This window comes from Corynebacterium sp. AOP40-9SA-29 (genome assembly GCF_052377405.1).
Taxonomy (GTDB): Bacteria; Actinomycetota; Actinomycetes; order Mycobacteriales; family Mycobacteriaceae; genus Corynebacterium.
Genome location: NZ_JBQSWR010000004.1, coordinates 171,834 through 227,992 on the forward strand (window position 1 = coordinate 171,834; position 56,159 = coordinate 227,992).

Consider the following 56,159-nt stretch of genomic DNA (forward strand, 5'->3'; position numbering starts at 1 on the left):
GAGTTCTCCCAGGAGGCGGCCAACCTCGCCGCCTACGAGGCGATGCCGTCGGAGGCTTCTTCAGCCACGACAGGTAAGGAGGCCGAGAGTGCCGAGAGCGCCGAGGACGCCGTTCTCGCTGAGGGCGAGCCGGAGCCGGGGAGCCTGCAGGCCTTCCTGGAGCGGGTCAGCCTGGTCGCCGACGCCGACCAGATCCCCGCCGAGGATCAGGACATGGTCACGCTGATGACCCTGCACACTGCCAAGGGCCTGGAGTTCCCGGTGGTCTTCCTCGTCGGCTGGGAGGATGGCCAGTTCCCGCACATGCGCGCCCTCGGCGATCCGACGGAACTGTCGGAGGAGCGACGCTTGGCTTATGTCGGCATCACCCGTGCCCGGCAACGCCTGTACCTGACGCGCGCAATGACCCGATCGAGCTGGGGCACCCCGCAGAACAATCCGCCGTCGCGGTTCCTCGCCGAGATCCCAGGCGAACTCGTCGACTGGATTCGTGAGGAGCCTGCACCCGCCTGGTCGGACGGGTGGGGTTCTTCCGGCGGTTACGCCGACGGCACGAGCTTCGGCGGTGGCGGGTGGTCCGGCTCCCGGGGTGGTTCCCAGAAGTCGTTCCAGAAGCCGGCCTCGCGTTCTTCGGGGTCGTCGGGGTCCTCGTCCTCGTCACGGGGCGGCGGGCTGCTGCGTCCTGCGGGCAAGCCGTTGGAACTGGAGGTCGGTGACCGGGTCAACCACGACAAGTACGGTCTTGGCACGGTGAAGAGTGTCGACGGCAAGGGCGTGAAGGCCACGGTGACGATCGACTTCGGCACCGACGGCACGGTGCGCCTCATGCTCATCGGCGGTGTGCCGATGGAGAAGCTGTAAGGGAGTAGGCGCTACGCCGCTGTCATCTGAGTCATGCCCCAGGGCAGGAAATGCCCGTTTTCGGCCCTGGGGCATGACTCAGGTGACATAAGGGGGACAGCGCACGGACAAGCGCACGGGAAAACCCGCTGCCGGACCGGAGAGGGTGGTCCTGCAGCGGGTTTTTAGTGTCCCTGGGGAGCGTGCGGGGTACTAGACCTCGACGCCGCGCTCACGCAGCCACGGCACGGGGTCCACGGCGTTGCCCTCGGTGGGGTAGACCTCGAAGTGCACGTGCGGGCCGGTGGAGAAGCCCTCGCTGCCGATGCCGGCGATCTTCTGGCCGGCCTGGACCTGCTGGCCGACGGTGACGTCGATGGTGGACATGTGGCCGTAGACGGTGATGGTGCCGTCCTCGTGCTTCACACGGACCCAGTTGCCGAAGCCGGAGGCCGGGCCGGCGTCGATCACGGTGCCGGCCATGGCGGCGACGATCGGGGTGCCGATGCCGTTGGCGATGTCGATGCCCTTGTGCATGGTGCCCCAGCGCATAGCGAAGGGGGAGGTGTAGCTGCCCTCGGCGGGCTTGACGACCTCGGGTGCGCGGGAGAGGAGATCCTCGGCGGCGCGCTCGGCGTCGAACTCCAGGGCGCTGGAGAGCTGGGCGGAGAGGTTCTCGATCTGAGTGTTCTGCGGCAGTGCCAGGATCTGGGCTGCGGCGGTCTCGACGTCGGCTCCGGCGGAGCTTGAGCCGGCACCCTGGGCGAGGAGTTCAGTGTTGGCGGCCAGCGAGATGTCGCTGTTGCTCTGACCATCCTGATCAGCGGACTGGTGCACGGTGGCGGCGCCTGCTCCGGTGGCTCCTGCTGCGGCGACGCCGGTGGCGGCGATTGCAACGAACGCCATGCGGCGCTTAGCAGCGGTGTCCAGCTTGCGGTGGGCTCCGCCTCGCCGTGCGTCAGTCATCAGTCTGTGTACCTCTCCGTAGTCTTGCAGTCGTGCAGCCTCAGGGCTTTACGGCTTCATAGCCTTGCCGTCATCTGATCGGTCCCAAATCGTGACCGGATCGTTATCAACGAGTCGCAACTCTATCGGCATGCACGGTATCGGGCAAGCCACTTCGCCAAAAAGGTCACGAATCTATATCGGTGGGTTGGTGGCAAGAGGGGGGTTGATCGGGGTGTGATTTGATAACAGGCAGGTCACGGCCACCGTGTGACGGGTGTGACGGGGGTAGGGGTGATGTAACGCTCGCAGGTGGGCGTGCCTTCCCAGGGGAGGGCGGCCACCTTGTGCACAATGGGACGGGTGAGTAGTGAATCCCAGCGACCGACGTCGAGACGACAAGGGCCCCGTCGTGGCACACGACGTGGTCCGGACGCTCGACGCCGCGGTACGGCCCGTGGCGCGAGCAGCACGGGGACGGGGGCGGAGCGCTTCGTCGCGGGCGAGAACGGACGCGTCGCGTCGCGCTCGACCGGCGCCTCGCAGCGTCCTGCCACCGAACCCCCGGGGGAGGACGCCGCACGCCCGGCGCCGTCCGGCGCGGAGGGCACCTCCGGCGGCCGCTTGGCGCGGTGGTGGGCCCTGTGGGGCCCGCACATCCGCCGCTTCGCCCCGACGGTGCTGGTGAGCCATGCGGTGACCCTTGCCGTCGCCATCGCCCTCGCCGTGGTGATCGGGGTGGGGGAGACCTTCACCGCCGTGCCGGCGATGGTGGGCTCCTTCTGGATGGTCGCCAACCTGGCCCCAGTGGGCTTCACCGGCGCGCAGCTTGGCATCGTGCCATTGCTGCCCGCGGCGCTGATTGTGTACGTGCACTCCCGACGGATCCGGGCGACCTGCGGGACGCAGATCACGGTGCGCAATATTCGGGTCTTCGCCACCATGGCGGTGGTCGTCCCGATGCTGCTGACCTGCCTGGCGTGGTTGGTGTTGTGGGACGCCTCCCACGTCTTCGACATCTCGCCGCCGAATATCTTCATCGCCTTGCTGTCGACGGGCCTGCTCAACGGCTTCATCTTCGTCCTGGGGCTGGGGCCGAAGATCTGGCGGGCGCTGCTGCTGCGTCGTGGTCTGCCGACGTGGCCGGTGGAGTCGGTGCGTCTGGCGGGGAGTTTCGTGCGGTGGCTCCTGATCGCCGGGCTCATCGCCACGCTGGTCCAGCTCGTGTTCAACCTGTCGATGGTCTCGGACGCGTACTCGATCGCGCCGGACGCCTGGGGCAAGATCGGCCTGACGGTGCTCTCCATCCTCTACCTCCCCAACCTGGTGGTCGGCGGGGCAGCGGTGCTCACCGGCAGCGAGATGCACGTAGGGGACGCCTCGGCGTCGTTGTTCGCGGTGACGAACGCGAACCTGCCGCCGTTGCCCGTCCTGGCCGCCGTCCCACACTCCGACCTGCCCCTCGGGGAGGCGTTGCTGGTCGTTCCCGCGGTGATCGCGCTGGTGATCGTCTACCGCTTCTTCACGGTCCGCACCTTCGTGGAGTCCCCGGTGTTCACGGCGGTGGGTGCTGGTGTCTGTGCCGGCATCCTGGGTCTGCTGGTGAGTTTGGCGGCCGGTGGCACGTTGGGTGTCTACGGTTCGGCCGGGCCATTGCTCTGGTTGACGCCGCTGGTCTTCGCCTGCTGGCTCCTGGTCCCGGCACTCCTGGTGTTGGGCTGGGTGTCACGAAAGGGCGCGCGGGTCACGGAGACGGCCGACGAGGCTGACGTTGAGGACGCGGAGGACGCCTACGAGGCGGACGAGGACGCCGAAGATGCAGAGGACGCGGAGGACGCTGACGAGGCTGACGAAGACGCGGAGGACGCCGAAGACGCTGAGGCTGAAGAAGATGCTGAGGCCGAGTTCGAGCCTGAGCAGGACGAAGACTCCGAGGACGTCGCTGCCGCCGAGTCGGAGCCCAAAGAAGAGCCCGAAGAAGACGCTGAAGAGTCCCCGGATGAGACCTCTACTGAGACCTCTACAGAGGACTCCGGGGACACCGAGGTCGAGGAAGACGGCAGGACACAGTAAGCTGGCCGATCGTGAGTGAGTCAGCTTCCCCAGCAGTGGTCCCCCGCACGGTGCAACGCGCGGGGGACGTCCTGCGCGTCGTGGTCCTGGCTTCCGGGACTGGGACGTTGTTGCAGTCGATGCTCGATGATCTCGGCGCAGGCGTCGAGGTCGTGGCTGTGGGGGTCGACCGGCCGTGTGCCGCCGAGGAACGGGCCGCGCAGGCCGGGGTCAGTTCTTTCCGCGTGGACTACAACCCGGAGCGGGTCAGCGGTTATGACCGTGCGGGGTGGAATGAACGCCTGGCGGCGGAGATCGCCGCCTATGCGCCGGACGTCGTTGTCAGCGCAGGGTTCATGCGGATCCTCGGTGCGCCGGTGGTCGACCGGTTCCGGGGGCGGATCATCAACACGCATCCGGCGCTGCTGCCGTCCTTCCCCGGTGCTCATGCCGTGGAGGACGCCCTGGCTTACGGTGTCACACTCACCGGATCGACCGTCCACGTCGTCGACGACGGGGTGGACACCGGTCCGATCATCGCCCAGCGGGCGGTGCCGGTACTCCGGGATGATTCAGTGGAGTTGCTCCACGAGCGGATCAAGACCGTCGAACGGGCGCTGATCGTCGACGTGCTCCACCAGACCGCGCGAAGCGGTTACACCATCGAAGGACGAAAGGTCTGGATCAATGACTGAAACCACGACTGAAACCACGGCTGAAACCACACGACCCATCCGCCGCGCGCTGATCAGCGTCTACGACAAGACGGGGCTGGAGGACCTTGCCACGGGTCTGCACCGGGCGGGAGTGGAGATCGTGTCCACCGGCTCCACCGCGTCGAAGATCGCGGACGCCGGTGTGCCGGTCGTCCGGGTCGAGGAGCTCACCGGGTTCCCGGAGTGTCTCGAGGGCAGGGTCAAGACGCTGCACCCGCGCGTGCACGCCGGCATCCTCGCCGACACCCGCAAGGACGATCACTTGGCGCAGCTCAAGGATCTGGGTGTGGAGCCCTTCGACCTGGTGGTGGTGAACCTGTACCCGTTCACCGACACGGTGGCCTCGGGCGCGGACTTCGATGCGTGCGTGGAGCAGATCGATATCGGTGGGCCGTCGATGGTGCGTGCCGCGGCGAAGAACCACCCGTCCGTGGCCGTGGTCGTTGATCCGGCCGCCTACGGTGACGTGCTGACGGCCGTGGAGGCCGGCGGGTTCACCCGCCCGGCCCGGACCCGCCTGGCGACCGAGGCCTTCCGCCACACCGCGTCCTACGACGTCGCCGTGGCGTCCTGGATGACGGCACAAGCAGAACAGGACGAGCATGACGCCCGCTTCCCGGAGTGGATCGGCCAGGTCAACGAGCGTGTGCACTCGCTGCGTTACGGCGAGAACCCGCACCAGGCCGCCGCGGTGTACACCGCCCCGGGCCAGGAGGGCGGGCTCGCCAACGCCGAGCAGTTCCACGGCAAGGCCATGAGCTACAACAACTACACCGACGCCGACGCCGCCTGGCGTTCCGCCTGGGATCACGAGCGTCCCTGTGTGGCGATCATCAAGCACGCCAACCCCTGTGGCATCGCCGTGGCCGACGACGTGGCCACCGCGCACCGCTCCGCGCACGCCTGCGACCCGGTTTCGGCCTACGGCGGAGTCATCGCAGTGAACCGTCCGGTCTCCGTCGAGATGGCGGAGCAGGTCGCCGGCATCTTCACCGAGGTCATCGTGGCCCCCGGCTACGAGGACGGTGCCGTGGAGGTGCTGAGCCGCAAGAAGAACATCCGCATCCTGCAGACCACCCCGCCGGAGCGCGAGGGTGCCGTGGAGCACCGGGAGATCTCCGGTGGTGTGCTGGTGCAGGAGCGCGACCTCGTCGACGCCCCCGGCGACGACACGGCGAACTGGACGCTGGCCGCCGGCGATGCCGCCGACGCCGCTACCCTCGCCGAGCTGGAGTTCGCCTGGCGCGCGGTGCGTGCGGTGAAGTCCAATGCGATCCTGCTGGCCAAGGACGGTGCGACCGTGGGTGTGGGCATGGGCCAGGTCAACCGCGTGGACTCGGCGAAGATTGCCGTGGACCGGGCGAATACGCTGGCGGACGACGAGCGTCGTTCCGAGGGTTCCGTCGCCGCGTCCGACGCGTTCTTCCCCTTCGCCGACGGTTTCGAGACCCTGGCCGAGGCCGGGGTGCGCGCCGTGGTCCAGCCCGGTGGTTCGGTGCGTGACCAGGAGGTCATCGACGCCGCGGTCGCCGCCGGTGTGACGATGTACCTCACCGGGGAGCGCCACTTCGCTCACTGAGTGAGAGCCGGGCGGTACTGGCGCTGCGCGGCTACGATGAGGGGTCCATCCTCGAGAGGACCCCGCCATGAGTCGCAGGACCACCGCCCACCTCTTCCATTCCCTCGACGGTGTCGTCGAGGACCCCCACCTCTGGCAGTTCGACGCCTTCGGCCCGGAGGAGGGGGCGGCCATGGACGGCCTGCTCGCCCCGGTCACCGACGCGGTGATCGGGGCGGCGCTATGGCGGCAGTGGTCGGAGTATTGGCCCGCCGAGGCTTCAGGGGAGGATTCAGACGGCTTCGGTGCCTGGGTGAACCCGGTGCGCAAGCACGTCGTGTCCGCCACACTAGGTGCCGAGTATCCGCAGGGGTTGCCGTGGAATAGCACGCTGATCACCGGGAACCCCGTCGACTACGTCCGCAACCTGCAGAAGTCCGACGGGGGCGGCATCGTCGTGCTCGGCGGGATCACCACGGTGCGCACGTTGTTCCTCGCCGGCGTTATCGACGAACTCACGCTTACCACCCACCCGGTCATCGCAGGGTCGGGTCGCCGACTCTTCGAGGACGAGGTGCCCACAACGCGCCTGCGACTCGTGAACGCCTCGGCAACATCCGTGGGCAACGCCGTGCTGACGTACGGACTCCGGACCTAGGAAAACCGCCGAGACCGCTGTAGTTTCGGGGCTATGACCCTGGAGAAATCTTCGGCGGATGGTGCTCAGGGGGCTTTTGTCATCGCTGCTGTCGTGGGCACCGTTCACGGACTCTTCAGCATCTACTGGGGCTTCGGGGGGACGTGGCTGGTCAACACGCTCGGCCATGACCTTGTGGAGTTATGGCAACGCTATGCGGTGCTGCTCGTCCCAGTGGGGGTGGTGAAGGTCCTCGCCGCCCTTCTTCCTCTGGTTCTGGTGAAGGGGAGTGCGGATCCGGTGCCCCGGTGGCACCGGGGCCTGAGGTACATCAGTTGGGCTGGTGCTGTGCTGCTGATCTTCTGGGGCGGTGTGAACACCGTGACCGGGAACCTCGTGCTGGGTGGTGTCGTGGTTCCCGATGGAGGATACGACCGTGTCGGCATGATTGGGCACGCCTGGTTGTGGGATCCACTTTTCCTGCTCTGGGGTGTCGCGTTGGGCGTCGGCCTTTGGTTGAGCAGGAGGGGCACCGTCACAGGACGGAGAGCGCCCGCCGCGCGGCATTGACGCCACACATGAAGTGCACCCCGCCGCCGGGAGCGGTGGATGAGGAGCACAGATAGACCCCCTCCACCCCGGTGGAGTAGGGGTCCGGACTCAGCCGGGGACGGGCGATCAACTGCACGAGGTCATTGGCCCCGCCGGAGATGTCCCCGCCGAGGTTATTGGCGTTGTGCTCCTGTACCGCCGTCGGGGGAGAGGCGACCCAGTCCACGATCGTGTCGCGAAAACCCGGGGCGGCCCGCTCGATCTGGGCGGTGACCAGATCGAAGGTCTCCTGCGCGCTGCCGTCCCACCCGGCGGGCACGTGGGCGTAGGCCCATAGCGGGTTCAGCCGGCGCCCACCGGCGACACTGCTGCGCGAGGGGTCGGCGAGGTACTGCTGGCCGACGAGGGTGAACGGTTTTGCGGGGAGTCGTCCGGCCCAGCAGTCCTTCTCGGCGGTAGCGATCTCTTCAGCCGTGCCGCCAAGGTGGACGGTGCCGGCGCGGTGGGCGTCCGGCGACAGCCACGGCACGTCGCCGTCGAGGATATAGTCGATCTTGGCGACGGCAGGGCCGCGGCGAAACCGCGACCATGCCCGCGCGGTACGGGCGGGCAGTCGCTCGCCGAGGATGCCCGCGGCGGTCTCGACCGAGGTGTCGAGCAGGACGATGTCGGCGTCCTGCGCCTGCGCCAGGTCGGTCACACGGGTGTCGGTGACCACAGTTCCGCCGAGTTCCTCGAGTTCGGCGACCAGGGCGTTGGCGATGGCCTGCGAGCCACCCACGGCGACGGGCCAGCCGTGCCGGTGCCCGGCGACGGTGAGCAGCGTGCCGGCCGCGGAGGACGCCAGGTAATGCAGCGGGGTGAACGCGTGAGCGGCAACGCCGGCGAACAGGGCGCGCGCCTCGTCCGAACGCCATCGCCGCCAGGACCAGGACGCCGGCAGCGCCGCGCCGGCCCCGAAGGCGGCCAGCAGCAGCGGGTGGCGGGGTAGGTGCAGCAGCGGTCCGAGGAACTCCTCGGCGACGATGTCCGCCCGCGACGCGAGCGGACCGAAGGACGCCTGCCAGAGCCGTCCGTCCTGCCCCGGCAGCCCGTCGCCGGTGGCCTGCGGTGAGGTGTGCAGCGTGGCGGAGCGTCCGGCGGACAGGACGTGGACCATGTCCACCGGGGCGGAGGCGAAGCGCAACCCGTGGTGTTCCAGGGCAGGCCCGACCGAGGGGTCACGCAGGAACGGGCTGGCCTGGGCCAGGGGGTGGGCCGCCGAGCATAAGTCGTGGACCACTCCGGTGTGCATCAGTTCGGCGCTGCGCACCCCGCCGCCCACGGTGGGTTCGGCCTCGAGCACGGTGACGTCCAACCCGGCCCGGGCCAGGACGACCGCGCCGGCCAGACCATTGGGGCCGGAACCGACGACGGTGGCGGTGGATGCAGACATGCCACCGACCCTAACTCGCACGCGCCCAATATGGCCCGAACCACACCCCGCCCACCCGTGGGGGACCATAATGGGATGCACGCAACGCTTTTCGTGAAAGGAACATGACACCATGACCAACCCCACCGCGTCCCCCGAGGACGTCGTTATCGTCGGAGCCGCCCGCACCGCCCAGGGCAAGATGCTCGGTGCACTGGCCTCCAAGTCCGCCGTCGAGCTCGGCGCGGCAGCCATCACCGGTGCCCTGGAGAGGGCGGGTGTGGCGGCGGAAACCGTCGACTACGTCTACATGGGCCAGGTCGTCCAGGCCGCCGCCGGCCAGAACCCGGCGAAGCAGTCCGCCGTCACTGCGGGCCTGCCGATGTCCACTCCGGCGGTCACCGTGAACAAGGTGTGCCTGTCGGGCCTGGACTCGGTGATCAACGGTGCGCGCATGCTCAAGGTCGGTGACGCCCAGGTTGTGGTCGCCGGAGGCCAGGAGTCGATGACCAACGCCCCGCACCTGGCCGCCGGTGTGCGCGCCGGAGCGAAGTTCGGGTCGCTGGCGCTGCAGGACTCCCTGGAGCGCGACGGTCTGGCCGACCCGGTGCACGGCACCGCGATGGGCGTGGAGACCGAGGCCGGCAATACCGACCGTGGCATTACCCGCGAGGCGCAGGACGAGGTCGCCGCCCTGTCGAATCAGCGCGCCGAGGCCGCCATCGCCGATGGCACCTTCGCCGAGGAGATCGTGCCGGTGGAGGTCCGCAAGCGTCGCGAGACCGTCGTCGTCGACACCGACGAGGGCGTGCGCCCGGGCACCACGCAGGAGGGGCTGGCCGCGTTGCGTCCGGCCTTCGCGAAGGACGGGACGATCACCGCCGCCTCGGCGTCGCAGATCTCCGACGGCGCGTCGGCCGTGGTGCTGACCACGCGTGCCTACGCCGAGCAGAACGGGTTGGACGTTCTGGCCACCTTGGGTGCCGTCGGCGAGACCGCAGGCCCGGATACGTACCTGCACTCCCAGCCGGCGCAGGCTGTCTCCGCCGCACTCGGCAAGCAGGGCTGGTCGACGTCCGACCTGGACTTCCTGGAGGTCAATGAGGCCTTCGCCTCGGTGGTGGTGCAGTCGATCAAGGATCTGGACTACCCGCTGGAGAAGACGAATATCCACGGCGGCGGCATCTCGCTGGGCCACCCGATCGGTGCCTCGGGCGCGCGCCTGGTGGTGACCGCCGCCTACGAGCTCAACCGTCGTGGCGGAGGACGCGCCGCGGTGTCGCTGTGCGGTGGCGGCGGTCAGGGCGACGCGCTGCTGCTCTGGCGCTAGGGGACACTCACCCCAGCAGTAGGGTGATCACCGCGATGGAGGGGATCGACAGCAGCGTGCTGACCACCGCGGTATCGCGGGCCAGCACGGTATTCACCCCGAAGCGCTGCGAATAGGTGAAGACGTTCTGCGCCGTCGGCAGTGCCGCGACCACCACGAACACCAGCAGGGCGGCACCTGAGGCGTCGAAGAGCAGACGGGCCGCGGCATAGGCGATCAGGGGATGCACGACCGTCTTGGTCAGCGCGGCCAGCCACACGCTGCGCCGTGGACTGGTCTCCCGGTCGAGGACGGAAACCTCCGCCATCGACAGCCCGAAGGCGACGAGAGCGGCCGGCACCGTGCCCGCGGCGAGCAGGGCGACGGGTTCGGCGAGCATCTCCGGCAGCGTCCAGCCGGTGTTCGTATACAGCAGGGACAGGACGATACCCACGGTGGCGGCGACGATCAGGGGGTTGCGGACCACGCCGAGGACGAGCTCGCGAACCAGGGGACCGATGCTGCTGCTGGCACCGGCGGCGTCCCGACGGGCCTTGCGGGTGGTGACGTCGAGCAGGAGAACGGTGGCCGGGCCATACAGGGCGACCTGGAAGATGATCACCGGCAGCGAGGCGGTCGGGTCGTCGAGGACGTGGGTGGTGATCGGCACGCCAAGGTTGGAGCCATTGCAGTAGGAGCAGGCGAGCATCGTGATCAGGCTGTCGGAGGTGGGCCGACGGGCCAGGAAGCGGTAGCCCAGGAAGCCGACGAGGCCGGCGAGAAGCGTACTGACTACAACGACGGCGAGGTTCTCGCCGAAGACGGTGGCGAGGTCGGCCTCACGCAGGAAGTTGATCAGCAGGGCAGGGGTGGCGAGGTAGAACACGAACATGTTCAGCGCGTACACCGCATTCGGCCCGAGCAGTCTGCGACGGCCCACCAGGTAGCCCAGCGCGATGATGATCACCACCACCATGAACCCGCTCAGAACGTTAAGCATGTGCACTATTAGATCAGGCCGGTCACCGCCCCCGATGATGCGGGGGAGGTGACCGGCCTGCTGCTGTCCGGACGGCTGGTGTCAGCGGTTGTAGACCACGTAGGACTTCGCCCACTTGTCACAGATGTGCTGACGGTGCGGATCGCGGGCGATGAGCACACCGAGCGCGGCGTAGATCGCGATGGATGCGAAATTACCGATGAAGGGGACCCACCCCAGGACGATGCTCGCGACGTACCAGCTGTTGCGGATGAAGGAGTCCTTCGCAGACAGGAGGCGGCCGTCGGCGTCGACAACCTTGACTCCCACGGCCATCTTGCCGAGGGTGCGGCCCGTGGTGGTCTCCATGCCGACACGGTAGGCGAACCACAGGACCACGGAGATCAGCGAGTACAGGTAGAAGTTGCCCAGGTCGAGTACCGGCTCGGGCCCGATCTCCCCGGCATCCAGCCAGGCCGAGTAGTCGTCCATCCACGACATGAAGCCCGGGGCGATGAATATCGCCGCCAGAATAACGGCCACGATGAAGAAAAGCAGTATGTCAAGCACGAAAGCACCCAGCCGACGACCCGCCCCCGGGTAAGCGTTATTGGGGACGAGGCTATTCGGGTCGTAAGCCTGCTGTCCGTAGCCGAAGTCCTGGATCGGGTACTGGGAATTGGCTCCCTGGCCGGTGTAGTCCCCGTAGGACGGCATTCCGCCGGTGTGCTCGTTGCGTCCTTCGGGGGAGTTGTTCGGGTCGTAGGGGTTCGTCATGGGACCTTTCACGGTGCGTGTATGGACGTCTCAGGGTAACACCCCGTGGACGGGTACGACTGAACCCCGCCTGCGGCACAGGGCCGGGACGGGGTTCAGAAGGTCTTAGTTAAACGCGCGCTGCTGCTACGTCGGAGTCCGAGGCAGGATCAGCGGCTGTGGAACGGCAGGAGAGCCATTTCACGGGCGTTCTTGATCGCGGTGGCGACCTCGCGCTGCTGGCGGGGGGTCAGACCGGTGACGCGACGGCCACGGATCTTGCCGCGGTCGGAGATGAACTTACGCAGCAGGGCGTAGTCCTTGTAGTCGACGGTCTCGATGCCCTCGGCCTTGAGCGGGTTCTTCTTCGGGCGGCGGGACTGCTCGAGCCGCGCCTTCTTGTGGTTGGTGCGCTTCATGCGTGTGCTCCCTTTTACCAGCTGGACTTGCGAACGCCGGGCAGCTCACCGCGGTGAGCCATCTCGCGGACGCGGACACGGGACAGACCGAACTTGCGGAGGTAACCACGGGGACGGCCGTCGGCAGCGTCGCGGTTACGGATTCGCACGGGGGCGGCGTCGCGCGGCTGACGGTTCAGCTCGAACTGAGCCTCGGCACGCTGGTCGTCGGTGGAGTTCGGGTTCTTGATGATCGCCTTGAGCTCGGCACGGCGCTCAGCGAAACGAGCGACGATTTCCTTACGCTGCTCGTTCTTCGCGATCTTGGACTTCTTAGCCATAGATTAACGCTCCTCGCGGAACTCGACGTGCTTCCGGACGATCGGATCAAACTTCTTGAGCGTGATCCGGTCCGGGTTGTTCCGCTTGTTCTTGCGGGTCACGTAGGTGTAACCGGTGCCCGCGGTGGACTTCAGCTTGATGATGGGGCGGATATCATTACGTGCCATCAGATCTTCTCCCCACGTGCGCGGATCTTGGCGACGACGGCTTCAATGCCGTTCTTGTCGATGGTCTTCAGGCCCTTGGTGGAGACGTTCAGCGTGATGGAACGACCCTCGGAGGGCAGGTAGAACGAACGGCGCTGGATATTCGGGTTCCAGCGACGGTTCGTGCGGCGGTGCGAGTGCGAGACGGTTTTGCCGAAACTCGGCTTCCGACCCGTGACCTGGCAATGTGCCGACATGGGTATCTTTCTCCTTCCGCCCGCGTAAGCGGTCCCTCGTGCCGCGCCAACAGTGGGGGACACCACTGCGAAAACCCACATCTAGACGGGATGTGGGGCCGGGGCACTGTCTGGGGCCGATCGCGCGTGCGATGACGTTTACTAAGACAACAGCGTTTGACGACACTACCGCATACCGGCGTACCGGCATAATCGTCGTGAGGGTGAGGTGGTGCCCGGAAGGCGATTTTCCTAGATTGGTGTGCAGGGGATAAGATGGCAGATCGTGTTGCGCCCTGCATGTCGTTATGTCTGCACGGACGCGCCCACACTCCAAACCCGACCCAGGCACGACCTGCCGTGCCGGCCGCCGAACCCGGCGTCCGGGGCGAGGGACCGACCTGGCGCACAACCCTGAGGGATTGAGAATGAAGAACGATATCCACCCCGACTACCACCCGGTGGTCTTCAAGGACGCCAGCACTGGTCACCAGTTCCTGACGCGTTCCACCGCCACCTCTGACCGCTCCGTGGAGTGGGAAGACGGCAACGAGTACCCGCTGATCGTCGTTGACGTCACCAGCGAGTCCCACCCCTTCTGGACGGGTGCACAGCGTGTCATGGACACCGCCGGTCGCGTCGAGAAGTTCCAGCGTCGCTACGGCAACCGTGTTCGCCGTACCAAGAAGAACGAGGAGGGCTAAGAAATGGCAGTTCCGAAGCGCCGTCTTTCCCGCGCCAACACCCACCACCGTCGCTCCAACTGGAAGGCCGACAACGTCGCCCTCCAGACCGAGAAGATCGACGGCCGTGAGGTCCAGATCCCTCGTCGCCTGATGAAGGCCGCGAAGCTGGGTCTGGTCGATCTCGACTAGTTCGCGACCCGTTCGCGTACCGCCTGGACGCCCCTGCCGACTTTTGTCGGCGGGGGTGTTCTTGCGTCCTGTGCTCTCGACGGGCCGCGGTGGGCTGTTGGCCGGCCTGCCGCCAACCCGGCGTTCGCCCTGCTCACTGAGTATGCTACTTCGAGTCCGTTGACGGTTCCCTGGCAGTTGACTGTGGTTTCGGCATAGCGGTGTCGTTTACGCGTGGTCCTGGTGCAGAATGGCGGGATGAAGATTCTTGTTGTCGACGACGATCAGACGGTAAGGGACTCTCTACGTCGCTCTCTCACGTTCAACGGCTACGACGTAGCCTCGGCGGGAGACGGCGATGATGCCCTCCATCAGATTCGTCAAGAATCACCAGACCTGGTGATCCTCGACGTCGAGCTCGAGGGGGTCGACGGTCTCACAGTGTGCCGCGATCTCCGAAGTGCTGGAAACGACGTCCTTATACTCATGCTCTCCGAAAGTACCGATGTCTCCGACCGTGTGACGGGCCTCGATGCCGGGGCGGACGACTTCATGTCGAAGCCCTACGCCCTCGAGGAAGTGCTCGCCCGGGTGCGTTCCCTGCATCGCCGCTCGGTGCGTACCGCCGTCGCGAAAAGCGTCGAGGTTAAGCCCCTCGCCTTTGAGGACCTTTCACTGAACCCGGAGACCCGCGAGGTCAGCCGTGGTGACCGGAAGATCAGCCTCACCCGTACCGAGTTCGCCCTGCTGCAGCTGTTGATGCGCAATCAGCGCAAGGTGCTCAGCCGGACGAAGATCCTCGAGGAGGTCTGGGGCTACGACTTCCCGACCTCAGGCAATGCCCTGGAGGTGTACATCGGCTATCTGCGTCGTAAGACGGAGGAAGGCGGGGAGTCCCGGGTCATCCACACCGTGCGCGGGGTGGGCTACGTACTGCGCGACGACGCGCCGTAGACTCCGTCGCTGGCAGAACGCTGAGTGCGCGCCCCACGCTTGCCGTGTGCGGCGCGCACACGTTCCGATCACTCTGTCAGGCGGCGTGGACGGGACGTCAATCTGCGTCAGCCATAATCAATTAGGTCAGAACATAGGTTGAGTCAGCCGACGGGACACGCCGGCGAAGGAGAGTCAGATGTCCGGGGACGATCGGAACGGCAGCGACTACAACGGCGCAGGCGGCTTTGGCAGCGCAGGCGGATCGCACGAGGCAGGCAGTGATGCCTGGGGGAGGACCTCACCGGACTACCGGCAGGGTTCGCCTGACGGTCAGTCGGGCGGCTTCTCTGATCCCGGCGCACAGCAGCGCCACTGGGAGGCACTGTCTAGCCAGTACCCCAGTAACGAAGGGATGCCGGGCTACCCGGTGGCTGGGCCCGAACTTCCTCCGAGCGGTGCCGCGGCGGCGACGAAGGATTCTCCGCGCCGGTTCTCCACCCCCGTGGTGGCGGCCTTGGTGCTCGCCGTCGGTGTCGCTTCCGCGGCCGTCACGGCCGGCATCGTCCAGAATGGCGACAATGGCTCGGGCGTCACCACCTCCCTGAACAGTTCAGGAAGTGGCGACAGGGAGAATACTTCGGTCTCCGACCCCGATCCGGGCACAGTGGAGGATGTCGCCTCGAATGTGCTCCCTAGCGTCGTGTCGATTCAGGTCACCACTCAGCAGGGCGGTGCCGAAGGCTCCGGTTCGATCATCAGCTCCGATGGACTCATCCTCACCAACAATCACGTGGTCTCCGGTTCCGAGAACGGTGAAATGACGGTCACCACTAATGACGGTCGGCAGTTGCAGGCCGATGTCGTTGCCACCGATCCCCAGACCGACCTCGCCGTTGTCAAGGCCACTGGTGCCGATGACCTGCAACCCATCGCGATCGGCGACTCTGATTCCCTCCAGGTCGGCGAGACCGTGGTCGCCGTAGGCTCACCGCTGGGCCTGTCCTCGACGGTGACCACCGGTATCGTCTCGGCGATGAACCGTCCCGTGCAGGCCGGTGGTGAGGACGGCGGCGAGGCGTCGCTGATCGACGCCATTCAAACCGACGCTGCCATCAACCCGGGCAACTCCGGTGGTGCTCTGGTCAACCTCCAGGGCGAGCTGGTCGGCATCCCCTCGGTGATCGCCACCCTCGGCGGCGAGATGGGCGGGGAGTCCGGGTCGATCGGCCTGGGCTTCGCCATCCCGTCCAGCCAGGCGGAGGACACCGCCCAGCAACTCATCGACAACGGTACGGCCACCCACCCGGTCATCGGCGCGACGGTCAACACCGGCACCGAGACGGCGGCCAATGGCGCAGAGATCGTCAACGTTGTCCCCGGCGGGCCCGCGGCGGACGCGGGAGTCCGCGATGGCGACATCGTGACGAAGGTGGACGATCGGATCGTGGACAGTGGCGTCAGCCTCATCGCCGCCATCCGGTCCCACAATGTCGGTGACGAGGTCACGCTGACCGTCACCGACGGCAATGGTGGCAATGAGCGCGAGATCAGTGTGACGCTGTCGGCGTCCGAGGACGACTAGTCGACTAGTCGCTTCGTCACCGAGGTTCGCGATCATTCCACCCCCTGACCTATACAGCGGGCCCTTCGCCGGATACCGTTGACGGGACCACACACACCGCGATGGGCTGAGAAGTACCTGAGGAGTTCACCACCATGTCCCAAGAACCCTATGTCGACACCGACGAGACCGAGGACTCGGCCGGTGTGATTACCGTGCCGGGGATCGAGGACTTTGCCCGTGTGGAACAGGAGTCCATCGAGCGTCTCGATGCGGAGATCACCGAGCCGGGGGACGAAGTTTTCCGCTCTTTGGACATCCAGGAGAACGGCCGGGAGTCGAACAATCCGCGCCATTCCCTGCTGCACGCCCTCGTCGTGATCGTCACCGATCACCCGGACGATGCCGACCAGTCCGGTGAACTCGTCGCGGAACTCCTCGCCGAGGAGGACTACATGGTGGACGCGGTGCTCACCGTCGACTCCGCAAAGTCGGCCGTGCGCCAGGCGCTGGAGACCGCCGTTGTCGGCGGTGCAGACCTGGTCATCACCGTCGGCGGCACGGGTGTCAGCCCCCGGGACAAGGCACCCGAGGCCACCAAGGCCGTGCTGGACAAGCGCATTCCGGGCCTCACCCAGGCGCTGCGCTCGACCGCTCTGGCCTGCAATGCCGTTGACGGTGGGCTGTCCCGCGGTGTGGCCGGGGTGTCCGGCTCCACCGTGGTGGTGAACCTCGCCGCCTCGCGCGGCGCGATCCGCGACGGGATGGCCACGCTGTGTCCGCTCGTGCGCCACGTCATCGCGGACCTCAGCAGGGCATGAGACCGCGCCGCAAGACCGGCGTGTTGGGGCAGGAGCACGCACCGGACCGTGACCTCGATATCGCTCAGGTCCGGCCGGACGCACCGCGTCCGCCGTCCGAGGACGGGGGATTCGGGGAGGACTTCTGGGAGGGGCAGCGCCCACCCCATTGGTGAGCGGGGGTTAGCGCGCCGAGTGCCGTCCACCGGTATCGGTGGACTCAGCGGCGGCGGTACCAGCGGCACCAGTGTTGTCGGGGATCTCGCCGGCGATGCCGTTGGATGCCGAGGTGATACCGCTCTGGTTCGCGAGCAGGTCACGGATCTCCACGAGCAGGTCGACCTCGGAGGCCACGGTCTCCTCGGGGTCGATGCCCTTGCGCCGTGCGTTGAGCTCGTTGAGCTTGTTCATCGGGGCGACAAGGATGAAGTAGACCACGCCGGCGATGATCAGGAAGTTGATCACCGCGGTGATGATCGAGCCCAGGTCGATCTGGGTGCTCTCCATGCCCGAACGCAGCTGGAACTTCAGCCCGTCGACCTCTGTGCCACCGAAGCAGTTGATCAACGGCTGGATCAGGGAATCCGAGATGGCCGTGACAATGGCGGTGAATGCCGCGCCGATGATCACGGCGATGGCGAGTTCCATCACGTTTCCGCGGGTGATGAAGTCTTTGAAACCCTTGAGCATGGTGCTCTCCTTGTGCTGGTTGAACCGGATGATGAGGGTCGGTCTACCGGTGGTCCCGGATGGTCGTGGAAATCGCGAAGCTGCCCGCGTCGGTCACGACGCACCCGACCTGGATGTCCAGCGGGGTGCGGGGGACGTCGACCCCGAACTCTGCGTGGTCCACGACACCTGCAATTCTGCCAGGTTTGGGACCGCCGGAGAAGATGGCGAGCGTGCGATCGTAGAATCCGCCGCCCTGCCCCAGGCGGGTGCCGTCACGGTCGATCGCGAGGGCGGGGAGAACCAGGGTGTCTAACCTGGTTGCCAACTCCACGGTGGATATCGGTGCCGGAACCTCCGGTGTTTCCTCAGGTTCTGTGATCCCGAACGCACCGGTGCGCGTGGAGTGTCCACCCAGGTAGGGAAGCCAGGTCAGGGGCCGGGCGGGGCCTGCGACCACCGGCAGCCAGACCTCGTGGCCGGCATCACGCAGGACGTCCGGAAGTGTTGCCCCGCCGGGTTCGCCCGGCAGCCCGGCGAAGGCGGCTACCGCCGCGGGGTAGGACGCACCGGCGGCGTCCTGCAGTAGCGCCACCAGGTTCGCCGCGATGGCGGCGTCCCGGCGTCGCCGTTCGGTCTCGGAGACCGCGGCGCGGGCGTCGCGGACGCGGGCGCGCAGTGAGCGTTTGGCGGCCACCGTCGTGTCTGTCGCGGCATCATCTCCCATAGGGCCTGATGGTAATACCTCCGGGGGTGGTTGCTGCGACATCGGTGTGCCCGTTTTTCGGGTCTGGGTGTGTTCTCGCCAGGCCAAGTGGGGGTAACGCCTGTAGGATTCGTGTCATGGCAACTACCAACTCAACCGCTCCCTCCGGCTCTCCAGACGTCGTCGCAGACGGCGTTCCCACCGGTGGGATCAGAACTGTCGTGGTTCCTGCCGCAGGCCTGGGCACCCGTTTCCTGCCTGCCACCAAGACAGTTCCCAAAGAACTCCTCCCCGTCGTCGATACACCTGGAATTGAACTCATCGCCAAGGAGGCCTCCGAGGCCGGCGCGTCCCGTCTTGCGGTGGTCACCTCACCCCGCAAGCAGGGGATCATGGCTTTCTTCGATCGCGACGAGCTCCTGGAGGACACCCTCGAGTCCCGCGGCAAGACCGACCAGCTCAACAAGGTCCGTGCCGTCAACGAGATGATCACCGCGGTGTCGGTGAATCAGGACCGCCCGCTGGGGCTCGGCCACGCCATTGGCTGTGCCGAGGGCGCCCTCGACGATGATGAGGACGCCTTCGCCGTCCTGCTCCCGGATGACCTTGTGCTCCCGTTCGGTGTGATGAACGAGATGATCGAGGTGCGCAAGCGTCTCGGCGGCACCGTGCTGTGTGGTTTCGAGGTGCCGGAGGAAGAAGTGTCGAACTACGGCGTCTTCGAGGTCGCAGAACCGGATGAGGCAGACGGGGATCTCGGCGACCAGGTTCGCCGGGTCACCGGCATGGTCGAGAAGCCGGACGCGGCGGATGCTCCGTCCAATATCGTGGCTACCGGCCGTTACCTGCTCGACCGCTCGATCTTCGATGCGCTGCGCCGCACCGAGCCGGGCAAGGGCGGGGAGATTCAGGTGACCGATGCGATCGCGAAGCTCATCGAGGAAGGCCACCCGGTCCACGTCTACGTGCACCGCGGTAGCCGTCACGACCTGGGCAACCCGGGCGGTTTCATTCGCGCCTGCGTGGACTTCGCGCTGAACGACCCGTCCTACGGTCCGTCGCTGGAGAAGTGGCTGGAGCAGCGACTCGATAAGTGACCCTGGCAGGACTTCTCGACGGTGGTGCCCGACATGGGCGCCACCTTCTGCTGTTGTGGGGTGTTGAGGCGGTAGAGTCTGCACGAGTAGAACCTGCACGTCCACCCCGACTTCCCCTACCGAGACACCGTGAGGACGGCCCACGTGAGAACTGTTGAGGAGCAGCTGGCGACGGTCAGCGCCGCGGCAGTAACACCGGAACCGGTGCGCACCGCGATTTCAGAGGCACTGGGTCTGCGGTGCGCCGAACAGGTCGAGGCGGAAGTCTCCGTCCCCGGCTTCGACCAGGCCGCCGTGGACGGCTACGCGGTGCGTTCCGTGGACGTCCGCCACGCTGGCAGCGTGGATCCGGACGTGCCGTCCGCCCGACTGCCCGTGGTGGGCGACGTTGGTGCGGGCTCGCACCGCCCGGTACGCCTGCAGCCGCGCCAGGCGGTGCGGGTGCAGGCCGGCGCGCCGATCCCCACGCTCGCCGATGCCGTGGTGCCGCTGGACTGGGCGGAGGATGACGGTCGTCGCACCGAGGCCCTGCGCCCGGTCGCTGCCGGCCAGTTCATCCACCGCGCGGGCTCGGACGTGCAGCCCGGCGATGTGGTTGTGGAGCAGGGTTCGGTGATCGGCGCGGCCCAGGTGGGCCTGCTGGCCGCCGTCGGACGCTCCAAGGTGCTGGTCTACCCGCGCCCGCGGATGGCTGTGCTGTCCTTCGGCCCGGAGTTGGTCGACATCGACCGTGAGCCGGGGCTGGGCCAGGTGCACGACGTGAACTCCTATGCACTGGCCTCGGCCGGACGCGAGGCCGGGGCGGACGTGAACCGGCTCGGCATCGTCGGCGGCGAGGACCGTCGGCTGCGCGACATCATCGAGGGCCAGCTGATCCGTTCGGAGATCCTGGTGATCTCCGGGGGAGTGGGCGGTGCGTCCAGTGACCGGTTGCGCGAGATCCTCTCGGGCATGGGTGAGTTGGACGTCTCCCGCGTGGCGATGCACCCGGGTTCGGTGCAGGGCTTCGGCATCCTCGGTGCCGACCGGGTGCCGACCTTCCTGCTGCCGTCCAACCCGAGTGCCGCGCTGGTGGCGTTCGAGGTAATGGTGCGTCCGCTGGTGCAGATCCTGCGTGGTCAACGTCAGTCGATGCGCCGGGTGGTCAAGGCGCGCACCATCGCCGGGCTGGAGTCCGCCCCGCACCGCCGTGGTTTCATTCGCGCCCAGCTGATGCGCGACCGCGAGACCCGCGAGTTCCTTGTCGATCCATTGGGCGCTACGGCTGGCGGCGAGCCCACGCACCTGCTCGGCAGCCACGGCCAATCGAACTGCCTGATTGTGGTGCCCGGTGACCGCACGCGGGTCGAGCCCGGCGAAGTCGTCGACGTGATGTTCCTGACGAACAGGGTGTGAGGACACCCGTGTTCCTTAGCAGCCGGTCCGTCCGGCACCCAGGCTGGCCCGCCACGACGCCCACGCTGCCCAGTGCGCTGGGGCAGGTGCGTCTGCGACCGCTATCTAGGCGCGATGGGCGACACTGGTCGGAGTTCCGCAATGCCGACGAGCACCTCTTGCGTCCGGTCGAGCCCACGGTTCCTGGCCCCTGGTGGGAGTCCCACACCCGGGCGGTGTGGCGGCGTAACTATGCCGGCCTGTCGGCGCTGGCTGCGGAGGGGCACCTGCTGCCCTTCGCCATTGAGGTCGACGGGGAGTTCGCCGGGCAGCTCACGCTGGGAAATGTGCAGCACGGTGTGGTCTGTAGTTGCTGGATCGGCTACTGGGTGTACTCAGGATTCAGCGGGTCCGGGGTGGCGACGGCGGCGGTGCGGCTCGGCGTGGAGCATGCGATGACGCAGGTGGGCATGCACCGGGTGGAGGCCACAGTGCTGGAGTCGAATGTGTCCTCGCGCCGCGTTCTGGAGAAGGTGGGGTTCCGGCAGGAGGGGGTGCTGCAACGAAATCTGCACATCAACGGGCAGTGGCAGGACCACCTGCTCGTGGGCTTGACGGCGGAGGAACGGCGTGGGCTGTAACTGGCCCAATAACTAGCACGGCGCGCCTGCGTCCGTGTGGCGGCGGTGGCACGTATCGTCGGGGCAGTATTTCGTCCCCGCTTGTAGACCCTCTTGTAGACCCTGTCGTCGGTGAAAGGAAAGGCCGCTAGTGTTCGGCTCCCTCAGCTCTCTGATCCTGATCGCGGTCGTCTGGCTTCTTCTGCTTGCGCCCCTGTTTTTGCGTAACCAGTCCCCGGTGCGCCGTACGTCCACGGCGTTGTCGGAGACCCGCGTGCTGCATGAGGGTGGTTCGGAGATCTCCAGGCCGCGCAAGCGTCCGCTGCCTGCGGAGTCGCTGTACCACGCCGATGTCGACGAGGACATCGAGCTGGTCGAGGCGGAGCCGGAGCGGGTGATCATCGACGACACCGGACGTGACGTGCCGGGGATCATCGAGGGCGAGGTCGTCGGTTACCGTCCGCTCGATGAGGAGGACACCGGCGAGTTCGCCCCGGTCGCGCCGGACGACGAGGCGCCGGACGCCATCGCCGAGGACGACGACGCCTACAGCGTCGAGGTGGTCGCCGAAGATACCGAGGACTCCGAGTTTTCCGAGGACGCAGACTTCGACGAAGATGCTGAGGTCGCCGAGGTTGTCGAGGCGGAGGCCGAGGCCATCGAGCCGGTCGAAACCGTCGAGGCCCTCGATGAGGAGCCCGCCGAGCAGCCCGCCGAGCGCTTCTCCACCATCCCCGCGGCGTACCTGCGCGGCGGTGACATCGACGTGTCCGTGGGCACCGATGAGCACCCGGCAGATGACGCCGGTGAACCCGAGGACGCCGGGGACGCCGACTTCCTCGACGACACCTACGGTGACGGTGAGCTGACGGCCGAAGAGCTCGACTACGCGGCGGCCCGTCGTGGCCGTGGGTTCTATGACCCGGAGACATCGCAGCGCCTGGTGGAGGCTCGGCAGACTCGCCGTAAGCGTGTGCTGTGCGGGCTGGCGGCACTGTGCGTGGTGTCGGTCGTGGCCGCGGTTGTGCTCGGCGGCGCGGTGTGGGCGGCCGTGGTCGCCACGGTGGCTATGTCGGGTGTGTACCTGTACTACCTGCGCCGTCAGGTGGTCGAGGAGGCGAAGCTGCGTCGTCGCCGCATCGCCCGGATGCGTCGTGCGCGCCTCGGTGTGCGCAATACCGACGACCGTGAGCTCGGCGTTCCTGACCGACTGCTGCGCCCCGGTGCGGTGGTGCTGGAGAGCGACGACGCCGATCCGGAGTTCGCCGACCTCGACTACAGCGACTACACCGAGTACGACGACGGCTACGACGGCTATGACGAGTACGACGACTACTACGACGAGCGGGGCCCTCACATCCGTGCGGTGTAGCGCCGCCGGGGGAGTTATGATGTCGTCATCATGAACAATCCTGCTTTCCGCGATGCGGCCCTCCTCGTCCTGCGCGTCGCCCTCGGGGTCGTGTTCATCGCCCACGGGTGGGACAAGGTCTTCCAGGTGGGGGTGGAGCAGACGGCCCAGCAGTGGGCGTCGATGCACATCCCGCAGCCCACCTTGTCGGTGTGGGTGGTCTCGGTGGTGGAGATGCTCGGCGGAGCCTTGGTGCTGCTGGGCTTCCTGACCCCGGCGGCCGCCGGGGTGCTGGCCCTGGACATGATCGCCGCGTTCTACTTCGTGCACCTGGGCAACGGCTTGTTCGTCACCGACGGGGGAGGGGAGTTCGTCATCGTGCTCTTCGCCGCGTGCGTGATGCTCATCGTCTTCGGCGCCGGGCGGGCGAGCCTCGACAAGGCGCTGTCACGGTTCGGGTGAGTTCGGTGGAGGATCCTTACGACGTCCACGCCGCGGTACGCGCCGCGCTGTCCGCCGAGCTCGACGGGGAGGACGCCCCGTCCGGTGTGGACCACGACATGATCGAGACGCACCTCTCGGCCTGCGCGGACTGCAGCGAATGGTTTGCCGCGGCCAGTGACCTGAACCGCCGGCTGCGCATGTCCGTCGCCTCGTCGACAAGCACCACGCAGGACGCCCCGGTGGATGCGAGCGCGCTGGCGGCGTCGATGGTGCGACTGGCCGACGAGACCCCGCAGCTCTCGCACCGGCTACGCAACCGATCTTTGCCCTTGGTACTCAGCCGCCTGGCGATGGTGGCCGTGGCGGTCTGCTATATCGCCTGGTCGGTGCTGTTGCTCACCGGCGCCGCCGGCACCGGGGCCGAGGCGTCGGACGGTCCGGGTGGTGCGGTCGGCAACGCCGGGGATCCGGACGTGGCGTCGTTGTCGGTGGACGCCGCGGCGGTGCGCTTGGCGCTCGCCGCCGGGTTGCTGTGGGGCGCGGCGCGGCCGCGCTCGGCTCCGGGTTTGCTACCGGTGTTCCTGGCGTTGTGGGGGTTCGGCGCGGGTTTCGCCACCCGCGACGTGGTCCTGGGCCTGTTGGACGGCGCGGTGGATGTGACGATGATCGCCGGGCTGCTGCTGCACCTGGCGGCGTGCGCGTCGCTGATCGGGGTGTGGTTGTCGCGCAACCACGCCGTGGCCCCGCTGCGGCAGTCGTTGCGAGGGCTCTCGGCCCGTCCGGTCAGTTACAGTCCCGAAGACGTGCAGGCGAACTCGAGTTGGCGGCCCGGAGATCCCGGCGACTCAGGTCCAGCCGGGCAGCCACATCCGTAGCTGCCACTGCTCGTCGGTGAGCGGCATGCCGGTGAAGATGGGCAGGAAGAACAGGAACATCCACACCACGAGCACCAGGTAGGCCACGGCGACGAGCATGCCCGTGCGCTCCAGGACGAGCACGCGCAGCTCGCCGAGAATGCCGGAGGTCGGTACGTCCTGCGCTGTCTTTCGCAGTGACCATCCCGACACCTGCCCCAGGCACAGGGCCAGTCCGATGATGAGGAAGGGCGCGAGGTTCGTGGCGTAGAACAGGTACATCTGCCGGTCCACGTTGAGCAGCCAGGGCAGGAAACCGGCGGCGTAGCCGACGACCGGCACCAGCCAGCGCATGTCGCGGCGTCCGATCAAGCGCCACAGTCCCCACGCCAGTACCGGGAGCGTGAGCCACCACATCGCCGGCGTGCCGATGAGCAGGACGGTCTCGCGGTGGCCGTCGTCGGTGGTGGTGGAGTGGTAGAGCAGGGCACGGGTGGTGGCCAGCCAGTCCCACGGCTTGGACTCCCACGGGTGGTGGTGGCCGTTGGAGTTGGTCAGCTCGGAGTGAAAGCCCAGCACGGAGACGTGGTAGTAGATGAAGTTCAGCCAGGTGTCCGGCAGGAAGTCCAGTCCCCAGGAGGCGATCTGATCGTTGCCGGCCTCGGCCTCGTGGCGGAATACCCCGGTCTCCGAAGCGAACCAGGACCGCCAGGACAGCAGGTACACCACCAGCGGGGCCAGCACGATCGAGGCGAAGCCGGGCAGGCAGTCGCGGCCCACGGTGCCGAGGAAGGGGCGTTCCACGCCGAAGCGTCGGCGACGCCACCAGTCGAGTGCGACCACGGTGAGCCCGAAGAAGGCCATGTAGTACAGCCCCGACCACTTCACCGCCAGGGCGCAGCCCAGGGCAACGCCGGCGGCGAAGCGCCACCAGCGGAAGCCCAGGCGCGGGCCCAGCGGACGCTCGCCGATGCGTCCTTCGGCCAGGACGCGGCGGAAGCGCCGCTCCATCTCGCCGTGGTCGCGCAGCAGCAGGTACACGGCGAGAACGACGAAGAACACCTGGAAGTGGTCGAGCATCGCCGAGCGTCCGGTCACGAAAAGAATGCCGTCGCACAGGGCCATGATGCCGGCGGCCAGGCCGACCCAGTCGGAGCCGCTGAGTCGGCGGGCGGTGGCGGCGATCAGCAGGATCACACCGACGGCCATCAGTGCGACCACGATGCGCCATCCCCACGGGTTGTTGCCGAAGATGGCCATGCCGAGCGCCTCGAGGTGCTTGGCCAGGGGCGGGTGGACGACCAGCCCGTATCCGGGGTTGTCCTCGATACCGCCGCGCACGATCTGCCACGACTGCGGCACGTAGTGCTTCTCGTCGAAGACGGGGGTGCCGTTGTCGGTGGGGTGCGACAGCCACAGCAGTCGGCTGAGCAGCCCCAGCACTCCCAGGGTCGCCAGGATCGTCCACCAGCGCCGGGTCCCTTGCTGGGGACGCTGCCGCAGTGCGGCGGCGGTGGCGGTGGTGGCTGGAGTCTGCGTCACAGTGGGCAATCCTATACGTCACGGGCCGTGGTTCCGCCCCCGGCAGGTAGGCGCGGGTAGGCTCTGGTGACCATGCAGGAGAACACCCCGGACCCGCAGACAGTGACCGCCGTGACCACAGTGACCACCGGGCTGCAGCGCGCCGCCGCGCAGCGCCCGCTCGCCGGCGGCGGGGTGATCCTGGCGGCCACGCCCCTGGGAAACCCGCTGGACGCGTCCCTCCGTCTCATCGACGCCTTGGGCAGCGCCGACGTGGTCGCCGCCGAGGACACCCGGCGTACCCGCGCGCTGGCGGACGCTCTGGGTGTGGAGATCACCGGTCAGGTGGTGTCCAACTTCGACCACAACGAAGCCGACCGGGCGGCCGGACTGGTGGAGCGTGCCGCCGCCGGGGCTCGGGTCCTGGTGGTCACCGACGCAGGCATGCCCTCGGTCTCCGACCCGGGATTCCCGCTGGTCCAGGCCGCGCAGGACGCCGGGGTGCCGGTCACGTGCCTGCCCGGTCCCTCGGCGGTGCCGACCGCGTTGGCGCTGTCCGGAGTGGGCGTGGGGCACTTCGCCTTCGACGGTTTCGCCCCGCGCAAGGACGGTGCGCGACGTCAGTGGTTGGAGTCGGTGCGCGATTCCACCCGCGCGGTGAGTTTCTTCGAGTCTCCGCACCGGCTGGCGGCCACACTGGCCACCGCCGCGGAGGTCTGCGGGGCGGACCGGGAGGCCGCCGTGTGCCGCGAGCTCACGAAGACCTACGAGGAAGTCGTCCGCGGGCCCTTGGGCGAACTGGCGCAGTGGGCGTCCGACGGGGTGCGCGGTGAGATCACGGTAGTGATCTCGGCATCCGCCGGCGGGACGGATAAATCCCCGGAGGACCTCGTTGATGAGGTCGAGGCGAAGGTGGCCCAGGGGTTGCGCCTCAAGGACGCTAGCCGGGAGGTTTCCGCAGCATACGGGCTGTCGCGCCGGGAGCTCTACGAGGCGGTCCTGGCGGCACGCCAAGACTGACTACCCGGGCACACCCCAGGACACACCCTCTGGGGTGCCCGGGTCCGTGTCCGGGGAGTATGGCAGAGTGGTCGGCATGTCCGTTTCAGAAGAGAACCCACAATCAGACGATATCGGCCCCCCGGGCACCGACGCTGACGGTGCCCCGTTCACGGATCCCGGTCTCAACATGGAGAAGATCTCTCCTGTCGCCACCGAGGACATGCTGCCGCCCCCGGCCGAGGACGAGAACGCGAAGGTCGATAAGACCGTCGTCGGCTTCGCCGCGGTGATCGTGCTCGCCGTCGTTGTCTGGGGCCTGGTTGCCCCGGACAGCTTCTCCTCCTTCGCCGACGCGGCGCTGGACTTCATCGTCACCGACTTCGGCTGGGTGTACATCATCGCCGGCTCGGTGTTCGTGTTCTTCATCCTGTACGTGGCCCTGAGCAAGTTCGGAAACATCCGGCTGGGCCAGGACGACGAACGACCGGAGTTCAACGCGGCCAGCTGGATCGCGATGATGTTCGCCGCCGGCATGGGCATCGGCCTGATGTTCTACGGTGTGGCCGAGCCGATGAACTTCTACCGCAACGGTGTGCCCGGTGAGGCGACCGAGAGCAACCCGGTGGCCTTCTCCACCACGTTGTTCCACTGGACGCTGCATCCGTGGGCGATCTACGCGATCGTCGGCCTGGCCATCGCCTACGGCACCTTCCGCCTGGGCCGCAAGCAGCTGATGAGCTCGGCGTTCATCCCGCTGATCGGTGTGCGCCGTGCCGAGGGCTGGCTGGGCAAGCTGATCGACGTGCTGTCGATCTTCGCCACCGTCTTCGGTACCGCCGCCTCCCTGGGCCTGGGTGCCCTGCAGATCGCCTCCGGCCTGAACGCCACGGACATCGTGGATGACCCGGGCACCGGCTGGCTGCTGCTGATCATCGGTGTGCTCGGCATCTGCTACCTGATTTCGGCCTACTCCGGTGTCGGCAAGGGCATCCAGTACGTCTCGAACTTCAACATGGTCATGGCCGCGATCCTGGCGTTCTTCGTCCTGATCGTGGGCCCGACCGTGGTCATCGCCAACACGATCCCCACCGCCTTCGGTAACTACCTGCAGGAGTTCTTCGGCATGGCCGCCCGCACGGCGGACACCTCGCCGGGCATGGACGAGTGGCTCGCCGGCAACACCCTGTTCTACTGGGCATGGTGGATCTCCTGGTCGCCCTTCGTCGGTACCTTCATCGCCCGCATCTCCCGCGGACGTACCGTGCGCGAGTTCATCCTCGTGGTGATGCTCGTGCCCACCGCGGTCTCCGTGGTCTGGTTCTCCATCTTCGGTGGCAGCGCCATTCACCAGGAGGGCGAGGGCTCCGAGATCTTCGGCGACGGCAACTCGGAGAACATGCTGTTCAACCTGCTGCACGACCTGCCGTTGGGCACCGTCTCCTCGATCATCGCCATGGTCCTGCTGGCCACCTTCTTCATCACCTCGGCGGACTCCGCCTCCACGGTGATGGGCACGATGAGCCAGAACGGCAAGCTCGTCGCCGACCGCAAGGTCACCGTGCTGTGGGGTCTGCTGACCGCCCTGATCGCCGTGGTCCTGCTGCTGTCCGGTGGCGACGACGCCCTCAACAGCCTGCAGTCCGTGACGATCATCGCGGCCAGCCCGTTCGTGATCCTCATCTGCTTCCTGTGCCTGTCGATCTACAAGGGTCTGTCGCAGGACCCGCTGTTCCTCGACGAGAAGCAGAAGCGGGCCTTCGCCCTGCGTCTGGCGCGTGAGCGCCGGCACCAGGAGACCGCCGAGGCCCGTGCCGCCCGTGAGCGGCGTCGTGGCAAGCGTGGCGACTCTTCGGAGAAGGCCGGCTCGAAGTAGCCGAGACCAACGCTCCGCACGCAGGCGCGCACCAGGGGAAACCGTCCCCGGGTGCGCGCCGTCGTTATGTCATGGCTTAGTCTGGTCGCATGTCGAAACACGTCCTCACCGCCGTCGCCTGGCCCTACGCCAACGGACCCCGCCACATCGGACACGTCGCCGGGTTCGGCGTCCCCTCCGATGTCTTCGCCCGTTTCCAGCGAATGTCGGGGAACAAGGTGCTGATGGTCTCCGGGACCGACGAGCACGGCACCCCGCTGCTCGTGCAGGCGGAGAAGGAGGGCGTGGGCGTCCAGGAACTCGCCGACCGCTACAACCGCGTCATCGTGGAGGACCTCGCCGGGCTGGGCCTGTCCTATGACCTGTTCACCCGCACGACCACCCGCAACCACTACGCCGTGGTCCAGGAGCTCTTCCGTGGCCTGAATGACAATGGCTACATGCTGCGTCAGACGACCACCGGGGCGATCAGCCCGTCCACCGGTCGTACCCTGCCGGACCGCTTCATCGAGGGCACCTGCCCGCTGTGTGGTGCCACGGATGCCCGCGGTGACCAGTGCGATAACTGCGGCAACCAGCTCGACCCCGCCGACCTCATCGACCCGCGCTCGAAGATCAACGGGGAGACCCCGGACTTCGTGGAGACCGAGCACTTCATGCTCGACCTCCCGGCCGTCGCCGAGGCGCTCGAGGGCTGGCTGACCACCCGCGAGGGCTGGCGTCCGAACGTGTTGAAGTTCTCCCTCAACCTGCTCAAGGACATGCGTCCGCGCGCGATGAGCCGCGACATCGACTGGGGCGTCCCGGTGCCGATCGAGGGCTGGCAGGACAACAACGCCAAGAAGCTATACGTGTGGTTCGACGCGGTCGTCGGCTACCTCTCCGCGTCCATCGAGTGGGCCTGGCGCTCCGGTGAGCCGGATGCGTGGCGCGAGTGGTGGTCGGATCCGGAGGCGGTGTCCCACTACTTCATGGGCAAGGACAACATCACCTTCCACTCGCAGATCTGGCCGGGTGAACTGCTCGGCTACGCGGGCAAGGGTGCCCACGGCGGCGAGGCCGGCGAGTTCGGCGAGCTCAACCTGCCGACCGAGGTCGTCTCCTCGGAGTTCCTCACGATGTCCGGCTCGAAGTTCTCCTCGTCGAAGGGCGTGGTGATCTATGTGCGCGATTTCCTGGAGGAGTTCGGCCCGGACGCGCTGCGCTACTTCATCGCCGTCGCCGGCCCGGAGAACATGGACACGGACTTCACCTGGGACGAGTTCGTGCGCCGCATCAACACCGAGCTGGCCAATGGCTGGGGCAACCTGGTCAACCGCACGGTGTCGATGGCGCACAAGAACTTCGGCGAGGTGCCCGCCGCCGGCGAGTTCACCGCCGAGGACACCGACCTGTTGGAGGACGCCGCGTCGGCCTTCGCGACCGTCGCCGAGTGCCTGGAGCACTCGCGGTTCAAGGCGGGCATCGCCGAGGCGATGCGCATCGTGGATCGCGGCAACCAGTACATCGCCGCACAGGAGCCGTGGAAGTTGGCGAAGGACGAGTCCCAGCGTGAGCGCCTGGCCACGGTGCTGCACACCGCACTGCAGGTGGTCTCCGACGCGAACACCCTGCTGACCCCGTACCTGCCGTTCTCCGCGCAGAAGGTCTTCGAGACCCTCGGTGGCACCGGCGTGTGGGCCGCACAGCCGAAGGTCGTCGAGGTCACCGATGATTCGCCGCGCACCCCGGTGGGTGTGGGGCTGCCGGCCGAGGGCCGCAGCTACCCGGTGATCATGGGCGACTACGACGACCAGCAGGCGCACTGGGGACGCACCGAGCTCACCGCGGGTACCCCGCTGGCGAAGCCGTCCCCGCTGTTCACGAAGCTCGATCCCGAGCTCGCCGAGACCGGCCCGTCCTGGGCATCGGTCCAGGCCTCGGCGGAGTAACCCATGACCGCCAGCACCCGCTTCAGCGACCAGTTGCGCGCCGAGCACGCCGACACCTGGGACGCCGCGGTGACTCACCGTTTCGTCCAGGAGTTATTCGCCGGCACGCTGCCGGATGCGCGGATGGCGGAGTACCTGGTCCAGGATTACCGGTTCGCCGATGGCTTCATGGCGTTGCTGGGCACCGCGGTGGCCACGGCGGACAATTACCCGGCCCGTCGCCGCTTCGCCCAGTTCCTCGGGGAGGTCGCCGGCGACGAGGACACCTACTTCGTCGAGGCGATGGCCGAGCTCGGCGCGCAGGACGGCGCGGGGGAGGCCGCGGTGCCGGACCGTCCGGCGACGGCGGGGTTCCGCCGGCTGTTCGCCGACGCCGCGGCGTCCGGCAGTTATGTCGCGGTCGTCAGCGTGCTGGTGGTGTGCGAGTGGCTGTATCTGGACTGGGCGACGCGCCCGGAGAACACCGCCCAGGCCGCCGACGGTCGCCCGGAACGCCATGTGCACGCCGAGTGGGTGCGGTTGCACGACTACCCGGACTTCCACGATCTGGTGGGGTTCCTGCGCGATGAGGTGGACCGGGTGGGGGAGTCGGACCCGCAGGTGGCCCGCGAGTACTTCGGGCGCACGGTGGATCTGGAACTGGCCTTCTTCGAGGAGTCCTTGCCCGCCAGCTAGCCTGGGGGTCATGTCACGACGTAAGCCCCGCCCCACACCCGTCCCGCCCGAGGCGCTCCCGGCCCTGTTCGACGCGCATACACACCTGGCGTCTTGCGGTGCGCAGGACGCCGCGGCGGTGCGCGCGGTGATGGACCGCGCGGCGGCCACCGGGGTGAGCGGGGTGTGCACCGTCGGCGATGGGATCGACGAGGCGGACCTGGCCCTGCAGGCCGCCCACGCCGATGAGCGCGTGGTGGCGGCCTGTGCGGTGCACCCGACGAAGGCCGACGAACTCACTGAGGAGGTTCGCGACCGCCTGCGCGAGTTGGTCGCCGACCCGCGGTGCGTGGCCGTGGGGGAGACCGGGCTGGACACCTACTGGATCACCCACGACCCGGAGAATACCGCCGCCCTGGATGTCCAGGAGGAGGCGCTGCGCTGGCATATGGACCTGGCAGCGGAGGTGAGCAAGCCGCTGATGATCCACAACCGCGAGGCCGACGAGGACCTGATGCGCGTGCTGGCGGACGCCCCAGAGGGCCTGCCGGTGATGCTGCACTGCTTCTCCTCGCCGCTGGAGGTGGCCCGCGAGGCGATCGAGCGCGGTTATTACCTGAGCTTCTGCGGCAATGTGACCTTCAAGCGCAATGAGGAGCTGCGTCAGGCGGCGGCGCTGGTGCCGCCGGACCGTCTGCTCGTGGAGACCGATGCGCCGTATATGACGCCGGAGCCCTACCGGGGGAGCCGCAATGAGCCGGCGTACGTGGGCTACACCGCGCGCTGCGTGGCTGAGGCCCGGGGCATGGACGCCGCGGAGCTCGGGGAACTAGCTACGGCGAATGCACGGCGGTTGTACGGCATCTGAATTGTTGGTGCCGGTGTGACCCGTGGGCCCTAAGTGGCCTGCAGGTGTGATGATGGCGACAGAAACGGGGGGAGAAGTCGCGATTTCTTGATCGTGACCCAATCGTTACCGTATCGTGACCAACGTTATTAGATATGGCCTGAACCGCCGCCCCTGATCCGCAGGGTCGTCGCCACCGGAGGTAGAAGAGCGCGTGTCCCCCAAGAAGAAGTCCACCCTGCACCGCATCAACAGCACCAGCTCGGTCCCGCTGCGCGCGGCGACCGGCGGTATGCTGGCGGTCCTCGTCGTTGGCGGCACCGTGGTGGCCACGAACCACAAGGACGTCACCCTGGACGTCAACGGCAAGATCGTGCAGGCCAGCGCGATGTCGGGGGACATCCGCGGGCTGCTGGAAGACAATGACGTCGAGGTCGCCGACCGCGACATGATCACCCCGGGGCTCGACGAGAAGGTCGAGGACAACGGCACCGTGACCGTGCGCTCGGCACGCCAGGTCGCCGTGACCGTGGACGGCCAGCTCAAGGACGTCGACACCACCTCGCTCACCGTCGCCGACCTGCTCTCCGAGCTCGGCTACGGCGACAACGCCGCCTCCCTGTCCGAGGGCACCGGCACACAGATCCCGGTCGACGGCATGGAACTCAACATCACCACGCCGCGTGACTTCACCCTCAACGACGGCAACCCCGGCGAAGAGCCGGCCCGGTTGTCCCTGGCCGCCGCCACCGTCGGCGAGGCCCTGGAGCTGCGCGGCACCCCGCTCGGCGAGGACGACGTCGTCACCCCGTCCGCCGACACCCCGCTGACCCCCGGTACCCACATTGAGGTCCACCGCGTGACCTCCGATGAGGTCACCGAGGAGCGTCCCTTCGACCCGCCGGTCACGGTGGAAGAGGACCCGGACAAGCCCGAGGGCGAGGAAGAGGTCGTCGAGGAGGGCTCCGCCGGCCTGGAGAAGGTCACCTACAAGGTCACCACCACCAACGGCGAAGAGACCGGCCGCGACGTGGTCGACCGCACCGAGCTCGAGCCCGCGACCGAGCGCATCGTGATCCGCGGCACCAAGAAGGCGTCCTCCGCCTCCGCTGCTGCCGTGGCCGGCGGTTCGGTCTGGGATGAGCTCGTGCAGTGCGAGGCCACCGGCGACTGGTCGGCCAATACCGGCAACGGTTTCTCCGGCGGCCTGCAGTTCACCCCGTCCACCTGGGCTGCCTACGGTGGCACCGAGTACGCCGCCGAGGCGCACATGGCTTCCCGTGAGCAGCAGATCGCCGTGGCCGAGAAGGTCCAGGCGGCACAGGGCTGGGGCGCCTGGCCGGCCTGTACCTCCAAGATGGGCCTGAGCTAGAAATATCGCTGCGTCGGCTATCCTGGTCAACCGTGGAACATGAGAACAGCACGGGCGTCCGACTACTCGGCCCTGGCGACATCCGGGAGCTGGCCGCAGAGCTCGACGTCACCCCGACCAAGCGTCTGGGCCAGAACTTCGTCATCGACCCGAACACGGTCCGTCGGATCGTCTCGGCCGCCGAGGTGGGGGAGCACGACCACGTCGTGGAGGTCGGTCCGGGTCTCGGTTCACTGACCCTGGCATTGCTGGAGTCCGTTGGCTCGGTCACGGCCGTGGAGATCGACAAACGCCTGGCCGGGCGCCTGGAGCAGACCGTCGGTGAGTTCGCGCCTTCGCGTGTGCACGACCTCACGGTGCTCACCGCCGACGCGCTTACCTTGACCGGCGAGGAGATCAGCGAACCTACGGCGCTGGTCGCCAACCTGCCGTATAACGTCTCCGTGCCGGTGCTGCTGCACCTGCTGGAGGTATTCCCCAGCATCCGCCGGGTGCTGGTGATGGTGCAGCTGGAGGTCGCCGACCGGCTCGCCGCGGACCCCGGCAGCCGTGTCTACGGGGTGCCCAGCGTGAAGGCCGGCTTCCACGGCCGGGTGCGCAAGGCCGGCACGATCGGCAAGAACGTCTTCTGGCCGGCACCGAAGATCGACTCGGGCCTGGTGCGCATCGACCGCTGGGGCGATGCCGACCGCCCGTGGCAGGCGCAGCTGGAGGAACTGGGGGAGGACGCGCTGCGCCGCGAGGTCTTCGCCGTCACCGACGCCGCCTTCCTGCAGCGCCGTAAGACGTTGCGCGCGGCGCTGTCCGGCTACTTCGGTTCCGGCCCGGCGGCCGAGGAGGTACTGACCCGGGCGGGCATCGACCCGCGCGAGCGTGGCGAGAAGTTGGACTCCGCCGCCTTCGTGGACCTGGCCGTCGCATCGTTGGCGGGCAAGAACTCATGACGCTCGGCCGTTCCGTCACCGCCACCGCCCAGGGCAAGGTCAACCTGCACCTGGCCGTCGGCGACGCCCGCGATGACGGCTACCACGAATTGCGGACCGTCTTTCAGGCCCTTGACCTCACCGAGTCCGTCACGCTCAGCGTGACAGACGTGCACGAGGGCGTGCCCGATGACCTGGTCGAACTCATCGGTTCCTTCACCGTCACCGGACGCGACGCCACCAAGGTGCCGGTGGGCGAGGACCTGGCGGACAACCTTGCCGTGCGCGGCGTCCTGAGCGTCCTGACGCACTACCGGGACAGTCTCGCCGGCGTGCCGGCGGCGTCCTTCCCGGTGCTGGACGTGCTGGTCGACAAGGGCGTTCCCGTCGCCGGTGGCATGGCCGGCGGCTCGGCGGATGCGGCGGCGGCGATGATCGCCACCTGCGAGATCATGCACGGCCCCGGCTTCGACCGCGTGCCGCGTCCGGACGACGACACTCTCGCCGTGCTCGCCGCCGATATCGGCGCGGACGTGCCCTTCTGCCTCGCCGGCGGCACCGCCCTCGGCCAGAACCGGGGGGACGTCCTGGTGCCGGTGCTCACGCGCGGCACCTACCACTGGGCGTTGGCGATGGATCCGCGCGGACTGTCGACCGCGGACGTCTTCGCCCGCCTCGACGAGCAGCGCGCGGCGGCCGCCCGCGGGGAGCGTCCTGACCTGCGCGCCGAGGGACCCGAGGGCGCGCAGCGCGCGATCCTCACCGGGGACGTCGACGAACTGGCGCATCACCTCAATTCTGCGGTGGTCAATGATCTGCAGGCCCCGGCGATCAGCCTCAGCCCGGATCTGCGCGGCACGCTTGCCGCAGGACGCGACGCCGGCGCCTTGGCCTGCCTGGTGTCTGGCTCCGGTCCGACGGTGGCGATGCTGTGCCGCGATCGCGGCCACGCGGTCGACGTGGCGACCACCCTGTCGGCCGAGGGCGTGGGCGGACGTGCCGTAGCGACCACCACCGCGGCGTCCTGCCGGTATGGTGCGCGTATCGTTGCAGGGGCGTAACACCCCCACCGAGAGGATCCCCCCGAACCGCCATGGCAACACCGATCAACCTGATCAACCTGGAGAACGTCGAGAAGTCCTACGGTCTCAAGACCCTGCTGGACAAGGTCAGCCTGGGGGTGAACTCCGACGACCGGATCGGCGTCGTCGGCCTCAACGGTGGCGGCAAGTCCACCCTGCTGCGCGTCCTCTCCGGCGACGACACCGCCGACGCCGGCCGGGTGTCGCGCAATAACGACCTGCGCATGGCGCGTGTCTCGCAGGACGTCGACCTCGCCGGCGACACCGTCGGCGCGTCCGTCCTGGAACCGCTGGGCCTGCAGACCTACGAGTGGGCCTCGGATCCGCGCGTGCGTGAGGTGCTGCACGGCCTCGGCGTCGCCGAGTTGGGGGAGGACGGCCTGGACACCCTGGTGGCCGGTCTCTCCGGCGGCGAGCGCCGACGCGTGGGCCTCGCCGCGGCGTTGGTGAAGGATCTGGACCTGCTGATCCTTGACGAGCCGACGAACCACCTGGACGTCGAGGGTGTGCAGTGGCTGGCCTCGCACCTGCTGTCGCGCCGCTGCGCGCTGATCGTGGTCACCCACGACCGTTGGTTCCTGGATACCGTGGCCAACCACACCTGGGAGGTCCATGACGGAGTCGTGGATGTCTACGAGGGCGGCTACAACGACTGGACGTTCGCCCGCGCCGAGCGTGCCCGGCAGGCCGACGCCGCCGAGCAGCGCCGCGCCAACCTGGCCCGCAAGGAGCTGGCGTGGCTGCGTCGCGGTGCCCCGGCCCGCACGTCCAAGCCGCGGTATCGCATCGAGGCGGCCGAGGCGTTGATCCAGGACGTCCCCGCCCCGCGCGACTCCGTGGAACTGATGAGTTTCGCCACCCGGCGCCTGGGCAAGAAGGTCATCGAGCTCGAGGACGCCACCGTGGCCACCCCGGACGGCCGACCCCTGGTCGAGGACCTCACCTGGCGGCTGAACCCCGGCGAACGCATCGGCCTGGTCGGTGTGAACGGCTCGGGCAAGACCACGTTGCTGCGCACGCTGGCCGGCGAGAACCCGCTGGCGGCGGGGCGTCGGATCGAGGGACGCACGGTGAAGATCGGCTGGCTGCGCCAGGAGCTCGACGACCTCGACCCCGCCCGCCGGCTGCTGGACGCGGTGGAGGACGTGGCCTCGCGGGTGCAGATCGGCGACAAGGAACTCACCGCCTCACAGATGGCCGAGCGCCTGGGCTTCTCCTCGAAGCGCCAGCGCACCCCGGTCGGCGACCTCTCCGGTGGCGAGCGCCGCCGGCTGCAGCTCACCCGCGTGCTCATGGCGGAGCCGAATGTTCTGCTGCTTGACGAGCCCACCAACGACCTGGACATCGACACCCTGCAGGAGCTGGAAAGCCTGCTGGACGGCTGGGCCGGAACCATGGTCGTGATCTCTCACGACCGCTACCTCGTGGAGCGCATCTGCGACTCCACCTGGGCGCTGTTCGGCGACGGACGGCTGACGAACCTGCCCGGCGGGATCTCCCAGTACCTGGAGCGCCGTGCGGAGCAGGCAGCTCAGGAGAACCGGCACACCGGCAATATGGCGCTCGGCGGGGCGTCCGACAAGACCGCTGAACCTGCAGCCCCGGCGGCACCGGCCCTGTCCGCGCAGGAGGACCGTGCGCTGTCCAAGGAACTCGGCGCGCTGGAGCGCAAGATGTCGAAGGTGCAGTCCAAGGTGGACGACCTGAACCGCCTGCTTGCTGAGGCGTCGGCACCGGCGGACGGCAATATCGACACCGCACTGCTGTCGGATCTGGACGCGAAACTGTCCGCGGCCAGGGATGAGCACGAGGAACTGGAGATGAGCTGGCTTGAGGTCGCCGAGCGCCGGGAGACCGGCTGCTAGACTCACTAGCCATACATGACGTTGACGTGCGTGGAGGCTGAATAGTGCAGGTGGTGCAGGACGATAAATCCCCCGACTTCCCCGGTGTGATCGTCCGGCAGGACCACGGTGCACAGCCGGAGCCGGAACATCGGGGGTTCCTGCGCGGCCTGATGGAGCCCAGCACATGGGGGCTTGTGGTCGGCGCGTTGATGTTCGCGCTGTCGCTGACACCCTCTCTGTTGACACGTGACTGGCTGTTCCAGGGGGTGGCCGCAGGGCTGTCGGCGGCAACCGGCCACCTGATCGGCGTGGTGCTTCAGTGGGTGTGGGTCCTGTGGATCCACGACCTGGTGGAGCCACTGATCACCGTAGTGACCCGCGGAAAGACGGTGCCGCCGCGCTGGCGTCCGCGTCTGCGGATCGCGCTGATCGTGGTCATCGTCGTCGCGCTGCTGGTGTGGATCCTCTTCGCGGTGCAGTGGCAGCAGCAGATCGCCGACATCATGGGCGATGAGGCCTACTCCGCCGGCGAGTTCCTGAAGGTGCTGCCGGTTGGCCTGCTGCTGTGGGTGGGGTTCTACCTGGTGGGCAAGATCGTGGTGCGTGGCACCGTGCTGCTGGCCCGCGCCGTCCCCGGCCAGCACACCCGCTACGGCCTGAAGCTGCTGGTGTCGTGGGCGGTCGTCGGTGTGGTCACGGTGTTCGTGGCCGACCAGATTCTGCCCGGTACGATCCTGCGGGTCAGTGAGCGCATCTTCTCGGTGCGCGACCAGGAGATCCGCGAGGATCTGGTGGAGCCCACCGTCCCGGAGCGCAGTGGTGGGCCGGGGTCGCTGAATGAGTGGGAGGATCTCGGTGCCTATGGCACCCGGTTCACCGCGCTGGGCCTGTACAAGGACCAGCTCGAGGACCTCACGGGGCGTCCTGCCGAGGAACCGATCCGGGTGTACGCCGGTTTGAGCAACGGCGACACCGACCGCGAGCGTGCCCTGAACGTGGTCGATGAGTTGGAGCGCACCAACGCCCAGGACCGCGAGGCATTGATGGTGGCGCCGACAACGGGCACCGGGTGGGTGAATCCCACCGCCGCGCAGGCCTTTGAGTTGATGTTCGACGGGGACACCGCCATCGCCGCCGACCAGTACTCCTATCTGCCCAGTGCCTTGCAGTTCATCACGGACCGCAACCGGGTGCGCGAGGCGGGCAAGGAGCTCATCGACGCGGTGGCCGACTGGTGGGACCGCCTGCCGGAGGACAACCGGCCGAAGCTCTACGTGTACGGAGAGTCCTTGGGCACCACGGCCGGCGAGGGCGGCTTCTCCGGTGTGCGTGATATCGCTTCCACGGTGGACGGCGTGCTGTGGCTGGGCCCGCCGAATAGCAATGAGCTGTGGCGTGACTTTGTGACCCGTCGTGACCCGGGTACCCGCGAGGTGGACCCGGAGTACTCCGGCGGGATGATGGTGCGGTTCGCGGAGAACTCCGAGCAGATCCAGCGGTGGATCAACGATCCGGAGGACGGCGGGACGTCCTGGGACGGCTCGCGGGTGCTGTATGTGCAGCATCCGTCGGACCCGGTGGTGTGGTGGTCGCCGAACCTGTTGTTCCGGGAGCCGGACTGGTTGAAGGAGGCACCGGGCTTCGACCGGTCGCCGACGATGCAGTGGATGCCGGTCGTCACGTTCTGGCAGGTCACATTGGACCTGCCGCGTGCGGGCAATGTGCCCAACGGGCACGGGCACAACTACGGCACCTCCGTGCTGGACGGTCTGGTGGCGGTGGCGGGGGAGGACCGCTTCTCCGTTGACGATGTGGAGCGGTTGCGCGTGCAGCTGGACGAGGCGATGGAGAACCAGGGCCCGGAGAAGGAGGTCGGTGTCGACAACGGCTGACCTGGGCCGACGCCGACTGACACTGACTGACACTGACTGAGTTCAATATGTGAATATAGTCACTTTTGCATCACTGTTCTGACGGTCGCCTACGTGCCGCGTTAGGCCGACGATCCCGTCCCACCTCACGTTTCACTGTCCTTCTCCTGCGCGGGAAATCACATAAGCGGCATGAACAGCGCCTATGGATAGTCAAGCCCCCTTTATGGGGGTGTGTAGTTTGGCCTGTCTAACACCCGTCGGATTCCATCGGTAGGCTATGTGATGCAGCGAGGTTAATTCTTCGCTGTGAACCTCATATACTTCTATCGAAAGGCATCATCATGCTGGACATCATCGGCACCATCGTTAACAGCATCGGCGACTTCTTCAACGAGGCCATCGAGCTCGTCACCGGCTCCATCGCCGGCGAGTAATTCGCTGTAGCGATGTAGGCCCCCGCACTTCGGTGCGGGGGCCTTCTCTATGTCTGCGTGGGGAATAGGTACGTTTCCCGACATAAGGTATGTTTAGCATGTGCGGACGTGATGAACCCGCGCTGAGAGCACATCTTCGTGTGTGCCTGCCTTTCGCGAATCCGCGCACCGGGCCCCCAATAAGCGGGGCTGGTGCGCGGATTCTTTTGTTGTTCCGCCTGGTGAGAGCGCCAAACGGGGGTTGTTTTTACCCCAAACGGGGGTATATAGTCTGCCCCATGTAACAACTTTGGGCTTCTTCTCGGTATTGTTCCTGGAGCAGCGAGGCATGAGCGTCGCAGCAGAATTTCATATACTTCTATCGAAAGGCATTACCATGCTGGATATCATCGGAACCATCGTCACCGCCATCGGCACCTTCATCACCTCGGCGCTGACCACGGTCACCACCTCCATCACCGGCGCGTAATTCGCACCCCAGTGATGCTGGCCCCCGCACCTACGGTGCGGGGGTTTTTGCATGTCCGGGTACTCGTAGGAATAGTCTTGCTCTTTCTTGGTGCTCTCAACGCGTTCCGCCTTCGCTGCGGAAGTCGACTAGGGGGCGGCTCCATCGCTGTGGCCCGCGATGTCCACGGAATCGCGGCCATCCTTGCCGGCGTCATTGCCACCTCTGTCCGTCAACTTCGCGGCGAGGGTGCCGAGCAAGGGTTCGAGTTGTATCGCGCACTTTCGCTGAGGTGAAGGCATGGAGCCGGCCCTCATTCGGCAGCTTCTCGCAAATGTTTACCTCCATGAGCACCGGGTGATCTCGCCGGAGGCCCGCAAGGATCTCGAAGCTACGCGATGGCGGCCCTGTCGGTGGGTAGTTTTGTCTGTGTGTGATGTAGGCTCCTGGTATGCGAGAAGTGATGACCCTCGCAGTGGAGCGCACGCCGTGCGCATGCCTTTCGTGAATCCGCGCACCGATTCCCGACTGTGGAATGGTGCGCGGTTTTCGTGTAGGCCCATCTACCTGGGGTGACTCGAAGTCAAGCCCCCTTTCTAGGGGTGTATATTATCCTCCACCTAACCCCTTAGGGTTTTTCACATGTAGGGTTCGTGGAGCAGCGAGGCATAAGCATCGCTGTGAACACATTCTTCTATCGAAAGGCATCACCATGCTGGATATCATCGGCGACATCGTCAACGCCATCGGCGACTTCTTCACTGAGGCTCTGGGCACCATCACCGGTTCCATCACCGACGGTGCCGAGGACTAGTAGCCCCCAGCGTCACGGCCCCCGCACTTCGGTGCGGGGGTTTTCGCGTTCCCGGGCACGCGTAGAATTGCGCCCATGATTTTGATCAACGTCCGATTCCGCCCGCTGCCCGAGTACGTCGAGAACTTCCGGGAGGTCGTCGCCGACTTCACCGACGCCACCCGCGCCGAGGCCGGCAACCTGTGGTTCGACTGGTTCCGCGGCACCGACGATCCCACCGAGTACTTCCTGGTGGAGGCCTTCGAGGACGGGGCCGACGGGGCCCACGTGGAGAGCGACCACTTCAAGGCCGCCTGCGAACTCTTCCCCACGGTGCTCTCCGAGACCCCGCAGATTGTTAATACCTCCATCCCCGGAAAGAGGGAGTGGGATCGCATGGCGGAGTTCTCCGTGGAGTAACGGGGTAAACTCGTCAGACATGACGTCACGGAACGCACCTGCCGAAAACCCGACCGCGACCCGCCCGCGCAAGCTCGACAAGGTCGCCTACGAGAAGGAGCTCAAGAAGCTCCAGGCGGACCTGGTCGACATGCAGCAGTGGGTGCGGGAGACCGGTGCCCGCGTGGTGGTCATCATGGAGGGCCGCGACGCCGCCGGCAAGGGCTCCGCAATCAAGCGCATCACCCAGTACCTCAACCCCCGCTACTGCCGGGTCGAGGCACTCCCCGCGCCGACGTCCCGTGAACAGGGTCAGTGGTACTTCCAGCGCTACGTGGAGAAACTGCCCTCGGCCGGTGAGATCGTGATCTTCGACCGCTCCTGGTACAACCGTGCCGGCGTGGAACGGGTCATGGGCTTCTGCACCGCCCCGGAGTACCGCCGCTTCCTGCACCAGGCACCCATCTTCGAGCGCCTGCTCGTGGAGGACGGCATCATGCTGCGCAAGTACTGGTTCTCCGTCTCGGACGAGGAGCAGGTCGCCCGGTTCACCTCCCGCCGCGAGGACCCGCTGCGCCAGTGGAAGCTCTCCCCGATGGACCTGCAGTCCATCACCCGGTGGGAGGACTACTCCCGGGCGAAGGACGAGATGTTCGCCCACACCGACACTCCCACCGCCCCCTGGTACACGGTGGAGAGTGAGGACAAGAAGCGCTCACGCATCAACGTGATCAACCACCTGCTGTCCTCCGTGCCGTGGGAGAAGGTCGAGCACACCCCGCCGCACATCCCCGAGCGCCCGGAGGTGGCCTCCGACTACGAGCGTCCCCCGCGCACCGAGTTCCGCTATGTGCCGGACCTGGCCTCGAAGTTGGAGCGCAAGCCCAAGAAGAACAAGAAGAAGAGCAAGTAGCCACGTTCAGGCGTAGTTGCTCTCGATCTCCTTCGCGAAATGCTCGTGGATGACCTTGCGGCGCAGCTTCAGCGACGGGGTGACCTCCTGGTACTCCACTCCGAGGTCACGGTGCAGGATCGTGAACTTCTTCACCTGCTCCCACCGGTTGAGGTGGCTGTTGAGCTCATCGATGTAGCCCTGCACCATCTCCCGGGTCTCTGGGGCGCGCACAATGTCCTTGTAGCTTCCCGACAGTCCCTGACGGGTGGCCCAGGCACTGACCGCCTCGTCGTCCAGGGTGATCAGCGCGGAGACGTAACTGCGGTCGTTGCCCACGGTCACGATCTGGCTGGCCACCGGGCACAGTCCCTTGAACTTCGCCTCGATCTGGGCGGGAGCCACGTACTTGCCGTTCGAGGTCTTGAACAGCTCCTTCTTACGGTCGGTGATCTTGACCCGGCCCTCGTCGTCGATCTCGCCGATGTCACCGGTGGACAACCAGCCGTCGGCGTCGAGTACCTCGGCGGTGGCCTCGGGATTGTTGTGGTAACCGTCCATAATCCCTGGCCCGCGCAGCTGCACCTCTCCGTCGTCGGCGATGCGCACCTCGACCCCGTCCAACGGGGGGCCCACACGCCCTGCCCGGTAGGACTGCGGCCGCGTCAGGCAGGACGCCGCACTCGATTCGGTCAGTCCATACCCCTCGAGGATCGGCATGCCGGCCGCACCGAACCAGCGGGCCACATCGGTGTTCAGCGCCGCCGAGCCGGAGATGAAGTAGTGCACGTTATTGCCGAAACGCTCACGGATCTTCGACATGACCAGCTTGTCGCCGATCTTCGCCTGCAGCCGGACCCAGGCATTGGCCGATCCCACACCGTTGTCGGCATCGAAGACCTGCACGCCCACGCGGCTGGCCCAGTGGAAGAGCTTCTCCTTCACTCCGCCCTCATTGGCCATCATCGTGGCGACACCGTTGTAGGCCTTCTCGAAGATCCTGGGTGCCGAGCCCATGAACGTCGGCTTCACCACGCCGAGGTTCTCTACGATCTTGTCGATCCGCCCGTCGATCGCGGTCTCGAAACCGACCTGCAGCGGCAGGACGAGCAGCAGTTTGCCCATCACGTGCGCCAGCGGGAGCCAGAGGAACTGCTTGTCATCGATGGTGAGCAGGTTATCCGGCCCGGAGTTCGAGGTCTGTTCGGAGGCGGTCGCCTCGAATACCCACACCCGGTGGGGGAGACGCACACCCTTGGGCCGTCCCGTTGTTCCCGAGGTGTAGATCAGCGTGGACAGGTGCTCCAGGGTGGTCGCGTCGATCCGGTCGTCGACGGCCGACGGGTGCTCGGCGAGGTAGGCGCGCCCGGAGGCGCGCAACTCCTCGAGCGTCATCACCCACCCCGCAACGTCCTGCGCGAGCTCGGTCGGAACCTCGCCGGACAACAGGACCACGGTGCCGACCTCCGGAATCGACGCCCGCATGCCCAGGAGTTTCTCCAGCTGCTCGGCGTCCTCGGCGAAGACCAGGCGTGAGCCGGAGTCGCTGAGGATGAATTCCACGTCGTCGGCGATGGTGGTGGGGTAGACGGTCACCGTGGCGGCGGAGGCGTACATGATCCCGTAGTTCGCCAGCGCCCACTCATAGCGGGTGGCGCAGGCGATCGCCACACGCTCCTCCGCCTCGATGTCTAAGGCCATCAGCCCGCCGGCGACTTCGCTGGCCTGGGTGCCGAGCTCGCCCCAGGTGACAGCCTTCCAGACCTCCGAGCCGCCGTCGATCACCGGGAAACTGTAGGCACGACGGTCGGGGGTTTCCCGGATCCTGGCGCGCAGCATGTGCCCCACCGAGCGGACGGCGGGGTCGAGGCGAACGGTGGGGGAAGAGGTGGCTGGCGTCGTCGTCATCTGGGCTCCATCCGAGAGGTGGGTGTGCTTTGTGTCACGATAGCAAAGCGTATCCCCGTTCGGAGGCGTTCCGTGCCACCATGGCTGGTATGGCTTCCACTACCTCCCCCCGCTACCCCGAAAGTCCCCTCGTGCGCGTCGAATCGCTGCATGGCATCGGTGTTATTACCCTCGACCGACCGAAGGCGCTCAATGCGCTCAATCACGAGATGATCAGCGCCATCGCTGCCGCGCTCGCCAGGTTTAGCGATGATGCGGATGTCCGCCAGGTGCTGCTGTGCTCGGCGGGGGAGAAGGCCTATTGTTCCGGCGGGGACGTCCGCGCCGTCCGCGATTCCGATCTCACCGGTGACTTCACCGCGGGCGACGACCTCTTCCGCGATGAGTACGACATGAACCACGCGCTGGCCACGAGCCCGAAGCCCACCATCGCGCTCGTCGACGGCATCACCATGGGCGGCGGCCTCGGCGTCTCCGCCCACGCCGACGTACGCGTGGTCACCGACCGCACGTGGGAGTCGATGCCGGAGATGGCGATCGGCTTCATCACCGACGTCGGCATCTCCCACGCCTTCACCCACCTGCCGAACGTCCGGGAGGACGCCCGGACCGCCGTCGGCCTGTTCCTGGCGACCACGGGTTACCGGATGACCGCCGCCGACCTGCTGTGGAGCGGTCTGGCGACGCACCGCCTGCCGGACGGTGAGGCCGAGCGCTTCCAGGACGTCCTCCTGCAGGACGGTCTGGACGTCGCGCTCACGCTCACCCACCGCCCGGAGGAGGCCTCCGAGTTGGAGGACAATCTCGACTGGATCGCGGAGACCTTCGCCGGCGACGACTGGGCGGCGATCGACGCGCGCCTCGCCGCAGCGTCCGGCGACTTCGCCGCGGAGGTCCGCGGCCTGCTCGCACCCGCCAACCCGTTGTCGCTGGTCGCCGCCACCGTCCTGCTGAACCACTCGTCGGACGCGACGCTGCGCGAAGCGCTGGACGCCGAATACGCGCTGGGACGCCTCCTGCGCCGCCAGTCGAACTTCCCCGAGGGCGTGCGCGCCGTGCTGGTCGACAAGGACCGCGACGCCCACTTCACCCCGGCCAACGTCGCCGAGGTCACCGACGAGCAGGTGGAGGAACTCAGGCGGACAGTGGCTCAGGCGTGACCTCGGCGCTTCTGCGCTGCACCCGCAGCCACACCACGAAACCCCAGGCCACGAAGGCGCCATAGACCAGGTAGAGCACGGCGCTGGGGTAGTAGCCGGCGGTGAACAGCAGCGGTACGCCGACGATGTCCACCGCGATCCAGATCAGCCAGAACTCCGTCCAACCCCTGGCCATGCCGAAGGTGGCGAGCAGCGAGCCGGTGAAGATCCAGGCGTCCGCCCACGGACCCCAGGACCCCAGCGCGCTGAACACCCAGGCGAAACCGCAGGTGCCCACGACCGCGACCACGAGCATGCCCACCCGCTCGCGCGTCGAGGCCCAGTGCGGCTGCACCGCCTCGTAGGTGTCCGCCGGTTCCGAAAGGATCGAGCGCGACGGGTCAGTATCCTCTGGCTCCCGCATCCCGGCGGTCTTCGCGCGCTGCCACTGCCACCAGCCGTAGACGCTGACGATGAGGAACATGACCTGGCGTCCGGCCTGCCCGTAGAGGTCCAGGTCCTGCGGGGTGTGGAAGACACCGCCGAGGAAGACGGTGAACAGCAGGACGTTGCCGGCGATGCCCACCGGCCAGGCCCACACCACCCTTCGCATACCGCCGATAGCTGAGGCGATGCCGAAGCCGTTGCCGATGATCTCGCGCCAGAGGACAGCGGAATCGCCGATCGTCCACTGGGCATTGAGGAATGTCGTGAGGCCGTCCTGAAGGGACGACAGTACTGCGGACATGAGGTGTCCAGCCTTTCTCTCCCATCCGGACTATGACCGTCGGCCCCGGAATTACACCGAGTCTGCTTGACCCACCTGGTGGAGGTGGCGCTCGCGGGCTTTCACCGCCGGTGGGGACTTCCACCCCGCCCTGAGAATGCTTACCGGGGTCACGTTACACCTGCCGCGACCGTGTGTCGGAGGTTAGGCTCAATCGGACTGATACTCTCTGAGAGTATGACGGCGGATTCACACGAAAAACCTCGGAAAGCAGACTATCCGCCGGTAAAGATGCCGGGGCGCCTCTATCTTCTGGCCGTGGTGCCGCCCGTTCTGGCCGCGTTGGCCCTGATTGCGTCCTACGGCTCGCTGCCGGATCCGATGCCCACGCACTGGGGATTCACCGGCGAACCGGACGCCTGGGCGCCGAAGTCGATGGGCACGCTGCTGGTCAATATCCTGCTCGGGCCACTGCTGTGCGTCCTGGCGATGGCCGGTGCCGGCGCGTTCCTCCAGATGCACTCCGGCTCCCTGTTCGAGCCGGGCGGGTCGAAGACACCCGCCGACGCTCAGCGCACCTGGCACGAACTGCGCGTGATGCAGCCGCTGTTGGGCTGGTACTGCGTGATGCTGTCGACCTCGCTGACGCTGCTGATGCTCGGCCTGAACGCCCCGTGGCTGCGCAGCATCTCTGGGCTGCTCGATGCCCTCGGCATGCTCGGCATCATCGCCGCCACCATATGGCTGTTGGTGGTGGGTGGTCGTAAGTCGGACGCCATCGCCAAGAAGTACCCCTATTCCGACGGACGGCGACGGCGCTGGCTGCTCTTCGTGGAGATCCCCGGTAGCGACCGGGTGATGGTGGACACCGGCAGCGGCACGAACTTCACCTTCAACGTCGCCACCAGGGGAGGACGCATCGGCGCGGTCGTCCTCTCGCTGGTTCTGCTGGCGACGGCGGTGCTGCTGCTGTCGATGGCGGTTGCGGCGCTGTTCTGAGCGGGCCTGGGCGGGCAGGTGCCTCCCGAACGCACAACGACGGTTTCTGTCCATCGTCGGGGGCGAAGTGGCTACTTCGTCCTCGAAATCAGACAGAAACCGTCGTTGGCAGCTATCAGCAGGCTGCGTTAGGCGCCGAAGCCCTCGCGCAGCAGCCCGAACTCCTCGTCGATGATCTCCGAGGCCTTGCGGTCGGACGATGCCCACCCGGGCGACAGCACCATGCAGGCGCGCTTGTCGCCCACGGCGCTGGCCTCCACGGCGATGGAACCCGCCGCCAACGAGGAGATCAGCATCAGGGCGGTGGCCTGGCGGCTCATCGTCCCTGCGGACCGCTCATGCAGGGCGTCCAGCAAACCGTCGGCGATGTGCAGCACCCGCTCCCGGTCCTCGCGACCGGTGCTGTAACTCAGGTGGTCGCCGATGGAACGCAGGTTGAGCAGCGTGCCCGGGTCGTCGGACGGTGTCCCGTCCTCGTCGATGCGGTCGGTGATGAGCCGACGCAGGATGTCGAGGGGGTGCTCCTCGGCCGGGGCGTCCTCCACCTGCTGGCGCAGTTCGTCGATGGTCTCCTCGACGAAGAGGAGGAGGGCGTCCTCCCTGCGGGGGAAGTAGTTGTGGAATGTCCGGGTGGACACGCCGGCCCGCTCGGCGACGGCGGCGACGGTCATGCCGTCACTGCCCTCGGCGAGCAGGAGTTCGGCGGACGCCCGGGCGAGGGCGCGCCGGGTCTCCTCCTTCTTCTGCTCCCGCAGCGAGAGTGCTTCCTCAGCGGCCATCGGTCTCACCGGGCTGCTCGGCGTCCTGCGCGCTGTGCTCGCCGTGGGTGCCGTCCGGGGTGTCGGCACCGACGGTGACCGGCTGCTTCTCGTGCTTGCCGGCGGACTCGGTGCCCTCCGGGGCTTCGAGGCCAACAAGGCCTTCGCCCTCGACGTCGACGCTGGGCAGGATCTTGTCCAGCCACGTCGGCAGCTTCCATGCCCGGTCGCCGAGCAGGAAGAGCACGGCGGGAACGATGGTCATGCGGACCACGAAGGCGTCGATCAGCACGGCCATGGCCAGGGCGGAGCCCATCACGGCGATGAACGGCTCATCCATGAGGATGAAGGCGGCGAACACCGAGATCATGATCAGGGCGGCGGCGGTGACCACGCGGGCACCGTGCTTGAAGCCGTTGGCCACCGCATTGCCGGCGGTCTTGCCGTGGACGTAGCCCTCGCGCATGCGGGTCACCAGGAACACCTGGTAGTCCATGGCGAGTCCGAAGACGATACCGATGAGCATGATCGGCAGGAAGGAGATGATCGGCTGCGGGTCGTTGGTGATCCCGAGCCAGCCCCACTGCCAGATGCCCACGGTCAGGCCGAAGGTGGCGGCCACGGACAGGGCGAAGCCGAGTGCGGCGATCAGCGGGACCCACAGGGAGCGGAACACGACGACCAGCAGGACGAAGGCGAGCACCACCACGATGGCCACGTAGGGGATGAGCACGTCGGACAGTCGGTCGGAGATGTCCTCGAAGATGGGGGTCACGCCGGTGATCGAGAAGTTCGCACCGGTGTCGGCGGTGAAGGTGTCCTCGGCGCTACGCAGGGACTGGAGGGTGTCGTTGGTGGCTTCGTCGGTGGCACCGGTGGTCGGGGTGATCAGGACCTGGGCGGCGGTGCCGTCCTCGGAAACCTGGGCGATCTGGGCGTTGGAGACGCCGTCGACCTGGCTGATCTGTTCCACGGCGGTGCCGAAGGTGGCCATGCCCTGCTCCGGGTCGTCGGTCTGGACGAGGGCGACCATGGGGGCGTTGCGCCCCGGTCCGAAGTCCTCGTTGACCCACTCGGAGGCGGTGCGCTGCGGGCTGCCGAGCTTGGCGGAGTCGTCGGTGGGCATGGCGAGCTGCAGGCCCAGGGCGGGGATCGCCAGGATGACCAGCAGTAGCACGGAGCTCAGGGCGAAGACCAGGGGACGCTTGCGGATCTGGCGGACCCACTTCAGGCCCATGGTGGGCTTCTCGTCCTCGGGGTCCGGGGCCTTGACCACCGGGGCGCGTCCGGCGAAGGACTTGGTGCCGAAGGCGCCGAGGATGGCGGGCAGCAGGGTGATCGCCACGATCACGGCGATGAACACGGTCAGCGCGGCGGCCAGGGCCATGGCGGTGAGGAAGGGGATGTTGATGATCGACAGCGCGGTCAGCGCGATGATCACGGTCAGCCCGGCGAAGCAGACGGCGGAACCGGCCTTGCCCACGGCCAGTCCGGCCAGGTGCGCGCGTTGCCGGTGCGTGGTGCCCTTGATCGCCTGGGCGAGTTCCTTCGGTGTCATGTTGTTGCCGCCGGAGAAGGCGACGAGTTCATTTCTGAATCTGGACACGATGAACAGGGCGTAGTCGATGCCGACGGCCAGGCCGATCATGGAGGCCAGGGTCGGGGTCATGTTGTTGATCGAGTCGGTCAGCGCGGTGCCGGCGTAGATCAGCATGATGCCGGTGCCCACGCCGACGACGGCGGTGATCAGCGGCAGTCCGGCGGCCACGAAGGAGCCGAAGGTGATGATCAGGACGAGGGCGGCGACGGCCATACCGATGAGCTCGGCGGTGCCGCCGATCTCCTGCACCTGGAAGACGTTGCCGTTGTAGGAGACGTCGAGGTTGTCGGTGGCCGCGGCGTCGAGGGTGTCGGTGACGGCGGTGATGTCCTCGCTGGAGACGTCCTGCGCGGTGTCGCCCTCGAAGGTCACGGTGAAGGTTCCGGTGCGACCGTTCTCGCTGAGCGGGGAGAGGGCCTGCAGATCGGCCTGGATCTGCTCCTCGGGCATGCCCTGCTCGGCCTTGGCCGCGGTGAGCTGCTGCTCCATGCCGGCGGCGGCGGTGACCGGGTCCACGATGGCCTCGGGGTCGACCAGGGCGTCCTCACCCTGCAGGTCGGCGATGAGGGCGTCGAGGTCGGCCTTGGTGGCGGGGTCGCTCAGCGAGCCGCCTTCGGGGGCGCGGACGACGATGGTGCCGGTGGGGGCTTCCATGTCGTCGCCGTCGCCGGGGAAGAGTTCGCCCATCTTCTCCTGGGTCTCGACGGATTCGAGCCCGGGGATGGTGAAGGACATGGAGGTGGGCTTCATCATGGTCGCGGCGGCGGTGCCCGCACCGATGAGGAGCAGGAGCCAGACGGCGATGAAGCGCCACCGGTGGAGGTATGCGGATCGTCCGATCCGGTAGAGGAGTTTAGCCATGCGCGATATTATTGCACTCCCCACGCAAAATTGCACTATCAGTGCACAGGTATGTTTCTAGCAGGGTAAATGGAGCCGACGTGTAGGATCTCCCGGTGTGCTGCACGTACTTTCCTTCGCCCTCGCGGACACCGTCAACTTCCTGCTGATCGGGGTCCTCGTCGCCGTCGGTGTCGCGCAACCGCCCCGGGAGAGGGGAGGACGCTACGGCGCCGTCGCCGCCTTCCTCGTCCTCGGCGACTGGCTCGGTGTGCTCGCCCTGGCGCTGGTCACGATGCTGGTCTTCGACGGCCTCGGCGAGGTCATCAAGACCGCGGTCGACTCCCCGGTCTTCGGCATCCTGCTGATCCTCACCGGCCTGCTCAGCGCGGTGCTCGCCTGGCGCGGCGGCGGGGACGGACCGTCCGGCCTCGTCAACCGCATCATGGCGCCGCTGAAGAGGCCGACGGTGGCTACCGTGGGCACCGGCTTCGTCCTCGGCGTGGTGCAGTCGGCGACCTCCGTGCCTTTCTTCTTCGGCATCGCGCTGATGAGCGCGGGCGACTTCGCCACGATCACCCGCTACGTGGGCATGATCGCCTATGCGGCGGTCGCGTTGAGTCTGCCGTTCGTGTGCGCCCTCATCGTGGGCTTCATCCGCATGCGCCCCTACAGTGCGGCGGGCCGCGGCTTCGCCTGGATGCGCGGAAACCAGGCCACCGTCGCCCGCGCCGGCGGCTATATCGTCGCGGTGTTCCTCATCCTGCTCGGCGTGGTGCACCTGCTGTGAGCGCCGTCGGGTTCTCGTGGCGCGAGACCGGCGCGCCGGTGCGCGTGCTGCTGCACGTCGACGGCGTGCACGACCATCACACCCCGGACCTGCACCGCATGACCCGCACCGACGGCGTCTGGACGACCACCCTGGAGTTGCCGGACGACCTGGTGTCGTCCTACCGGATCATCGCGTTGGACGCCGCGGCCGCCGCGCGTTTCGACGCCACGGACGACTCCCGTCGCCGCTGGTTGGACGCCGTCACCCACGTCGTCCCGCATCACCTGGAGCACCCCGGCTGGCGTGCGCCGCTGAACGCCGGGGCGTCCGGACGCCTGATTTTGGCGGACGCTCCGGACGAGCCCGGCTGGGTCGAGGGCGATCCCGTCGACTGGGAGCGCAGCGAACTGCATGGCCGCGCGCTATGGACCGCCGGCCTACGCCACGCCGAATACCTGCTCGTCATCAGTGACGGTCGGGCCTGGTCGGCAAACTCCTTGCCCGCGGCACTGGCCCGCCTGGGTTCAATCGGCGTGGTCGCCGTGGATACCGCCGAGGACCGCGTGGCACTGCTCACGCGCTCGCCGGCCTACCGCGACCTCATCGCGAACCAGGTGCTGCCGTGGGCGCGGCAGATCGCCGACGTGCCCGCCGGACGCACCATCATCGCCGGTGAGAGCCTCGGTGGCCTGTCGGCGCTGGACGTCGTCCTGCAGCGTCCGGACGCGGCGCGGCGCGCCGTCGCGACGTCCGGTTCTTTCTGGGCGGCCGATGTCGCCGGTGAGATCCGGGCGTCCGGCGCCCCGGACGGGCTGCGCGTGCACCTCAGCGCAGGACGCGGCGAGGGCCGCAGCATGGTCGGCCATGCGCGCGCCGTCGCCGACGCGCTGCGCGCCGCCGGCGTCCCAGCCACTCTGGAGATCGGTACCCACGGCCACGAGATGGCCGCCTGGACCGGCGCACTCACCCGCGGGCTGGTGCAGGTGCTGGATCAGGCGAAGTAGGCGCTGACCTTGTCCTGCAGCGCCGTCGGGGCGTCCAGAAGCACACCGTGGGAGTAGCCGTCGACGAGGGCCAGCTCGCCGCCCATCGCCGCCTGCATTCCCGGCGCACCGTTGGCGGAGACGGCGGTGTCGTGGGAGAACCCGATGTTCAACGGTTCGCGGTCAAGTTCCGCTCCGGAGGGGTCCGTCGGCACGGTGGTGGCCTCCCAGCCCTCGCAGAACAGGCCCGAGGAGATCCTGTTTTCGTTGTAGCGCACCAGGTCACCGCCGGTGTACTGGGTGATCTTCGTAGGAAGGACCAGCGAGGAGTCGGCGGGCACGGTGTTCTCGTTGCAGGTGATCGCCCGTTCCACCGACACGGTCTGCGCCATCATGCTCTCCTGAGCGGCAACCTCGTCCTCCGTGAGCTCCGGTGCCGGCGTCGAGTCGGTGCCCTGGCCACTGAGCTCCTCGCCGATGACCGGCCACAGGCTCTGGCTGTACAGCCCATTCATCAGGCCGAGGTAGCCGGAGTTCACGCCGATCGCGGCGTTCTGGTCACCCAGCAGGACGCGCGTGGTGTCGACGACGGTTCCGGTCCGCCACTGTGCCTCAACCACCGTATCGGCGGCCTGCAGGGCCAGGTCGCCGGGAAGCGACGCCGAGCCGGCGGGTAGGTCGGCGTCCTGCGCCTGCGGCGGGGTGGCCGGCAACTGCACACCGTAAGGCCCGCCGACCGCCTGTGCCCACCGCTGGTAGACCTGCAGCGGCGTGGTGCCCAAGTGATAGGTGTCATCGCGCTCGGCGAGCCAGGAGAACATGGCGTTGAGCCCGTCGACCCGGGCCTGCTTGCGCGCGCTACCCATGCCGAACCAGCGGTCGTCCGGGTTGACCGAGGAGTCCAGGAGGAGACGGTCGGTGTGCTGCGGGAACATGGTCGCGTAGGTCGACATCAGCGGGCCGCCATAGGAGAGCCCGTAAAGGTTCAGCTGGTCCTCGCCGAGGGCCTTGCGCGCCTCCTCCAGATCGCGGGCGGTGTTGTCCGTGGTCACCGTCTTCGCGTAGCCGGGGTCGTTCGCCTCGCACGCGGCGAGCAGGTCGCCGGCATCTTGACCGCCTCCGGAGCAGTCCAGGGGAGTACCCCAGGTGAGGCCGCGGGGTTCAAGACCGATGAGGTCGTAACTCTCCCGCACATCGGCGGGCAGGACGACGCGGCCCTGCGCGTCCGGCGACCCAGCGTCCTCGCCGGAGAACATGCCGAGGGCGTCCCCGCCAGGGCCGCCGGGATTGCCGGCGATGACACCCTTACGCTCACCAGTGGCCGGCAGACGGCTCATGGTCAGCGTGATGGTGCCGGCGGACTCGTCGCTATAGTCCTTCGGCACCTCGATGTCGGCGCACTCGGCGCCGTCGGCGGTGTAGGCATCGGCCGGACAGGCCTCCCAGTCGAGGGAGGACGCATTGGCGGCGGTGGTGGTCGCGACCGTCAGGCCGGTCGCGGTGAGGGCACCGACGGCGACGGTGGAGAGGATCCTGTGAGGGGTGGCGGGAAACGACAAGGTGGGGCAGAGCCTTTCTGGAGGAAATGTCTGCCGTGGAGTCTACCTTGGAGTCTCCTGTCAGCGCCTGTTAATCGGCGACCATCGGGGCCATCGTGAGCTCCGGGTGCTCCTTCTCCACGAAGGCGAGCTTCCACTTGTCGCCGAACAGGGCGATGAGCTCGCCGTCGGTGCGGGTGAAGATCTCCACGCCGCGCTGCCGGCTGAGCTCGGGGGCGCTGGCGGCGTCGGTGCGTCGGGCCACGGAGAAGGGGACCGGCTCGGTGAGGGTCTCCACGTTGTACTCCGCCATCATGCGAGCCTGCATGACCTCGAACTGCATCGGGCCGACGGCGGCCATCACCGGGTTCGCATCGCCGCGGGCGTCGTTCTTGAGGATCTGCACCACGCCCTCGGAATCGAGCTGCTCCAGGGCCTTGCGGAACTGCTTGTACTTGCCCAGGGTCTTCGCACGCAGCGTGCGGAAGTTCTCCGGGGCGAACTGCGGCATCGGACGGAACTGCACCTTGCGTCCGGCGTAGATCGTGTCGCCGGGCGCCAGGGTGCCGGCGTTGACCAGGCCCACGATATCGCCCGGATAGGCGGCCTCCACGGTGTTGCGGTCGCGGCCGAACACGGTCAGCGCGTACTTCGTGGAGAACGTGCGGCCCGACTGCGCGTGCCCGACCTGCATGCCACGGGTGAACTCGCCGGAGACCACGCGCATGAAGGCGAGCTTGTCGCGGTGGTGGGTGTCCATACCGGCCTGCACCTTGAACACCACGCCGGCGAAATCGTCGGTGACATCGCGGACCTTGTCGATCGCCGAACCGGCCGAGGACGCCGCGGCCTGCACCGCCGCCGGGTCGGACTCGCGGGCGGCGGGCTCCGGGGCCAGGGCGCACAGGGTGTCGAGGATCTGGTGCACACCGAAGTTCAGCATCGCCGAGGCGAAGATCATCGGTGAGGTCGTGCAGTCCAGGAAGAGCTCCTGGTCGTGCACCGCACCGTCGGCGGCGAGCAGGTCGGCCTCCTCGGCGGCGGTGTCCCAGGCGTCCTCCTCCTTGGCGGACGCCTCGTCCGGCGAGTAGTGCTCCTCCGGGGCGATCGTCGAACCGCCGGCGGTGCGCAGGAAGTGGATGTACTCCTGCACCTCACCCTCGCGGTCGAGGCGGGCGAGCCCGCGGAAGTCACCGGCCGGGCCCACGGGCCAGAACAGCGGGGTGGGCTGCAGCCCGATCTCGGTGACGATCTCGTCGACCAGCTCGAGGGGCTCCTTGCCCGGGCGGTCCCACTTATTGACCACCGTGATGATCGGCAGGCCGCGGGCCTTGCACACGCGGAAGAGCTTGAGGGTCTGCGGCTCCAGGCCCTTGGCGCCGTCGACGAGCATCACCGCGGCGTCCACCGCGGTGAGCACCCGGTAGGTGTCTTCGGAGAAGTCGGCGTGGCCGGGGGTGTCGACCAGGTTGATCATGTACGGCTGGCCGGTGTGGCCCTCCGGGGCGTACTCGAACTGCAGGGCGGAGGACGCCACGGAGATGCCGCGGTCCTTCTCCATGTCCATCCAGTCCGACACCGTGGACTTGCGGCCGGCCTTGCCGTGCACCGCGCCGGCCTCGTTGATCACGCGCGCGTGCAGCGCCAACGCCTCGGTCAGCGTGGACTTGCCGGCGTCCGGGTGGGCGATGACGGCGAAGGTACGCCGACGGTGCGATTCGGAGGCGACGGTGGAGGAGCTGGCGGGGGCGGATGCGGTGTCTGACACGTCTGGACACCTTACCTGCGTACAGGGTGCTGCGGGAAGGCGGTGCGGCGTAGCGTGGAGGGACGCTATTTTTCAGGAGGTGTGCCACAGTGCAGACCGAGAAGAAGACCGAGAAAAGGAACGTCGCACAGAAGCTCATCGCCGACCACCTGGTCGACGGGGAGATCACCGAACTGGCCCCGGGGGACGAGATCGGCCTGACCGTCGACCAGACCCTCACGCAGGACGCCACCGGCACCATGGTGATGCTGGAACTCGAGTCGATGGGGCTCGACCGCGTTCGCACCGAGCTCTCCGTGCAGTACGTCGACCACAACCTGCTGCAGACCGACGAGAAGAATCCCGACGACCACGTGTTCCTGCAGTCCGCCGCCCAGCGTTTCGGACTGTGGTTCTCGAAGGCGGGCAACGGTGTCTCGCACCCGGTGCACCAGGCCCACTTCGGCAGGCCCGGGGCCACGATGATCGGCTCGGACTCGCACACGTGCGCCGCCGGTGCGTTGGGCATGCTCGCCATCGGCGTGGGTGGCCTGGAGGTCGCCATGGCGATGGCGGGAGAGCCGTTGTACGTGGCGATGCCCGAGGTCTGGGGTGTCGAGCTCACCGGCGAGCTCCCTGACTGGGTCTCCGCGAAGGACGTTGTCCTGGAGATGCTGCGCCGCCACGGCGTGAAGGGAGGTGTCGGCCGGGTCATCGAGTACCACGGCCCCGGCCTGGACGGCCTCACTGCAATGGACCGTCACGTCATCGCGAACATGGGCGCGGAGCTGGGCGCGACGGCGAGCGTCTTCCCCGCCGACGACGCGGTGCGCGACTACCTCACCGCCGTCGGACGTCCCGACGACGCCACGCGCATCGTCGCCGACGAGGGCGCGGCGTACGACGTGACCGAGCACATCGAGCTCGGCGACCTGGAGCCGCTGATCGCCCGACCGTCCTCACCCGGCAACGTGGTGCCCGTCCGGGAGGCGGCGCAGGACGACGAGGAGGTGTCCCAGGTCGTGATCGGTTCCTCGGCCAACCCGGGGTTACGCGACTTCGCCGTCGTCGCCGAGATCCTCGCCGGCCACCAGGCGTCCCAGGGAGTCT

At 67.5% G+C, this 56,159-nt stretch carries 54 protein-coding genes and 1 riboswitch (2 of these 55 cut by a window edge); of the genes, 36 read left to right on the plus strand and 18 right to left on the minus strand.

The window, feature by feature from the left end; all coding sequences use genetic code 11:
* A protein-coding gene (locus ACT3SZ_RS08995; protein ID WP_444618350.1) for a UvrD-helicase domain-containing protein crosses the window boundary here: on the plus strand, nt 1-861 show its final stretch. The gene continues 1,647 nt to the left of window position 1, outside the view; 861 of the gene's 2,508 nt are visible here — the last part of the coding sequence; the start codon falls outside the window, past its left edge; its stop codon occupies nt 859-861.
* A gap of 192 nt (nt 862-1,053) precedes the next feature.
* Here ACT3SZ_RS08995 and ACT3SZ_RS09000 read toward each other — a convergent pair whose 3' ends face one another.
* Entirely contained in the window at nt 1,054-1,806 is a 753-nt protein-coding gene (locus tag ACT3SZ_RS09000) for a M23 family metallopeptidase (protein WP_444618204.1), read from the minus strand.
* 333 nt (nt 1,807-2,139) lie between these two features.
* On the opposite strand from ACT3SZ_RS09000, the gene ACT3SZ_RS09005 reads away from it, so the two are divergent.
* From ACT3SZ_RS09005 to ACT3SZ_RS09025, 5 genes are all read left to right on the plus strand, one after another.
* Nucleotides 2,140-3,858, plus strand: a complete 1,719-nt coding sequence (locus ACT3SZ_RS09005) for a cell division protein PerM (RefSeq protein ID WP_444618205.1) — start codon at nt 2,140-2,142, stop codon at nt 3,856-3,858.
* Nucleotides 3,859-3,869: 11 nt separating this feature from the next.
* Nucleotides 3,870-4,532 carry a phosphoribosylglycinamide formyltransferase gene (gene purN, locus ACT3SZ_RS09010; protein WP_444618206.1) on the plus strand — a complete coding sequence of 221 codons (663 nt, stop codon included), beginning with the start codon at nt 3,870-3,872 and terminating at the stop codon, nt 4,530-4,532.
* Complete coding sequence (gene purH / locus ACT3SZ_RS09015) at nt 4,525-6,132, plus strand: bifunctional phosphoribosylaminoimidazolecarboxamide formyltransferase/IMP cyclohydrolase (protein WP_444618207.1); 1,608 nt, start codon at nt 4,525-4,527, stop codon at nt 6,130-6,132. The genes purN and purH overlap by 8 nt, the downstream gene beginning before the upstream one ends.
* A gap of 67 nt (nt 6,133-6,199) precedes the next feature.
* Nucleotides 6,200-6,769, plus strand: coding sequence for a dihydrofolate reductase family protein (locus ACT3SZ_RS09020; protein ID WP_444618208.1), 570 nt, complete (start codon nt 6,200-6,202; stop codon nt 6,767-6,769).
* Between the two features lie 33 nt (nt 6,770-6,802).
* Nucleotides 6,803-7,318, plus strand: coding sequence for a DUF3995 domain-containing protein (locus tag ACT3SZ_RS09025; RefSeq protein WP_444618209.1), 516 nt, complete (start codon nt 6,803-6,805; stop codon nt 7,316-7,318).
* Here the strand turns inward: ACT3SZ_RS09025 and ACT3SZ_RS09030 are convergent.
* Nucleotides 7,284-8,735 carry a phytoene desaturase family protein gene (locus ACT3SZ_RS09030; RefSeq protein WP_444618210.1) on the minus strand — a complete coding sequence of 484 codons (1,452 nt, stop codon included), beginning with the start codon at nt 8,733-8,735 and terminating at the stop codon, nt 7,284-7,286. The two genes, ACT3SZ_RS09025 and ACT3SZ_RS09030, sit on opposite strands and share 35 nt — an antisense overlap.
* A 112-nt stretch (nt 8,736-8,847) precedes the next feature.
* On the opposite strand from ACT3SZ_RS09030, the gene ACT3SZ_RS09035 reads away from it, so the two are divergent.
* Nucleotides 8,848-10,044, plus strand: a complete 1,197-nt coding sequence (locus ACT3SZ_RS09035) for an acetyl-CoA C-acetyltransferase (RefSeq protein ID WP_444618211.1) — start codon at nt 8,848-8,850, stop codon at nt 10,042-10,044.
* Between the two features lie 7 nt (nt 10,045-10,051).
* Here the strand turns inward: ACT3SZ_RS09035 and ACT3SZ_RS09040 are convergent, their stop codons facing one another.
* The 6 genes from ACT3SZ_RS09040 to rpmB all read right to left on the minus strand — a co-directional run bounded on the left by ACT3SZ_RS09040 (nt 10,052) and on the right by rpmB (nt 12,901).
* Nucleotides 10,052-11,023, minus strand: a complete 972-nt coding sequence (locus ACT3SZ_RS09040; protein ID WP_444618212.1) for an AEC family transporter — start codon at nt 11,021-11,023, stop codon at nt 10,052-10,054.
* 81 nt (nt 11,024-11,104) lie between these two features.
* Nucleotides 11,105-11,779 (minus strand): RDD family protein, encoded by a 675-nt coding sequence (locus ACT3SZ_RS09045; protein WP_444618213.1) that lies wholly within the window; start codon nt 11,777-11,779, stop codon nt 11,105-11,107.
* A gap of 149 nt (nt 11,780-11,928) precedes the next feature.
* A complete protein-coding gene (gene rpsR, locus ACT3SZ_RS09050; protein ID WP_038546820.1) occupies nt 11,929-12,177 on the minus strand; it encodes a 30S ribosomal protein S18 in 249 nt (82 codons plus the stop codon).
* A 14-nt stretch (nt 12,178-12,191) separates the two neighbouring features.
* Complete coding sequence (gene rpsN / locus ACT3SZ_RS09055) at nt 12,192-12,497, minus strand: 30S ribosomal protein S14 (RefSeq protein WP_038546823.1); 306 nt, start codon at nt 12,495-12,497, stop codon at nt 12,192-12,194.
* A gap of 3 nt (nt 12,498-12,500) precedes the next feature.
* Nucleotides 12,501-12,665 (minus strand): 50S ribosomal protein L33, encoded by a 165-nt coding sequence (gene rpmG, locus ACT3SZ_RS09060; protein WP_010187624.1) that lies wholly within the window; start codon nt 12,663-12,665, stop codon nt 12,501-12,503.
* On the minus strand, nt 12,665-12,901 hold the full coding sequence (gene rpmB / locus ACT3SZ_RS09065; RefSeq protein WP_301441961.1) for a 50S ribosomal protein L28: 237 nt from the start codon (nt 12,899-12,901) through the stop codon (nt 12,665-12,667). Before rpmB ends, rpmG begins: the two co-directional genes overlap by 1 nt.
* A 407-nt stretch (nt 12,902-13,308) precedes the next feature.
* On the opposite strand from rpmB, the gene ACT3SZ_RS09070 reads away from it, so the two are divergent.
* From ACT3SZ_RS09070 to ACT3SZ_RS09095, 6 genes are all read left to right on the plus strand, one after another.
* Nucleotides 13,309-13,584 (plus strand): type B 50S ribosomal protein L31, encoded by a 276-nt coding sequence (locus ACT3SZ_RS09070; protein WP_038546832.1) that lies wholly within the window; start codon nt 13,309-13,311, stop codon nt 13,582-13,584.
* A gap of 3 nt (nt 13,585-13,587) precedes the next feature.
* Nucleotides 13,588-13,755 carry a 50S ribosomal protein L32 gene (gene rpmF / locus ACT3SZ_RS09075; protein WP_444618214.1) on the plus strand — a complete coding sequence of 56 codons (168 nt, stop codon included), beginning with the start codon at nt 13,588-13,590 and terminating at the stop codon, nt 13,753-13,755.
* A 237-nt stretch (nt 13,756-13,992) separates the two neighbouring features.
* Complete coding sequence (locus tag ACT3SZ_RS09080) at nt 13,993-14,688, plus strand: response regulator transcription factor (RefSeq protein ID WP_444618215.1); 696 nt, start codon at nt 13,993-13,995, stop codon at nt 14,686-14,688.
* A gap of 178 nt (nt 14,689-14,866) precedes the next feature.
* Complete coding sequence (locus ACT3SZ_RS09085; protein WP_444618216.1) at nt 14,867-16,252, plus strand: trypsin-like peptidase domain-containing protein; 1,386 nt, start codon at nt 14,867-14,869, stop codon at nt 16,250-16,252.
* A gap of 134 nt (nt 16,253-16,386) precedes the next feature.
* Complete coding sequence (locus ACT3SZ_RS09090) at nt 16,387-17,052, plus strand: MogA/MoaB family molybdenum cofactor biosynthesis protein (RefSeq protein ID WP_444618217.1); 666 nt, start codon at nt 16,387-16,389, stop codon at nt 17,050-17,052.
* Complete coding sequence (locus tag ACT3SZ_RS09095; RefSeq protein ID WP_444618218.1) at nt 17,049-17,207, plus strand: hypothetical protein; 159 nt, start codon at nt 17,049-17,051, stop codon at nt 17,205-17,207. The genes ACT3SZ_RS09090 and ACT3SZ_RS09095 overlap by 4 nt, the downstream gene beginning before the upstream one ends.
* A 7-nt stretch (nt 17,208-17,214) precedes the next feature.
* Here the strand turns inward: ACT3SZ_RS09095 and mscL are convergent, their stop codons facing one another.
* Entirely contained in the window at nt 17,215-17,721 is a 507-nt protein-coding gene (gene mscL / locus ACT3SZ_RS09100) for a large conductance mechanosensitive channel protein MscL (protein ID WP_444618219.1), read from the minus strand.
* Nucleotides 17,722-17,764: 43 nt separating this feature from the next.
* Nucleotides 17,765-18,427: a 5-formyltetrahydrofolate cyclo-ligase gene (locus ACT3SZ_RS09105; protein ID WP_444618220.1), complete on the minus strand. Its 663-nt coding sequence runs from the start codon at nt 18,425-18,427 to the stop codon at nt 17,765-17,767.
* A 116-nt stretch (nt 18,428-18,543) separates the two neighbouring features.
* On the opposite strand from ACT3SZ_RS09105, the gene ACT3SZ_RS09110 reads away from it, so the two are divergent.
* From ACT3SZ_RS09110 to ACT3SZ_RS09135, 6 genes are all read left to right on the plus strand, one after another.
* Complete coding sequence (locus ACT3SZ_RS09110) at nt 18,544-19,503, plus strand: UTP--glucose-1-phosphate uridylyltransferase (protein WP_444618221.1); 960 nt, start codon at nt 18,544-18,546, stop codon at nt 19,501-19,503.
* 144 nt (nt 19,504-19,647) lie between these two features.
* Nucleotides 19,648-20,898, plus strand: coding sequence for a molybdotransferase-like divisome protein Glp (gene glp / locus ACT3SZ_RS09115; protein ID WP_444618222.1), 1,251 nt, complete (start codon nt 19,648-19,650; stop codon nt 20,896-20,898).
* Between the two features lie 8 nt (nt 20,899-20,906).
* The gene (locus ACT3SZ_RS09120) at nt 20,907-21,518 is read left to right on the plus strand and encodes a GNAT family N-acetyltransferase (RefSeq protein WP_444618223.1); all 612 of its coding nucleotides are present in this window, start codon (nt 20,907-20,909) and stop codon (nt 21,516-21,518) included.
* Between the two features lie 130 nt (nt 21,519-21,648).
* Nucleotides 21,649-22,869, plus strand: coding sequence for a divisome protein SepX/GlpR (sepX, locus tag ACT3SZ_RS09125; RefSeq protein ID WP_444618224.1), 1,221 nt, complete (start codon nt 21,649-21,651; stop codon nt 22,867-22,869).
* A 30-nt stretch (nt 22,870-22,899) separates the two neighbouring features.
* Entirely contained in the window at nt 22,900-23,310 is a 411-nt protein-coding gene (locus tag ACT3SZ_RS09130) for a DoxX family protein (protein WP_444618225.1), read from the plus strand.
* Nucleotides 23,307-24,167 carry a zf-HC2 domain-containing protein gene (locus ACT3SZ_RS09135; RefSeq protein WP_444618226.1) on the plus strand — a complete coding sequence of 287 codons (861 nt, stop codon included), beginning with the start codon at nt 23,307-23,309 and terminating at the stop codon, nt 24,165-24,167. Before ACT3SZ_RS09130 ends, ACT3SZ_RS09135 begins: the two co-directional genes overlap by 4 nt.
* Here ACT3SZ_RS09135 and ACT3SZ_RS09140 read toward each other — a convergent pair.
* The gene (locus ACT3SZ_RS09140) at nt 24,138-25,688 is read right to left on the minus strand and encodes a dolichyl-phosphate-mannose--protein mannosyltransferase (protein ID WP_444618227.1); all 1,551 of its coding nucleotides are present in this window, start codon (nt 25,686-25,688) and stop codon (nt 24,138-24,140) included. The two genes, ACT3SZ_RS09135 and ACT3SZ_RS09140, sit on opposite strands and share 30 nt — an antisense overlap.
* Nucleotides 25,689-25,760: 72 nt before the next feature.
* Here ACT3SZ_RS09140 and rsmI point away from each other — a divergent pair, with 72 nt between their 5' ends.
* The 10 genes from rsmI (at nt 25,761) to ACT3SZ_RS09190 (ending at nt 39,090) form a co-directional block, all read left to right on the plus strand.
* Nucleotides 25,761-26,687 carry a 16S rRNA (cytidine(1402)-2'-O)-methyltransferase gene (gene rsmI / locus ACT3SZ_RS09145; protein WP_444618228.1) on the plus strand — a complete coding sequence of 309 codons (927 nt, stop codon included), beginning with the start codon at nt 25,761-25,763 and terminating at the stop codon, nt 26,685-26,687.
* Between the two features lie 202 nt (nt 26,688-26,889).
* Nucleotides 26,890-28,542: a BCCT family transporter gene (locus tag ACT3SZ_RS09150; protein ID WP_444618351.1), complete on the plus strand. Its 1,653-nt coding sequence runs from the start codon at nt 26,890-26,892 to the stop codon at nt 28,540-28,542.
* 89 nt (nt 28,543-28,631) lie between these two features.
* On the plus strand, nt 28,632-30,473 hold the full coding sequence (gene metG, locus ACT3SZ_RS09155; protein WP_444618229.1) for a methionine--tRNA ligase: 1,842 nt from the start codon (nt 28,632-28,634) through the stop codon (nt 30,471-30,473).
* A gap of 3 nt (nt 30,474-30,476) precedes the next feature.
* Nucleotides 30,477-31,148, plus strand: a complete 672-nt coding sequence (locus tag ACT3SZ_RS09160) for a TenA family protein (protein WP_444618230.1) — start codon at nt 30,477-30,479, stop codon at nt 31,146-31,148.
* A 10-nt stretch (nt 31,149-31,158) separates the two neighbouring features.
* A complete protein-coding gene (locus tag ACT3SZ_RS09165) occupies nt 31,159-31,995 on the plus strand; it encodes a TatD family hydrolase (RefSeq protein ID WP_444618231.1) in 837 nt (278 codons plus the stop codon).
* Nucleotides 31,996-32,188: 193 nt separating this feature from the next.
* A complete protein-coding gene (locus tag ACT3SZ_RS09170) occupies nt 32,189-33,346 on the plus strand; it encodes a transglycosylase family protein (protein ID WP_444618232.1) in 1,158 nt (385 codons plus the stop codon).
* Nucleotides 33,347-33,378: 32 nt separating this feature from the next.
* Nucleotides 33,379-34,290, plus strand: a complete 912-nt coding sequence (gene rsmA, locus ACT3SZ_RS09175) for a 16S rRNA (adenine(1518)-N(6)/adenine(1519)-N(6))-dimethyltransferase RsmA (RefSeq protein ID WP_444618233.1) — start codon at nt 33,379-33,381, stop codon at nt 34,288-34,290.
* The gene (locus tag ACT3SZ_RS09180; RefSeq protein WP_444618234.1) at nt 34,287-35,330 is read left to right on the plus strand and encodes a 4-(cytidine 5'-diphospho)-2-C-methyl-D-erythritol kinase; all 1,044 of its coding nucleotides are present in this window, start codon (nt 34,287-34,289) and stop codon (nt 35,328-35,330) included. The genes rsmA and ACT3SZ_RS09180 overlap by 4 nt, the downstream gene beginning before the upstream one ends.
* A gap of 32 nt (nt 35,331-35,362) precedes the next feature.
* On the plus strand, nt 35,363-37,216 hold the full coding sequence (locus ACT3SZ_RS09185) for an ABC-F family ATP-binding cassette domain-containing protein (RefSeq protein WP_444618235.1): 1,854 nt from the start codon (nt 35,363-35,365) through the stop codon (nt 37,214-37,216).
* 53 nt (nt 37,217-37,269) lie between these two features.
* The gene (locus tag ACT3SZ_RS09190) at nt 37,270-39,090 is read left to right on the plus strand and encodes an alpha/beta hydrolase (protein ID WP_444618236.1); all 1,821 of its coding nucleotides are present in this window, start codon (nt 37,270-37,272) and stop codon (nt 39,088-39,090) included.
* A 1,013-nt stretch (nt 39,091-40,103) separates the two neighbouring features.
* On the opposite strand, the gene ACT3SZ_RS09195 is transcribed toward ACT3SZ_RS09190, so the two are convergent.
* The gene (locus tag ACT3SZ_RS09195) at nt 40,104-40,256 is read right to left on the minus strand and encodes a hypothetical protein (protein WP_444618237.1); all 153 of its coding nucleotides are present in this window, start codon (nt 40,254-40,256) and stop codon (nt 40,104-40,106) included.
* A gap of 587 nt (nt 40,257-40,843) precedes the next feature.
* Between ACT3SZ_RS09195 and ACT3SZ_RS09200 the strand changes: the two genes are divergently transcribed.
* The gene (locus ACT3SZ_RS09200) at nt 40,844-41,167 is read left to right on the plus strand and encodes a putative quinol monooxygenase (protein WP_301442722.1); all 324 of its coding nucleotides are present in this window, start codon (nt 40,844-40,846) and stop codon (nt 41,165-41,167) included.
* Nucleotides 41,168-41,186: 19 nt separating this feature from the next.
* On the plus strand, nt 41,187-42,059 hold the full coding sequence (ppk2, locus tag ACT3SZ_RS09205) for a polyphosphate kinase 2 (RefSeq protein WP_444618238.1): 873 nt from the start codon (nt 41,187-41,189) through the stop codon (nt 42,057-42,059).
* Nucleotides 42,060-42,065: 6 nt separating this feature from the next.
* On the opposite strand, the gene ACT3SZ_RS09210 is transcribed toward ppk2, so the two are convergent.
* Entirely contained in the window at nt 42,066-43,946 is a 1,881-nt protein-coding gene (locus tag ACT3SZ_RS09210; protein ID WP_444618239.1) for an AMP-dependent synthetase/ligase, read from the minus strand.
* 89 nt (nt 43,947-44,035) lie between these two features.
* Between ACT3SZ_RS09210 and ACT3SZ_RS09215 the strand changes: the two genes are divergently transcribed.
* On the plus strand, nt 44,036-45,106 hold the full coding sequence (locus tag ACT3SZ_RS09215) for a 3-hydroxyisobutyryl-CoA hydrolase (protein ID WP_444618240.1): 1,071 nt from the start codon (nt 44,036-44,038) through the stop codon (nt 45,104-45,106).
* On the opposite strand, the gene ACT3SZ_RS09220 is transcribed toward ACT3SZ_RS09215, so the two are convergent.
* Entirely contained in the window at nt 45,081-45,833 is a 753-nt protein-coding gene (locus tag ACT3SZ_RS09220) for a nicotinamide mononucleotide transporter family protein (protein WP_444618241.1), read from the minus strand. The genes ACT3SZ_RS09215 and ACT3SZ_RS09220 overlap by 26 nt on opposite strands.
* 9 nt (nt 45,834-45,842) lie before the next feature.
* A riboswitch (FMN riboswitch) is annotated at nt 45,843-45,975 on the minus strand.
* Nucleotides 45,976-46,130: 155 nt separating this feature from the next.
* On the opposite strand from ACT3SZ_RS09220, the gene ACT3SZ_RS09225 reads away from it, so the two are divergent.
* Entirely contained in the window at nt 46,131-46,811 is a 681-nt protein-coding gene (locus ACT3SZ_RS09225; protein WP_444618242.1) for a DUF1648 domain-containing protein, read from the plus strand.
* Nucleotides 46,812-46,939: 128 nt separating this feature from the next.
* Here the strand turns inward: ACT3SZ_RS09225 and ACT3SZ_RS09230 are convergent, their stop codons facing one another.
* Nucleotides 46,940-47,590 (minus strand): TetR/AcrR family transcriptional regulator, encoded by a 651-nt coding sequence (locus ACT3SZ_RS09230; protein WP_444618243.1) that lies wholly within the window; start codon nt 47,588-47,590, stop codon nt 46,940-46,942.
* Nucleotides 47,580-50,030, minus strand: coding sequence for an MMPL family transporter (locus ACT3SZ_RS09235; protein ID WP_444618244.1), 2,451 nt, complete (start codon nt 50,028-50,030; stop codon nt 47,580-47,582). The genes ACT3SZ_RS09230 and ACT3SZ_RS09235 overlap by 11 nt, the downstream gene beginning before the upstream one ends.
* A 97-nt stretch (nt 50,031-50,127) precedes the next feature.
* Between ACT3SZ_RS09235 and ACT3SZ_RS09240 the strand changes: the two genes are divergently transcribed.
* The gene (locus ACT3SZ_RS09240) at nt 50,128-50,799 is read left to right on the plus strand and encodes a hypothetical protein (protein ID WP_444618245.1); all 672 of its coding nucleotides are present in this window, start codon (nt 50,128-50,130) and stop codon (nt 50,797-50,799) included.
* On the plus strand, nt 50,796-51,785 hold the full coding sequence (locus ACT3SZ_RS09245) for an enterochelin esterase domain-containing protein (RefSeq protein ID WP_444618246.1): 990 nt from the start codon (nt 50,796-50,798) through the stop codon (nt 51,783-51,785). The genes ACT3SZ_RS09240 and ACT3SZ_RS09245 overlap by 4 nt, the downstream gene beginning before the upstream one ends.
* On the opposite strand, the gene ACT3SZ_RS09250 is transcribed toward ACT3SZ_RS09245, so the two are convergent.
* Together ACT3SZ_RS09250 and ACT3SZ_RS09255 are read right to left on the minus strand one after the other, a co-directional pair.
* On the minus strand, nt 51,773-53,323 hold the full coding sequence (locus tag ACT3SZ_RS09250; protein ID WP_444618247.1) for an alpha/beta fold hydrolase: 1,551 nt from the start codon (nt 53,321-53,323) through the stop codon (nt 51,773-51,775). The two genes, ACT3SZ_RS09245 and ACT3SZ_RS09250, sit on opposite strands and share 13 nt — an antisense overlap.
* 70 nt (nt 53,324-53,393) lie before the next feature.
* Entirely contained in the window at nt 53,394-55,070 is a 1,677-nt protein-coding gene (locus ACT3SZ_RS09255) for a peptide chain release factor 3 (protein WP_444618248.1), read from the minus strand.
* 89 nt (nt 55,071-55,159) lie between these two features.
* Here ACT3SZ_RS09255 and ACT3SZ_RS09260 point away from each other — a divergent pair, with 89 nt between their 5' ends.
* Nucleotides 55,160-56,159: the 5' portion of an aconitate hydratase gene (locus ACT3SZ_RS09260; protein WP_444618249.1), read on the plus strand. It continues 974 nt past the right edge of the window; 1,000 of the gene's 1,974 nt are visible here — the first part of the coding sequence; the start codon lies at nt 55,160-55,162; the stop codon falls past the right edge of the window.

What these genes read in the sequence shown, in the direction of transcription:
- rpsR (WP_038546820.1), bottom strand. Translation starts at nt 12,177, where the DNA reads ATGAAGCGCACCAACCACAAGAAGGCGCGGCTCGAGCAGTCCCGCCGC.
- ACT3SZ_RS09185 (WP_444618235.1), top strand. Translation starts at nt 35,363, where the DNA reads ATGGCAACACCGATCAACCTGATCAACCTGGAGAACGTCGAGAAGTCC.
- ACT3SZ_RS09165 (WP_444618231.1), top strand. Translation starts at nt 31,159, where the DNA reads ATGTCACGACGTAAGCCCCGCCCCACACCCGTCCCGCCCGAGGCGCTC.
- ACT3SZ_RS09210 (WP_444618239.1), bottom strand. Translation starts at nt 43,946, where the DNA reads ATGACGACGACGCCAGCCACCTCTTCCCCCACCGTTCGCCTCGACCCC.
- ACT3SZ_RS09230 (WP_444618243.1), bottom strand. Translation starts at nt 47,590, where the DNA reads ATGGCCGCTGAGGAAGCACTCTCGCTGCGGGAGCAGAAGAAGGAGGAG.
- ACT3SZ_RS09045 (WP_444618213.1), bottom strand. Translation starts at nt 11,779, where the DNA reads ATGACGAACCCCTACGACCCGAACAACTCCCCCGAAGGACGCAACGAG.
- ACT3SZ_RS09085 (WP_444618216.1), top strand. Translation starts at nt 14,867, where the DNA reads ATGTCCGGGGACGATCGGAACGGCAGCGACTACAACGGCGCAGGCGGC.
- purH (WP_444618207.1), top strand. Translation starts at nt 4,525, where the DNA reads ATGACTGAAACCACGACTGAAACCACGGCTGAAACCACACGACCCATC.
- rpsN (WP_038546823.1), bottom strand. Translation starts at nt 12,497, where the DNA reads ATGGCTAAGAAGTCCAAGATCGCGAAGAACGAGCAGCGTAAGGAAATC.
- ACT3SZ_RS09130 (WP_444618225.1), top strand. Translation starts at nt 22,900, where the DNA reads ATGAACAATCCTGCTTTCCGCGATGCGGCCCTCCTCGTCCTGCGCGTC.
- ACT3SZ_RS09160 (WP_444618230.1), top strand. Translation starts at nt 30,477, where the DNA reads ATGACCGCCAGCACCCGCTTCAGCGACCAGTTGCGCGCCGAGCACGCC.
- ACT3SZ_RS09040 (WP_444618212.1), bottom strand. Translation starts at nt 11,023, where the DNA reads ATGCTTAACGTTCTGAGCGGGTTCATGGTGGTGGTGATCATCATCGCG.
- ACT3SZ_RS09025 (WP_444618209.1), top strand. Translation starts at nt 6,803, where the DNA reads ATGACCCTGGAGAAATCTTCGGCGGATGGTGCTCAGGGGGCTTTTGTC.
- ACT3SZ_RS09020 (WP_444618208.1), top strand. Translation starts at nt 6,200, where the DNA reads ATGAGTCGCAGGACCACCGCCCACCTCTTCCATTCCCTCGACGGTGTC.
- ACT3SZ_RS09235 (WP_444618244.1), bottom strand. Translation starts at nt 50,030, where the DNA reads ATGGCTAAACTCCTCTACCGGATCGGACGATCCGCATACCTCCACCGG.
- ppk2 (WP_444618238.1), top strand. Translation starts at nt 41,187, where the DNA reads ATGACGTCACGGAACGCACCTGCCGAAAACCCGACCGCGACCCGCCCG.
- rpmG (WP_010187624.1), bottom strand. Translation starts at nt 12,665, where the DNA reads ATGGCACGTAATGATATCCGCCCCATCATCAAGCTGAAGTCCACCGCG.
- ACT3SZ_RS09000 (WP_444618204.1), bottom strand. Translation starts at nt 1,806, where the DNA reads ATGACTGACGCACGGCGAGGCGGAGCCCACCGCAAGCTGGACACCGCT.
- mscL (WP_444618219.1), bottom strand. Translation starts at nt 17,721, where the DNA reads ATGCTCAAGGGTTTCAAAGACTTCATCACCCGCGGAAACGTGATGGAA.
- ACT3SZ_RS09005 (WP_444618205.1), top strand. Translation starts at nt 2,140, where the DNA reads ATGGGACGGGTGAGTAGTGAATCCCAGCGACCGACGTCGAGACGACAA.
- rsmI (WP_444618228.1), top strand. Translation starts at nt 25,761, where the DNA reads ATGCAGGAGAACACCCCGGACCCGCAGACAGTGACCGCCGTGACCACA.
- ACT3SZ_RS09110 (WP_444618221.1), top strand. Translation starts at nt 18,544, where the DNA reads ATGGCAACTACCAACTCAACCGCTCCCTCCGGCTCTCCAGACGTCGTC.
- ACT3SZ_RS09105 (WP_444618220.1), bottom strand. Translation starts at nt 18,427, where the DNA reads ATGGGAGATGATGCCGCGACAGACACGACGGTGGCCGCCAAACGCTCA.
- ACT3SZ_RS09095 (WP_444618218.1), top strand. Translation starts at nt 17,049, where the DNA reads ATGAGACCGCGCCGCAAGACCGGCGTGTTGGGGCAGGAGCACGCACCG.
- ACT3SZ_RS09080 (WP_444618215.1), top strand. Translation starts at nt 13,993, where the DNA reads ATGAAGATTCTTGTTGTCGACGACGATCAGACGGTAAGGGACTCTCTA.
- ACT3SZ_RS09220 (WP_444618241.1), bottom strand. Translation starts at nt 45,833, where the DNA reads ATGTCCGCAGTACTGTCGTCCCTTCAGGACGGCCTCACGACATTCCTC.
- rpmB (WP_301441961.1), bottom strand. Translation starts at nt 12,901, where the DNA reads ATGTCGGCACATTGCCAGGTCACGGGTCGGAAGCCGAGTTTCGGCAAA.
- ACT3SZ_RS09180 (WP_444618234.1), top strand. Translation starts at nt 34,287, where the DNA reads ATGACGCTCGGCCGTTCCGTCACCGCCACCGCCCAGGGCAAGGTCAAC.
- ACT3SZ_RS09035 (WP_444618211.1), top strand. Translation starts at nt 8,848, where the DNA reads ATGACCAACCCCACCGCGTCCCCCGAGGACGTCGTTATCGTCGGAGCC.
- ACT3SZ_RS09215 (WP_444618240.1), top strand. Translation starts at nt 44,036, where the DNA reads ATGGCTTCCACTACCTCCCCCCGCTACCCCGAAAGTCCCCTCGTGCGC.
- ACT3SZ_RS09200 (WP_301442722.1), top strand. Translation starts at nt 40,844, where the DNA reads ATGATTTTGATCAACGTCCGATTCCGCCCGCTGCCCGAGTACGTCGAG.
- metG (WP_444618229.1), top strand. Translation starts at nt 28,632, where the DNA reads ATGTCGAAACACGTCCTCACCGCCGTCGCCTGGCCCTACGCCAACGGA.
- ACT3SZ_RS09070 (WP_038546832.1), top strand. Translation starts at nt 13,309, where the DNA reads ATGAAGAACGATATCCACCCCGACTACCACCCGGTGGTCTTCAAGGAC.
- ACT3SZ_RS09090 (WP_444618217.1), top strand. Translation starts at nt 16,387, where the DNA reads ATGTCCCAAGAACCCTATGTCGACACCGACGAGACCGAGGACTCGGCC.
- rpmF (WP_444618214.1), top strand. Translation starts at nt 13,588, where the DNA reads ATGGCAGTTCCGAAGCGCCGTCTTTCCCGCGCCAACACCCACCACCGT.
- ACT3SZ_RS09150 (WP_444618351.1), top strand. Translation starts at nt 26,890, where the DNA reads ATGCTGCCGCCCCCGGCCGAGGACGAGAACGCGAAGGTCGATAAGACC.
- ACT3SZ_RS09195 (WP_444618237.1), bottom strand. Translation starts at nt 40,256, where the DNA reads ATGCCTTCACCTCAGCGAAAGTGCGCGATACAACTCGAACCCTTGCTC.
- ACT3SZ_RS09030 (WP_444618210.1), bottom strand. Translation starts at nt 8,735, where the DNA reads ATGTCTGCATCCACCGCCACCGTCGTCGGTTCCGGCCCCAATGGTCTG.